General features: G+C 70.9%; 50 protein-coding genes, 1 pseudogene and 2 riboswitches (1 of these 53 running past the window's edge). Of the genes and pseudogenes, 23 read left to right on the top strand and 28 right to left on the bottom strand.

The features are described 5' to 3' along the window. The first annotated feature begins 115 nt into the window (after window positions 1-115). Window positions 116-832, top strand: a complete 717-nt coding sequence (locus tag ACFY29_RS32630; RefSeq protein ID WP_386992268.1) for an isocitrate lyase/phosphoenolpyruvate mutase family protein — start codon at window positions 116-118, stop codon at window positions 830-832. Between the two features lie 19 nt (window positions 833-851). Here the strand turns inward: ACFY29_RS32630 and ACFY29_RS32625 are convergent, their stop codons facing one another. The 3 genes from ACFY29_RS32625 to ACFY29_RS32615 all read right to left on the bottom strand — a co-directional run bounded on the left by ACFY29_RS32625 (window position 852) and on the right by ACFY29_RS32615 (window position 4,673). Then, window positions 852-1,580, bottom strand: coding sequence for a DUF1223 domain-containing protein (locus tag ACFY29_RS32625; RefSeq protein WP_386992266.1), 729 nt, complete (start codon window positions 1,578-1,580; stop codon window positions 852-854). A gap of 145 nt (window positions 1,581-1,725) precedes the next feature. Further along, window positions 1,726-3,252 (bottom strand): MFS transporter, encoded by a 1,527-nt coding sequence (locus ACFY29_RS32620; protein WP_386992264.1) that lies wholly within the window; start codon window positions 3,250-3,252, stop codon window positions 1,726-1,728. 224 nt (window positions 3,253-3,476) lie between these two features. Next, window positions 3,477-4,673 (bottom strand): DUF418 domain-containing protein, encoded by a 1,197-nt coding sequence (locus ACFY29_RS32615; RefSeq protein WP_386992263.1) that lies wholly within the window; start codon window positions 4,671-4,673, stop codon window positions 3,477-3,479. A 107-nt stretch (window positions 4,674-4,780) separates the two neighbouring features. Here ACFY29_RS32615 and ACFY29_RS32610 point away from each other — a divergent pair, with 107 nt between their 5' ends. Continuing rightward, window positions 4,781-5,539: a TetR/AcrR family transcriptional regulator gene (locus tag ACFY29_RS32610; RefSeq protein ID WP_386992262.1), complete on the top strand. Its 759-nt coding sequence runs from the start codon at window positions 4,781-4,783 to the stop codon at window positions 5,537-5,539. Between the two features lie 16 nt (window positions 5,540-5,555). On the opposite strand, the gene ACFY29_RS32605 is transcribed toward ACFY29_RS32610, so the two are convergent. From ACFY29_RS32605 to ACFY29_RS32595, 3 genes are read right to left on the bottom strand one after another with little or no spacing between them, the layout of a single operon-like run. After that, a complete protein-coding gene (locus ACFY29_RS32605) occupies window positions 5,556-6,209 on the bottom strand; it encodes a histidine phosphatase family protein (RefSeq protein ID WP_386992260.1) in 654 nt (217 codons plus the stop codon). Then, the gene (locus ACFY29_RS32600) at window positions 6,206-6,979 is read right to left on the bottom strand and encodes a CbtA family protein (protein ID WP_386992258.1); all 774 of its coding nucleotides are present in this window, start codon (window positions 6,977-6,979) and stop codon (window positions 6,206-6,208) included. The genes ACFY29_RS32605 and ACFY29_RS32600 overlap by 4 nt, the downstream gene beginning before the upstream one ends. Next, complete coding sequence (locus ACFY29_RS32595) at window positions 6,970-7,173, bottom strand: CbtB domain-containing protein (RefSeq protein ID WP_328417630.1); 204 nt, start codon at window positions 7,171-7,173, stop codon at window positions 6,970-6,972. Before ACFY29_RS32595 ends, ACFY29_RS32600 begins: the two co-directional genes overlap by 10 nt. 58 nt (window positions 7,174-7,231) lie before the next feature. Further along, a riboswitch (cobalamin riboswitch) is annotated at window positions 7,232-7,312 on the bottom strand. A 175-nt stretch (window positions 7,313-7,487) separates the two neighbouring features. Beyond that, window positions 7,488-7,704, top strand: a riboswitch (cobalamin riboswitch). Between the two features lie 202 nt (window positions 7,705-7,906). Here ACFY29_RS32595 and ACFY29_RS32590 point away from each other — a divergent pair. The 3 genes from ACFY29_RS32590 to ACFY29_RS32580 all read left to right on the top strand — a co-directional run bounded on the left by ACFY29_RS32590 (window position 7,907) and on the right by ACFY29_RS32580 (window position 11,688). Beyond that, entirely contained in the window at window positions 7,907-10,240 is a 2,334-nt protein-coding gene (locus tag ACFY29_RS32590; protein WP_386992555.1) for a ribonucleoside-diphosphate reductase subunit alpha, read from the top strand. Between the two features lie 38 nt (window positions 10,241-10,278). Next, entirely contained in the window at window positions 10,279-11,274 is a 996-nt protein-coding gene (locus tag ACFY29_RS32585; protein WP_386992553.1) for a ribonucleotide-diphosphate reductase subunit beta, read from the top strand. Between the two features lie 111 nt (window positions 11,275-11,385). Next, the gene (locus ACFY29_RS32580; protein WP_386992256.1) at window positions 11,386-11,688 is read left to right on the top strand and encodes a GNAT family N-acetyltransferase; all 303 of its coding nucleotides are present in this window, start codon (window positions 11,386-11,388) and stop codon (window positions 11,686-11,688) included. Window positions 11,689-11,731: 43 nt separating this feature from the next. On the opposite strand, the gene ACFY29_RS32575 is transcribed toward ACFY29_RS32580, so the two are convergent. Then, entirely contained in the window at window positions 11,732-12,526 is a 795-nt protein-coding gene (locus ACFY29_RS32575; RefSeq protein ID WP_386992254.1) for a siderophore-interacting protein, read from the bottom strand. Between the two features lie 185 nt (window positions 12,527-12,711). On the opposite strand from ACFY29_RS32575, the gene ACFY29_RS32570 reads away from it, so the two are divergent. The 7 genes from ACFY29_RS32570 to pdxY all read left to right on the top strand — a co-directional run bounded on the left by ACFY29_RS32570 (window position 12,712) and on the right by pdxY (window position 21,193). Next, window positions 12,712-13,758, top strand: coding sequence for an iron-siderophore ABC transporter substrate-binding protein (locus ACFY29_RS32570; RefSeq protein WP_386992252.1), 1,047 nt, complete (start codon window positions 12,712-12,714; stop codon window positions 13,756-13,758). Continuing rightward, window positions 13,755-14,798 (top strand): FecCD family ABC transporter permease, encoded by a 1,044-nt coding sequence (locus tag ACFY29_RS32565; RefSeq protein ID WP_386992250.1) that lies wholly within the window; start codon window positions 13,755-13,757, stop codon window positions 14,796-14,798. The genes ACFY29_RS32570 and ACFY29_RS32565 overlap by 4 nt, the downstream gene beginning before the upstream one ends. Next, window positions 14,795-15,829, top strand: coding sequence for a FecCD family ABC transporter permease (locus tag ACFY29_RS32560; RefSeq protein ID WP_386992248.1), 1,035 nt, complete (start codon window positions 14,795-14,797; stop codon window positions 15,827-15,829). The genes ACFY29_RS32565 and ACFY29_RS32560 overlap by 4 nt, the downstream gene beginning before the upstream one ends. Continuing rightward, on the top strand, window positions 15,826-16,674 hold the full coding sequence (locus ACFY29_RS32555; RefSeq protein WP_386992246.1) for an ABC transporter ATP-binding protein: 849 nt from the start codon (window positions 15,826-15,828) through the stop codon (window positions 16,672-16,674). Before ACFY29_RS32560 ends, ACFY29_RS32555 begins: the two co-directional genes overlap by 4 nt. Window positions 16,675-16,679: 5 nt before the next feature. Then, a complete protein-coding gene (locus ACFY29_RS32550) occupies window positions 16,680-18,386 on the top strand; it encodes an ABC transporter ATP-binding protein (protein WP_386992244.1) in 1,707 nt (568 codons plus the stop codon). Window positions 18,387-18,400: 14 nt separating this feature from the next. Further along, on the top strand, window positions 18,401-20,233 hold the full coding sequence (locus ACFY29_RS32545) for an ABC transporter ATP-binding protein (protein ID WP_386992551.1): 1,833 nt from the start codon (window positions 18,401-18,403) through the stop codon (window positions 20,231-20,233). A 108-nt stretch (window positions 20,234-20,341) separates the two neighbouring features. Then, a complete protein-coding gene (gene pdxY, locus ACFY29_RS32540; RefSeq protein ID WP_386992242.1) occupies window positions 20,342-21,193 on the top strand; it encodes a pyridoxal kinase PdxY in 852 nt (283 codons plus the stop codon). A 48-nt stretch (window positions 21,194-21,241) separates the two neighbouring features. Here pdxY and ACFY29_RS32535 read toward each other — a convergent pair whose 3' ends face one another. Further along, window positions 21,242-22,267 carry a polysaccharide deacetylase family protein gene (locus ACFY29_RS32535; RefSeq protein WP_386992240.1) on the bottom strand — a complete coding sequence of 342 codons (1,026 nt, stop codon included), beginning with the start codon at window positions 22,265-22,267 and terminating at the stop codon, window positions 21,242-21,244. A 560-nt stretch (window positions 22,268-22,827) separates the two neighbouring features. Between ACFY29_RS32535 and ACFY29_RS32530 the strand changes: the two genes are divergently transcribed. Both ACFY29_RS32530 and ACFY29_RS32525 read left to right on the top strand, forming a co-directional pair. Next, window positions 22,828-23,826 carry a glycoside hydrolase family 11 protein gene (locus ACFY29_RS32530; RefSeq protein WP_386992238.1) on the top strand — a complete coding sequence of 333 codons (999 nt, stop codon included), beginning with the start codon at window positions 22,828-22,830 and terminating at the stop codon, window positions 23,824-23,826. Between the two features lie 190 nt (window positions 23,827-24,016). Next, entirely contained in the window at window positions 24,017-24,316 is a 300-nt protein-coding gene (locus ACFY29_RS32525) for a hypothetical protein (protein ID WP_386992236.1), read from the top strand. A 64-nt stretch (window positions 24,317-24,380) separates the two neighbouring features. Here the strand turns inward: ACFY29_RS32525 and ACFY29_RS32520 are convergent, their stop codons facing one another. Further along, window positions 24,381-24,713 carry a putative quinol monooxygenase gene (locus tag ACFY29_RS32520; protein ID WP_386992234.1) on the bottom strand — a complete coding sequence of 111 codons (333 nt, stop codon included), beginning with the start codon at window positions 24,711-24,713 and terminating at the stop codon, window positions 24,381-24,383. Between the two features lie 355 nt (window positions 24,714-25,068). Here ACFY29_RS32520 and ACFY29_RS32515 point away from each other — a divergent pair, with 355 nt between their 5' ends. Both ACFY29_RS32515 and ACFY29_RS32510 read left to right on the top strand, forming a co-directional pair. Then, on the top strand, window positions 25,069-25,365 hold the full coding sequence (locus ACFY29_RS32515) for a DUF1540 domain-containing protein (protein WP_328417604.1): 297 nt from the start codon (window positions 25,069-25,071) through the stop codon (window positions 25,363-25,365). A 162-nt stretch (window positions 25,366-25,527) separates the two neighbouring features. Next, window positions 25,528-26,466 carry a DUF2470 domain-containing protein gene (locus tag ACFY29_RS32510; RefSeq protein WP_386992548.1) on the top strand — a complete coding sequence of 313 codons (939 nt, stop codon included), beginning with the start codon at window positions 25,528-25,530 and terminating at the stop codon, window positions 26,464-26,466. 132 nt (window positions 26,467-26,598) lie between these two features. On the opposite strand, the gene ACFY29_RS32505 is transcribed toward ACFY29_RS32510, so the two are convergent. Next, complete coding sequence (locus ACFY29_RS32505; RefSeq protein WP_328417602.1) at window positions 26,599-27,525, bottom strand: acetamidase/formamidase family protein; 927 nt, start codon at window positions 27,523-27,525, stop codon at window positions 26,599-26,601. A gap of 116 nt (window positions 27,526-27,641) precedes the next feature. Here ACFY29_RS32505 and ACFY29_RS32500 point away from each other — a divergent pair, with 116 nt between their 5' ends. Continuing rightward, window positions 27,642-29,948, top strand: coding sequence for an LLM class flavin-dependent oxidoreductase (locus ACFY29_RS32500; RefSeq protein ID WP_386992231.1), 2,307 nt, complete (start codon window positions 27,642-27,644; stop codon window positions 29,946-29,948). 62 nt (window positions 29,949-30,010) lie between these two features. Here ACFY29_RS32500 and ACFY29_RS32495 read toward each other — a convergent pair whose 3' ends face one another. Then, window positions 30,011-30,538 (bottom strand): MarR family transcriptional regulator, encoded by a 528-nt coding sequence (locus tag ACFY29_RS32495; protein ID WP_328417598.1) that lies wholly within the window; start codon window positions 30,536-30,538, stop codon window positions 30,011-30,013. Window positions 30,539-30,735: 197 nt separating this feature from the next. Here ACFY29_RS32495 and ACFY29_RS32490 point away from each other — a divergent pair, with 197 nt between their 5' ends. Then, complete coding sequence (locus ACFY29_RS32490; protein WP_386992229.1) at window positions 30,736-33,108, top strand: acylase; 2,373 nt, start codon at window positions 30,736-30,738, stop codon at window positions 33,106-33,108. 110 nt (window positions 33,109-33,218) lie between these two features. Here ACFY29_RS32490 and ACFY29_RS32485 read toward each other — a convergent pair whose 3' ends face one another. From ACFY29_RS32485 to ACFY29_RS32430, 12 genes and pseudogenes are all read right to left on the bottom strand, one after another. After that, on the bottom strand, window positions 33,219-34,034 hold the full coding sequence (locus ACFY29_RS32485) for a class I SAM-dependent methyltransferase (protein ID WP_386992227.1): 816 nt from the start codon (window positions 34,032-34,034) through the stop codon (window positions 33,219-33,221). A gap of 33 nt (window positions 34,035-34,067) precedes the next feature. Beyond that, a complete protein-coding gene (locus tag ACFY29_RS32480) occupies window positions 34,068-34,838 on the bottom strand; it encodes an ABC transporter ATP-binding protein (RefSeq protein WP_386992225.1) in 771 nt (256 codons plus the stop codon). Then, on the bottom strand, window positions 34,838-35,581 hold the full coding sequence (locus ACFY29_RS32475; RefSeq protein WP_386992223.1) for an ABC transporter ATP-binding protein: 744 nt from the start codon (window positions 35,579-35,581) through the stop codon (window positions 34,838-34,840). Before ACFY29_RS32475 ends, ACFY29_RS32480 begins: the two co-directional genes overlap by 1 nt. Beyond that, window positions 35,578-36,606, bottom strand: coding sequence for a branched-chain amino acid ABC transporter permease (locus tag ACFY29_RS32470; protein ID WP_386992221.1), 1,029 nt, complete (start codon window positions 36,604-36,606; stop codon window positions 35,578-35,580). Before ACFY29_RS32470 ends, ACFY29_RS32475 begins: the two co-directional genes overlap by 4 nt. After that, window positions 36,603-37,499 carry a branched-chain amino acid ABC transporter permease gene (locus tag ACFY29_RS32465; protein ID WP_386992219.1) on the bottom strand — a complete coding sequence of 299 codons (897 nt, stop codon included), beginning with the start codon at window positions 37,497-37,499 and terminating at the stop codon, window positions 36,603-36,605. The genes ACFY29_RS32470 and ACFY29_RS32465 overlap by 4 nt, the downstream gene beginning before the upstream one ends. Further along, window positions 37,496-38,689 (bottom strand): ABC transporter substrate-binding protein, encoded by a 1,194-nt coding sequence (locus ACFY29_RS32460; RefSeq protein ID WP_386992217.1) that lies wholly within the window; start codon window positions 38,687-38,689, stop codon window positions 37,496-37,498. Before ACFY29_RS32460 ends, ACFY29_RS32465 begins: the two co-directional genes overlap by 4 nt. 48 nt (window positions 38,690-38,737) lie before the next feature. Then, complete coding sequence (locus ACFY29_RS32455; protein WP_386992215.1) at window positions 38,738-39,142, bottom strand: roadblock/LC7 domain-containing protein; 405 nt, start codon at window positions 39,140-39,142, stop codon at window positions 38,738-38,740. A gap of 17 nt (window positions 39,143-39,159) precedes the next feature. Further along, the gene (locus ACFY29_RS32450) at window positions 39,160-39,534 is read right to left on the bottom strand and encodes a hypothetical protein (protein WP_386992213.1); all 375 of its coding nucleotides are present in this window, start codon (window positions 39,532-39,534) and stop codon (window positions 39,160-39,162) included. 215 nt (window positions 39,535-39,749) lie between these two features. Continuing rightward, a pseudogene (locus ACFY29_RS32445) lies at window positions 39,750-41,549 on the bottom strand (nitrate- and nitrite sensing domain-containing protein); the annotation flags it as partial. A gap of 253 nt (window positions 41,550-41,802) precedes the next feature. Further along, window positions 41,803-42,282, bottom strand: a complete 480-nt coding sequence (locus ACFY29_RS32440) for a helix-turn-helix transcriptional regulator (RefSeq protein WP_386992211.1) — start codon at window positions 42,280-42,282, stop codon at window positions 41,803-41,805. Between the two features lie 274 nt (window positions 42,283-42,556). Beyond that, entirely contained in the window at window positions 42,557-43,849 is a 1,293-nt protein-coding gene (locus tag ACFY29_RS32435) for a cytochrome P450 (protein WP_386992209.1), read from the bottom strand. 658 nt (window positions 43,850-44,507) lie between these two features. After that, complete coding sequence (locus ACFY29_RS32430) at window positions 44,508-45,446, bottom strand: SMP-30/gluconolactonase/LRE family protein (RefSeq protein ID WP_386992207.1); 939 nt, start codon at window positions 45,444-45,446, stop codon at window positions 44,508-44,510. 254 nt (window positions 45,447-45,700) lie between these two features. On the opposite strand from ACFY29_RS32430, the gene ACFY29_RS32425 reads away from it, so the two are divergent. After that, on the top strand, window positions 45,701-45,925 hold the full coding sequence (locus ACFY29_RS32425) for an amidohydrolase family protein (RefSeq protein ID WP_386992205.1): 225 nt from the start codon (window positions 45,701-45,703) through the stop codon (window positions 45,923-45,925). Between the two features lie 39 nt (window positions 45,926-45,964). On the opposite strand, the gene ACFY29_RS32420 is transcribed toward ACFY29_RS32425, so the two are convergent. Further along, the gene (locus tag ACFY29_RS32420; protein WP_386992203.1) at window positions 45,965-46,588 is read right to left on the bottom strand and encodes a TetR/AcrR family transcriptional regulator; all 624 of its coding nucleotides are present in this window, start codon (window positions 46,586-46,588) and stop codon (window positions 45,965-45,967) included. 76 nt (window positions 46,589-46,664) lie between these two features. Between ACFY29_RS32420 and ACFY29_RS32415 the strand changes: the two genes are divergently transcribed. Continuing rightward, window positions 46,665-47,072 (top strand): RidA family protein, encoded by a 408-nt coding sequence (locus ACFY29_RS32415; RefSeq protein WP_386992201.1) that lies wholly within the window; start codon window positions 46,665-46,667, stop codon window positions 47,070-47,072. Window positions 47,073-47,125: 53 nt separating this feature from the next. Here the strand turns inward: ACFY29_RS32415 and ACFY29_RS32410 are convergent, their stop codons facing one another. Continuing rightward, a complete protein-coding gene (locus tag ACFY29_RS32410) occupies window positions 47,126-47,899 on the bottom strand; it encodes an AAA family ATPase (protein WP_386992199.1) in 774 nt (257 codons plus the stop codon). A 222-nt stretch (window positions 47,900-48,121) separates the two neighbouring features. Here ACFY29_RS32410 and ACFY29_RS32405 point away from each other — a divergent pair, with 222 nt between their 5' ends. After that, a complete protein-coding gene (locus tag ACFY29_RS32405) occupies window positions 48,122-49,201 on the top strand; it encodes a glycoside hydrolase family 19 protein (RefSeq protein ID WP_386992197.1) in 1,080 nt (359 codons plus the stop codon). Window positions 49,202-49,359: 158 nt separating this feature from the next. Next, window positions 49,360-51,006 carry a glycoside hydrolase family 10 protein gene (locus ACFY29_RS32400; RefSeq protein WP_386992195.1) on the top strand — a complete coding sequence of 549 codons (1,647 nt, stop codon included), beginning with the start codon at window positions 49,360-49,362 and terminating at the stop codon, window positions 51,004-51,006. A gap of 15 nt (window positions 51,007-51,021) precedes the next feature. Here the strand turns inward: ACFY29_RS32400 and ACFY29_RS32395 are convergent, their stop codons facing one another. After that, the gene (locus ACFY29_RS32395) at window positions 51,022-52,080 is read right to left on the bottom strand and encodes a zinc-dependent alcohol dehydrogenase family protein (RefSeq protein WP_386992193.1); all 1,059 of its coding nucleotides are present in this window, start codon (window positions 52,078-52,080) and stop codon (window positions 51,022-51,024) included. A gap of 161 nt (window positions 52,081-52,241) precedes the next feature. Here ACFY29_RS32395 and ACFY29_RS32390 point away from each other — a divergent pair, with 161 nt between their 5' ends. Next, entirely contained in the window at window positions 52,242-55,421 is a 3,180-nt protein-coding gene (locus ACFY29_RS32390; RefSeq protein ID WP_386992192.1) for a BTAD domain-containing putative transcriptional regulator, read from the top strand. A gap of 1 nt (window position 55,422) precedes the next feature. On the opposite strand, the gene ACFY29_RS32385 is transcribed toward ACFY29_RS32390, so the two are convergent. Together ACFY29_RS32385 and ACFY29_RS32380 are read right to left on the bottom strand one after the other, a co-directional pair. Further along, on the bottom strand, window positions 55,423-56,250 hold the full coding sequence (locus ACFY29_RS32385) for an ABC transporter permease (RefSeq protein ID WP_328417576.1): 828 nt from the start codon (window positions 56,248-56,250) through the stop codon (window positions 55,423-55,425). After that, window positions 56,247-56,974, bottom strand: partial view of an ATP-binding cassette domain-containing protein gene (locus tag ACFY29_RS32380; protein ID WP_355602775.1) — the 3' portion only. Its footprint extends 253 nt past the window's final position; the window shows 728 of its 981 coding nt (coding positions 254-981); its start codon lies off the right edge, out of view; it ends in the stop codon at window positions 56,247-56,249. Before ACFY29_RS32380 ends, ACFY29_RS32385 begins: the two co-directional genes overlap by 4 nt.

The raw sequence follows: 56,974 nt of genomic DNA, 5'->3' as shown, positions 1-56,974 counted from the left end.
TCCGGAGGTACGTTGTGGGTCCCGCTGCGCTCAGAGCGGGCACATCGGCCGAGCGGTCCGCGCACCTTCGGTCCGTACCACCACCGTCCGCATCCCTTCGGGAGACGTGAAAAAGATGACCGCCGCCACCTTCCGCGCCCTGCATCACGGCCGTGCCGCCGGTGACCCGTTGGTCCTGCCCGGGCCGTGGGACGCGGCCAGTGCCCGGGTCTTCGCCGAAGCCGGCTTCCCGGCGCTCGCCACCCCGAGCGCCGGGGTCGCCGCTTCGCTCGGTTACGAGGACGGCGCGACCCCGCCGGACGAGATGTTCGCCGCGGTGGCGAGGATCGTCCGGGCCGTCCCGGTGCCCGTGTCCGCTGACATCGAGGGCGGTTACGGCCTCGCTCCCCGGGAGTTGGTCGGGCGGCTGCTGGAGGCGGGCGCCGTCGGCTGCAATCTGGAGGACTCCGAGAACCACGCCACGCTCAAGGATCCGCAGCGGCACGCGGACTGGCTGGCCGAGGTACGGGCGGAAGCGGGCGACGCTCTCTTCATCAACGCGCGCGTCGACACCTTCCTGGTCGGGACGGGTGACCCGGCCGACGCCGTGGCGCGCGCCCGTCTGTACGTGGCCGCCGGCGCCGACTGCGTGTACCCGCTCCTGGCGCCGATCGAGGTGCTCCCGGTGCTGCGGGAGGGCATCGAGGGTCCGCTCAACATGGCGGCCGACACGGACAAGGAGTCGGTGGCCGAGTTGGGACGGCTGGGCGCCACGCGCATCACCTTCGGTCCGGGGATGCAGCGGTACGCGACGAGGGCGATCGGCGAACTCGCGGCAGGGCTGCGCCTCTGACGCCCGGCGATCCGGGCTGTTACCGAGGCTCGGCGGACAGGTCGATGGCCACGGCGCCGACGACGGCCTTGTCGCCGTCGTTCTGCACGTAGCCGACCACCGTGGCCTGTCGAGGGTCAAGATCTGGCGGCGTCTCCAGTTCCACCCGCCCACGCTCGGCGTCCAGACCCAACGACGTGAAGGCGCGCACCACGTTGTCCTGCCGCAGCGTCCGGCCGGCGTTCTCACCCCGGGCAACGTCACTCTCCAGGCCGCGTTCCACGATCGCCACGTTCACCACCGCACGCTGCGGCGGACGCTCGGTCTGGTAGTCGATCATCACGCGCTGTCCGCCGCCGGCGCTTCCGGCGGATTCCTGGACCGACAGGGCGAGCGGTGTGGTGGTTGCCGAGGTCAGGGCGGCCGCGATCGAGGCCGACGCCCGTCGGCGGTCGGAACCGACGAACTCGACGGTGCCGTTGACCACCATCTGCGGCGTGTACAAGCGTCCGGAGCCGAAGGCCCGCGCGTACGCCTGCTGTCGCGCGGTGTACGCCGCGTCGGCGAACGGGTCCGGCCAGCCCAGATCGTCCCAGTAGTCGACGTGGAATCCGAGGGCGAAGACGGGCTGTCCCCTGGTCCGGGCATCGCGCTCGATCTCGGTCAGCACTTCCTCCGCCGGAGGACAGCTCGAGCAGCCCTGGGAGGTGAACATCTCCACGAGGGCGAAGCCGCCGTCCGTCGACCCGGTGCGCGGTGGGTCCGTCATGGCGCATCTCCTCCGTCAGTCCTGCTGGCGGCTCTCCGATTCCCATTCCGGCCGTGACCATGCCTGTTCACCGTCGCTGTGCGCCGGCCAGGTCGTCCACCTGCCGGTACCTAACCGGGCAGGACTCCCGGGCCCAGGGCCACCGTCAGCGCCCCGCTCCTTCCGCGACGGGCGGACGGTCTGCCGAGGCAGCGGGGCGTGGTCTGCCGGGTCGCATGAGGACGGTCACGAGCAGGCCGGCGATGACCCCGACGGCTCCGGCCACGGCGAAGGTCGCCTGGACGCCGGCCACTCCGGCGGCGTGTGCCGCGCTGTCCAGCATTTGCCGACCGGCTGCCGGAGCGGCACGCAGCAGGCCGGGTGTCTGCCCGCCGGCGATGGCGTGCGCGACGCGCCCCGGGTCTGGAATGTCACGTCCGGCCAGGATGCTCTGGGCGCGGGCGGTGAACACGCTGCCGAGCGCGGCGATGCCGAAGGCGAAGCCGAGTTGGCGGGCGGTGTTGACCGCTCCGGCCGCCATGCCTCCGCGGTCGGCGGGCACCAGGGACATGGAGAACGAGCCGAGGATGGGTGTCGCGAGGCCGACGCCGACGCCGACGAGAGCGAGCCCGGGCAGCAGCGACGGCCAACCGGCCGGACCGCGCAGGAGCGCCGCCGTGAGCAGGCTGCCGAGCCCGACGAACAGCAGCCCGGCGCCGATCACCAGGTCTGGCCGGCGGCCGTGCAACACCCGCCCCAGCACCGCCGAGACGCCGAACGCGGTGACGGACAGCGGCAGGCCGGTGAGCCCCGCCGCGAGCGGACTCAATCCCAGCACGGACTGCAGCCAGATCGAGGTATAGGTGAACGTGGTGAAAGCGGCGAACGTCAGCAGCAGCCCGGCGACCAGCACCGCGACGAACGAGCGGTTGCGCAGGAGGGCGAGATCGAACATGGCGTGTCGGGTGGCCTCGATCGCGACGAACCCGGCCAGCAGGAGCGCTGCGCCCACCAGCAGCCACCAGACACCGACGGAGGACCAACCGTCCTCGTTCGCGCGGATGAGTCCGTAGGTCGCGCAGGCCGCGGCGGCGCTGAAACTCGCCATGCCAGGGACGTCGATCCTGCGGCGGACCGGCGCGTGGGCTTCGGTGAGCGTCCTGCGACACAGCAGGATGGCGGCGGCGCTGACCGGCAGGTTGACGAGGAAGATCCAGCGCCACGACGCGCCCTCGGTGAGCAGCCCGCCGAGGATCGGCCCCAGCGCGGCCGAGGCACCCGACACCGCGCCCCAGATGCCGTAGGCGCTTCCCCGGTCGCGACCGGTGTAGGCGTTGTTGAGCAGGGCGAACGTGGTGGCGAACATGGCCGCCGCGCCGACGCCCTGTACGGCGCGCGCGGCGATCAACGCGCCGGAGTTCGGAGCGAGACCACACATCAGGGACGAGACGGCGAAGAGCGCGAGCCCGACGACGTAGGCCCGGCGGTGGCCCACCCGGTCGGCGATCGAGCCGGCGCCGAGCACCAGTGCGCCCAGCGCGAGAGCGTAGGCGTCCATGACCCACTGCAATGCCCGGAAGGACGCGTCCAGGTCGTTGACCATGTCGGGCAGGGCGACGATCACGATCGTGACGTCGATCAGGAGCATGAACGTACCCAGGCAGACCGTCAGCAGCGGCAGCCACTTGCGCATTCTGATACCTGTCTTCTTCCGGGCGGGTGCCTCGGCGGGTCGACTGCCCGAACTCCGGCTGGTCGAACAGACGCAACCAGCTTCCGCCCGTCCGGCGTCGGACAACCTGTGCGTGGCAGGTGATTCGAGTCCGCACCGCCGTACGGTGCACGCTGGGATCCACTCCAGCGCGCACCGCGCGCCCCTCCGGCCGGTGAGCCGGAGGGGCGTCGTACACCTGGGTCCTAGGTCCGGGGCCCGTAGGTCAGTCTGCGCAGGACGACCTCGGCGGGCCCGGGCCGCCCGCGCTTGTCGAGCAGGCGGGCGATCAGCACGGTCACCAGCCAGACGACGACCGCGATGATCAGGCCGCCAACGGTACGGCTGCCGAAACGGTCGCCGAGGGCGAGCGTGAAGGGTGCCAGGAGGACCAGCCAGGCCACCGACTGGAACAGGTATCCCGACAGGGAGCGCTGGCCCAGGGCGGAGAGCGCGCCGACGACGGGACCGGGCCGGATGACCCGCATGGCGACCAGGCCGAAGACGGCCACGTAGCCGGGGCCGGCGAACATGCCGCTGGCGCCGTGGAGCATGAGGCTTAGACTGGCGGTCGACGTGTCGACGTGCAGCCACCCGGCGCTGACCAGGGCAGCCGGGAGACCTCCGGCGACGGCGATCCCCAGTCCCAGGGCGGCGGTCCACCTGAGCAGGGTCCGGTGGCGGGCCAACTCTTCGAGGACGCGGCGGCGGGCCGCCCACATGCCCAGCCAGGTGATGAAGATGAAGGGCAAGACGGTCAGCGTGTGCGCCGGCCACTCGGCGAGGCGGTCCAGGATGGACGTGACGTAGTCGGGCGCCGCGAGGGAGTCGACGTGGTCCGACGGCAGCGGAGCCGATCCGCCCGAGCCCCCGATGCGGCTCACCACGACGGCGCTGAGGACCAGGATCTCCACGACCGCCAGTGCCCACAGCACCAGCGCGATCCGGTGGAACCTGTCACCGCGGCGCAGCAGCGCCAGGGTCATCACGATCCCCACGATCCCGTACGCGCCGAGGAAGTCGCCGTAGTAGAGCAGAGCGGCGTGCGCGAACCCGAAGACGACGAGCCACAGGTTGCGGCGTAACAGCACGGAGCGGACCTGCTGCCGTGTGGCGCCGGAAGCGTCCTGGCGCCGGGCGAGCTGTACGAGTCCGTAGCCGAACATCACGGCGAAGACCGGGTAGCCGCGTGCGTGGACGAGTTCGAACAGCAGGAAGTTGAGGCCGCGGTCCACACCTTGCGGCGTGCTGTCGAGGCCCGGCTCGCCGGCGAAGACGACTCCGGCGACGTTGGCCAACGCGATGATCAGCAGCATCGCTCCCCGGGCCAGGTCCGGTGCGAGGGCGCGTTCGGCGCGAAGCACCGGCCCTCTCGATGTGCGTGGTGCGGTGTCGATGCTCATGTCGTCCCTCTCCCCGTCCGGCTTTAGTATGTCGGAGAAAGTATCACAGGCATACTAATGCCGTCTGGCATGATGAGCCCTGAATTCCGGAGGCGAACGAGGGGGCCATGACCAGCGACGACTTCGTTCCGGCTCGGCTGCGCCGGCTGTGGGGCATGTCCGAGTCGTCGCGGCTCGGGCGGCCGGCAGCCCTCGATGTCAATCGGGTCGTCGCCGCGGCGGTGGAGATCGCCGACCGCGACGGGCTCGGCGGCGTGACGCTTCCCAAGGTTGCCAAGGTCCTCGGCTTCACCGGAATGTCGCTCTACCGGTACGTCGGCTCCAAGGACGAGCTGCTCACGCTCATGGCCGACGCCGCCATGGGCGTACCGCCGGACCCCCGCACCGACGACTGGCGGGACGGGCTGAGCGGTTGGGCCTTCGCGCAACGCGCGGTGTTCCAGCGTCGGCCGTGGCTGACACGCGTGCCCACCTCCGGACCGCCCTCCGGCCCGAATCAGATCGCCTGGATGGAGACCGGGCTGGCGGTCATGTCCCGTACCCGACTCGACTGGGCACACAAGATCGGCGTCCTGTCGCTGATCAACGGCTACGTGGTCCAGTCCGTACGGCAGTACAGCGACCTCGCCGAGGGCAGGGCCGAAGGCCAGGGGCAGGCCGACGCCGAGCGCGACTACGGCCGCGCGCTGGTGCGTCTCGTCGAACCCGAGCGCTTCCCCGAGACAGCCCGGCTGTTCTCCTCGACGCTGTTCGAGGCGCCGCCGTCCGACACCCCTGACGCGACGATCGCTGACGCGGACTTCACGCTCGGACTGGAGTTGATCCTCGACGGCGTCGCCGTCCGGATCGGGCGCTCCGACTTCTGACGCGCGGTCCCGCCTCTCATGCCGGTCGCGTCGAGGTGGTCGTAGGTTGGTGGTCCGCACCGACGTTCGCTGTCCCGCACGCCGGCGGCGCGCCCAGTCGTAGCCGCCACCGTGCCCCGTCGCCGGTGAGCCGGACGATCGCCAGCGGCTCGACGTCCAGTTGCCGGAACGTCGCCAACGGCAGGTCGAGGGCGTGGACGATCGCGACCCGGAGCACGATCGGGTGGGTGACGGCGGTGATCCGCTGGCCACGGCCGCGCTGCCCGTCCAGCCAGCGGCCGACCCGCTCCCGCAGCGACAGGACTGATTCCCCTCCATGCGGCGAGGCGTCCGGTGCGGACAGCCACTCGCGCAGCGCCTGGGGCTGCTCGGTGCCGACCTCCTCCAGCAGCCGTCCGGACCAGTGTCCGTGGTCGCAGTCGGCCAGCGCCGCTTCGATGGTGGGCGTCAGGCCGAGGGCGTGCGCGGTCTGGGTGGCCGCCGCCGCTGGACTGGACAGGCAGACGTCGGTGGCGCCCAGGATCGACCGCTGGCCCGGCGCGGCGGGGGCCAGGGCGAGGGCGGCTCGCAGGCCGCCCTCGTCCAGGCTGTCGTTCCTCCCGCCGAACCGGGCCCGCCGCAGGGCGGCGGTGTGACCGTGGGCAACCAGCCGCAGGCTGGTGGCGGTCACGTGCTCAGGGGTGCGCTGGCGGTTCCGCGACGCCGTTCGTGGTTCATCAGGGCCGCGAACAGCAGGCCGATTCCGGTCCAGAGCACCACCTGGGTGCCGAGGGAGGCCAGTCGGAAGTCCCACAGCAGGGCGGCGGGGAAGTCGTCCGGGACCTCCTGGAACGACGGCAGCACCACGTAGGACACCGCGGTGACCAGCAGGAATCCGCCGAGGGCCGTGGTGGCCCGAAGCCACTGTGGCGCCTCGTCGCCGAGCGCTCGGTAGCCCAGCGAGCCGGCCCAGACGGCCACCAGGCCGAGCACCACCATCAGCAGGTAGGTGCCGGTGCGCTGGTCGATGGTGGCCGGGTCACCGACGGCCGGGGGATTGGCCGGGTACTTGATGAACGGCACGATCACCACGCCGAGCAGCGCAGCGCCGGCCAGCAGCAGACCCGACCGTCCGTCGTCGTAGGCCCGCCGCCGGCGACACAGCAGGACGTACGCGGTGGCCAGCAGGCCACCCATCGCGGCGCCGAACAGACCGGTGGCCAGGAACAGGCCGCCACGCTGGCCAGACCTGCTGACCAGGGCATCCTCGTGATCGTGTCCGCCACCGGCGGGCTCGGCGTGCGCCGCGGCCTCCTCGATGGCGATGGCCGCCTCGACGTGTGGTTCACCGGCGACGTAGGCGAACGTTCCGGCGAGCAGACCCGCGGCCAGGCCGGCGAGCAGCCCGCGAAGGAGAACGCTGAGGAACGTGGGCGCGGCCCTGGTGGCGGTCAGTGGCACGGGACACCGAGCAGGTGCCGGCCGTCGTGCATCAGCTCGTGCAGGTACATCCCGCTGCGCGAGACCGCCCCCTGGTCAAAGGCGACGAGATAGGCCAGCAGCGTGAGCACGGCGACGGCGGCCAGAACCGTCCACAGGAGACGGGTAGTGCCAGCGGGATGCACCAACGGCTGGCTGGAAGTGGAGCTGGACATGCGTACGCGAACCTCCTCGGGGATGACGCGTCCCCATCGCAAGGCTGCGGACGACCGAGTGTCCTGGCTCGCGGCCCTTCCCGTAGAGGATGGGGACCGCTCACAGTGGCGCGACCGCGCCGGATTCACACCGGCTTCCCTCGCGTCGCCGCAGATAGTGGCTCGACCGTATCGGTGCCGGTCCGAACGGTCAACCCGGTCCCCGCGGCATCGGGGTGGACGGTCTCAGGCGTCGGTGACGGCCATCACCAGTCCGGCCACCGACACGCCCGGGACCGACATGTGGGGTGTGACAACGGCGTCCCTCCCTATATATGGTGTCGAGCGCAGCTGGTTCGGCCGCTCATCCAGGGGGTCGAGGCAAGAGGGAACCCGGTGGAAATCCGGGACTGCCCCGCAGCGGTGAGTGGGAACGACCGCCGTCATCAGCACTGGGCCGCCAAGCGGCCTGGGAAGCGACGGCCAGTAGGAGACCGGCGAGTCCGGTCGTGCCCGCAAGTCCGAAGACCTGCCAGCGCGCCGTGCACCCGCACCCGGGTGGGCGGCGGTCCGACGCCGCGTGGGACGGCTGACGCCACCTGACCCACGCCCGTCGGCGTGGCGTCCGCCGGTGTCTGTCTCCTCGTGTCCGAGGGCCATCAGGTCTCGAACTCGCGAGGAGTGAGTAGTGACGGTCACCCAGGTAGCTCCGGTCACCGGCGACCCGGCCCCGCCCGGCCGGCGGCGGACGCAGATGCATGTCCGCAAACGCGACGGCGCCAGCGAACCGGTAGACGTGAACAAGATCGTCCGGGCGGTCGAGCGGTGGACCGACGACCTCACCGACGTCGACCCGCTGCGGGTGGCGACCCGCACGATCAGCGGCCTGTACGACGGCGCGACGACGGCCGAACTGGACCGGCTGTCCATTCAGACCGCCGCCGAGATGATCGGCGAGGAACCGCAGTACTCCCGCCTCGCCGCCCGGCTGCTGGCCGGCTACGTCGACAAGGAGGTCCGCCGGCAGGGCATCACCTCGTTCAGCGCGGCGATCCGGATCAGCCACGCCGAGGGCCTGATCGGAGACGACACCGCCGCGTTCGTCGCCGCGCACGCCCGTATCCTCGACGATGCCGTCGACCTGGGCGGCGACCGGCGGTTCGAGTACTTCGGCCTGCGCACGGTGTACGACCGGTATCTGCTGCGCCACCCGAGCAGCCGGCTGGTGCTGGAGACCCCGCAGTACTGGCTGCTGCGGGTGGCCTGCGGGTTGTCCCGTACGCCGGACGAGGCGGTCGACTTCTACCGGCTGATGTCCAGCCTGGCCTACCTGCCCAGCTCGCCGACGCTGTTCAACTCCGGTACCCGGCACACCCAGATGTCCTCCTGCTACCTGGTCGACTCCCCGCGCGACGAGTTGGACTCGATCTACCAGCGGTACGCCCAGGTCGCCAACCTGTCCAAGTTCGCCGGCGGCATCGGCATCGCGTACTCCCGGGTCCGGTCCCGGGGCTCGCTGATCCGCGGCACGAACGGGCAGTCCAACGGGATCGTGCCGTGGCTGCGCACGCTGGACGCGAGCGTCGCGGCGGTCAACCAGGGCGGCCGGCGCAAGGGCGCGGCCTGCGTCTACCTGGAGCCGTGGCACCCCGACGTCGAGGAGTTCCTGCAACTGCGGGACAACACCGGCGAGGACGCCCGGCGTACCCACAACCTGAACCTGGCCAACTGGATCCCGGACGAGTTCATGCGCCGTGTCGAGGCCGACGAGCTGTGGTCGCTGTTCGACCCGCACGAGGTACCGGAACTGCCCGACCTGTGGGGGGAGCGGTTCGACGCCGCGTACCGGGCGGCCGAGGCGCAGGGCCGCTACGTGCGGCAGGTCCCGGCGCGGGAGCTGTACGGGAAGATGATGCGCACCCTGGCCCAGACCGGCAACGGGTGGATGACCTTCAAGGACGCGGCGAACCGGCTGTGCAACCAGACCGCCGAGCCGGGCAACGTGGTGCACCTGTCCAACCTCTGCACCGAGATCATCGAGGTGTCCAGCGACGCCGAGACCGCCGTGTGCAACCTCGGCTCGGTGAACCTCGCCGCCCACCTCACCGACGGCGGCGTCGACTGGGAACGGCTGCGCGCCACGGTCCGTACCGCGGTGACGTTCCTCGACCGGGTCATCGACATCAACTACTACCCGACCCCGCAGGCGGCGGCGAGCAACCCCCGCTGGCGGCCGGTCGGGCTCGGGCTGATGGGCCTGCAGGACGTGTTCTTCGCGCTGCGGCTGCCGTTCGACTCTCCGGCCGCCCGGGAGCTGTCCACCCGGATCAGCGAGGAGCTGTACCTGACCGCCCTGGAGACGTCCGCCGAGCTGGCCCGCCGTTTCGGCGCGCACCCGGCGTACGGGCAGACCCGGGCAGCGCGGGGGCAGTTGCAGCCCGACCTGTGGGGGGTCGAGGGAACGCAGACCGCACGGTGGGCCGAGCTGCGGGAGCGGGTCGAGGCCCACGGGCTGCGCAACTCGCTGCTGGTGGCCGTCGCCCCGACCGCCACCATCGCGTCGATCGCCGGATGTTACGAGTGCGTCGAGCCGCAGGTGTCCAACCTGTTCAAGCGGGAGACGCTGTCGGGGGAGTTCCTCCAGGTCAACACCGCTCTGGTACGCGAGCTGAAGACCCGTGGCCTGTGGACCGACCGGATCAGGTCGGCGATCAGGCGCGCCGAGGGCTCGGTGCAGGACATCGCGGAGCTGCCGACCGACGTCCGGGAGCTGTTCCGCACCGCCTGGGAGCTGCCGCAGCGGGCGCTGATCGACCTGGCCGCCGCCCGCGCACCGTTCATCGACCAGTCCCAGTCGCTGAACCTGTTCCTGGCCTCGCCCACCATCGGCAAGCTCTCCTCGATGTACCTGTACGCCTGGAAGGCCGGGCTGAAGACCACCTACTACCTGCGTTCCCGCCCCGCCACCCGGATCCAGCAGGCCACCGTCGCGCCCACCGCCGTCGCCCTTGTCGCACCGGCGGCCACCGACGCGGAGGCACTGGCCTGCTCGTTGGAGAACCCCGAGTCGTGCGAGGCCTGCCAGTGACCGCCGCCCACACCACCACCGACACGAGGACCACGCACATGCTGCTCGACCCCGGGATGGACCTCACCCTCCGCCCGATGCGTTACCCGCACTTCTTCGACCGGTTCCGCGACGCCATCCGCAACACCTGGACCGTCGAGGAGGTCGACCTGCACGCCGACCTCGCCGACCTCGACAAGCTCTCCCCGGCCGAGCGGCACCTGGTCAGCCGCCTGGTGGCCTTCTTCGCCACCGGCGACACCATCGTCGCCAACAACCTCGTGCTCAATCTCTATCAGCACGTCAACAGCCCCGAGGGTCGCCTCTACCTGTCCCGGCAGCTGTTCGAGGAGGCGGTGCACGTCCAGTTCTATCTCAACCTGCTCGACACGTACGTGCCCGACGAGACCGAGCGGTTCGCCGCCTTCGCGGCCATCGAGAACATCCCCTCGATCCGCCGCAAAGCCGAGTTCTGCTTCCGCTGGATCGACTCCCTGAACGATCTTCGGGAGCTGCGGACCCGCGAGGACCGCCGGACGTTCCTGCTCAACCTGATCTGCTTCGCCGCCTGCATCGAGGGGTTGTTCTTCTACGGCGCCTTCGCCTACGTCTACTTCCTGCGCTCCCGCGGCCTGCTCCACGGCCTGGCCTCCGGCACCAACTGGGTGTTCCGCGACGAGTCCATGCACATGGCCTTCGCATTCGACGTCGTCGACACCGTCCGTCGCGAGGAACCCGACCTGTTCGACGACGACCTCGCCGACCAGGTCCGCCAGATGCTCACCGAGGCAGTCGAGTGCGAGGTCCAGTTCGCCGAGGACCTGCTCGACCACGGTGTGCCGGGACTGACCCTGACCGACATGCGGGAGTACCTCCAGCACGTCGCCGACCGGCGCCTCGCCCAGCTCGGCATCGCCCCGCACTACGAGTCGGCCAATCCGTTCGCCTTCATGGAGTTGCAGGACGTGCAGGAGCTGTCCAACTTCTTCGAGCGGCGGGTGTCGGCGTACCAGGTCGGGGTCAGCGGCACCGTCGCCTTCGACGACGACTTCTAGCCCTGACACGACGAAGCCCCGGACCTCTGACGACAGCAGGCCCGGGGCTTCGGTCCGCGGTGCCCTCGCACCGACCAATTGGCCGGCTGGACAGCGTGGTTGGATGGTCCGGTGCAGTTCACCGTGACAGACGCGCCGACGCGGGAGCGGTTCGAGGCGCGCGACGAGGCGGGCGTGGTCGCCGGGGTGGTCACCTACCAGCTGACCGGCACCATCATCGTCTACACCCACACCGAGGTTGATCCGGCGTTCGAGGGCAAGGGCGTCGGGTCGACCCTGGCTCGTGCCGTGATGGACGACGCGCGGGCCAAGGGTCGGACCGTGGTGCCGATCTGCCCGTTCCTCGCCGAGTGGTTGGGCAAGCACCCGGAGTACGAGGGCATCGTGGCCCGATCGACCCGCAAGGTCAAATAGCTCCGGGTGCGGATCCGGACGACGGCGGCCGTAGGCGGAAGGTTCAGTGTGCGGCGACCTTCCAGTAGCCGCAGAAGTAGACGCGGTCCTTGGCCATGCCCCGTTCGGTGCAGAGGTGCCGGCGGACGGTCGTGACCATTGCGGACTCACCCGCCACGAAGGCGTACGGCGTGCCGGCCGGCAACGCCAGCTCGCGCAGCGTGCGGATCACCACATCACTGCCGCCCGCCGGTGTGCCGCCGCGGTGCAGCCAGGTCAGCGTGACACCGGCGGGCGTGCGTACCTCGATCTCGTGTTCCGTGGAACCCACCTCGATCAGCGCGATCGCCCGGGTCCCTGGCGCCAGCGCCTCGACAGCCGCGGTGATCGCCGGCATGGCGGTCTCGTCGCCGATGAGCAACTGCCACTCGGTGTCCACGGGCGGGGCGTAGTCGGAGCCGTCACTGAGCACGCCGATCGGGTCGCCGGGTGCGGCTCTCCGCGCCCAGGCGGAGGCCGGTCCGCCGTCGCCGTGGAGCACGAAATCGATGTCCAGCTCCCGCCGTCCGGCGTCCAGGCGCCGGACCGTGTAGTTGCGAACCACCGGCCGCAGCTCGGCCGGCATGGCCTGCAGGGCGGGCCACCACTGCTCGGAGTCCGGCAGGTGCAGTTCGGCGCCGGGTGCGGCGAGGAAGATCCGCGCCAGTTGGTCCGGTCCGCCGTAGCCGAAGCGGTCGATCTCCATGCCGGTCAGCGTGATACGCCGCAGATGAGGTGTGAGCGGCCGGTTGGCGACGACCTCGGCGAGCATCGGGCGTTTGATCAGCCCGGCCTCGACCGGAATGGTGGCGACGGTCATGTGCCGCTCCTTTGTGGATCGTGAGCCATGTCCTGGTCCGAAGTTAGGCTAGCCTAGCCTCGCTTCGGCGCTCGGAGAACCCCCGCCGCCCTGGTCTGCTCACTCCCGCTGTGGCCGACTGGGTCGCAGGGGTTGATCACGAAGGGCTCTCATGTTGGTGTGTTAGCTTAGCCTCCCCTAACCTAATGCTGGAGTTCAGAACCATGCGCCAAAACCGCTTCCTGACCGGGGTCGTCGCCCTGGCCGCAACGTTGGCGCTCGCCGCCTGCGGCGGATCATCAAAGGACGAGGACGCCGCCGCCGGCAGCAGCACCGCAGCGTTCCCGATCACGATCAAGCACGCGCTCGGCACGACGACGATCAAGGAGAAGCCGAAGCGGGTCGCAACCGTGGCCTGGGCGAATCACGAGGTTCCGCTTGCCCTCGGCATCGTTCCCGTGGGAATGGCGAAGGCCAACTTCGGCGACGACGACGGCGACGGCATCCTGCCGTGGGTGGCCGAGAAGCTCAAGTCGCTCGGCGGCACCGCGCCGGTGCTGTTCGACGAGAACGACGGCATCAACTTCGAGGCCGTCGCGGACACCCAGCCCGACGTCATCCTTGCCGCCTACTCGGGCCTGACGGCGCAGGAGTACGAGACCCTGAGCAAGATCGCTCCGGTCGTCGCCTACCCCGAGGGGCCCTGGGCCACGGCGTGGCGCGACACCATCAAGCTGGAGAGCCAGGCCCTCGGCCTGGCGAAGGAGGGCGACGCGCTGATCGCCGACTTCGAGAAGCAGATGACCGACGCCACCGCGAAGTACCCGCAGCTGGCGGGCAAGTCGGCGATGTTCATGACGCACGTCGACCCGACCGACCTGAGCAAGATCGGCTTCTACACGACGCACGACACCCGGGCCCAGTTCTTCGCCGACCTCGGCCTGAAGGTGCCGGGCAGCATCGCCACGCTCTCCGCCGGCACGGACAAGTTCAGCCTGAACCAGAGCGCCGAGCAGATCCAGGTCTTCAACGACGTCGACGTCATCGTCGCCTACGGTGACGACAAGCTCCTCGCCGCCGCGCAAGCCGACCCGCTGCTGTCGAAGATCCCCGCGATCAAGCGCGGCTCGGTGGTCATGCTCTCCGGCACCACTCCGCTGGGCACCGCGGCGAACCCGACCCCGCTGGCCATCCCGTTCGTGCTGAACGACTACGTCGCCATGCTCGCCAAGGCTGCCGACCAGGTGTCATGACCCAGCTCGACTCGCGTGCCCTGCCGGACGTCGCCGTGGTGCGGCGTCCGGCACGGGTACGCCTGCTGTGGTTTCTCGTCGCGGCCGCGGTGCTGCTGGCGCTCATGGCGGCATCGGTCGCGCTGGGTTCCCGCAACGTCGGCTGGTCCGACATCCTCGCCGCGTTCCGGGGCGTGGACGAGACCATGGAACAGGCCGCCGTCACCAAACGGATCCCGCGGACCCTGCTCGCCGTGATCGTCGGCGCGGCGCTCGGCCTGGCCGGGGCGGTGATGCAGGGCGTGACCCGCAACCCGCTGGCCGACCCCGGAATCCTGGGCGTGAACATGGGGGCGTCGCTCGCCGTCGTCACCGGAATGGTCATGTTCGGCCTCTCCTCGCCGACCAGCTACCTCTGGGTGGCGATCCTCGGCGCCGGCCTCGCGGCTGTCTTCGTGTACGCCGTCGGCTCCCTGGGACGCGGTGGCGCGACGCCGCTCAAGCTCGCGCTCGCGGGCGCTGCCACGTCCGCAGCGCTCGCGTCGCTGATCAGCGCCTTCGTGCTGCCCCGCAACGACGTCGCCGACAACTTCCGTTCCTGGCAGATCGGCGGGGTCGGCGGTGCCACCTACGACAGCATCCGGCAGGCACTGCCGTTCCTCGCCGTGGGTCTGGTGATCTGCCTCCTGTCGGGCCGGGCACTGAACTCGCTCGCGCTCGGTGACGACCTCGCGGCGGGGCTCGGCGAGCGGGTCGCCGTGGTGCGGGGCATCGCGGGTGCCGGTTCCGTGCTGCTGTGCGGCGCCGCCACGGCGGTCGCCGGGCCCATCGGGTTCGTCGGCCTGGTCGTCCCGCACGTGTGCCGCCTCCTCATCGGGCTCGACCACCGGTGGCTGCTGCCGTTCTCCGCGCTCCTCGGCGCGTCGTTGCTGACCGCAGCCGACGTCGTCGGACGGGTGGTGGCACGCCCAGCGGAGATCGATGTGGGCATCGTGACGGCGCTGATCGGCGCCCCGTTCTTCATCTACATCGTCCGTCGGCAGAAGGTGCGCGAGCTGTGAGCACTGCGACTCTCGAGGCCGTCACCCACGGCCGGGTCCGCCGTACCCGTCGACGGCGCGGCGTGCTCATCGTGCTGGCCGTCCTCGTCGTCGCGGCGTTCGCCGTCTCGTTGATGGCGGGACGCACCTTCTATCCGCCAGCCGACGTCCTGGCGGTGATCGCCGGCGAGGACGTCCCCGGGGCCTCCTTCACGGTGGGCACGCTCCGCCTGCCGCGGGCGGTCCTCGCGATCCTGGCCGGGGCCTGCTTCGGGATCGGCGGCGTCACCTTCCAGACGATGCTGCGCAACCCGCTCGCCAGCCCCGACCTCATCGGCATCAGCTCCGGCGCGAGCGCCGCGGCCGCCTTCGCGATCGTGACGCTGCACCTTGGTGAGGCCGGCGTGTCCGCCTTCGCGATCGTCGCCGGGCTGGCCGTGGCGCTGGTCATCTACCTCCTGTCGTTCAAGGACGGCGTCGCCGGCACCCGCCTCGTCCTGATCGGCATCGGCATGGCCGCCATGCTCGACAGCCTGACCGCGTACGTCCTGACCCAGGCCGCCGAATGGGACCTGCAGGAGGCCCTGCGCTGGCTGACCGGCAGCCTCAACGGCGCCACCTGGGAGGAGACCGTTCCGGTGGCCATCGCTGTGGCCGTCCTGGTACCGGTGCTGCTGAGCCAGGCCCGCAACCTCGCCATGATGCAGCTGGGCGACGACACCGCGGCGGCGCTCGGGGTCCGCCTCGAACGCACCCGGATCCTGGTCATCATCGCGGCCGTCGGCCTGATCGCCTTCGCCACCGCGGCGACCGGGCCGATCGCCTTCGTGGCATTCCTCTCCGGCCCGATCGCCGCCCGGATCATCGGACCGGCCGGGTCGCTGCTGCTGCCGTCCGCCCTGGTCGGCGCCCTCCTGGTGCTGGTAGCGGACTTCGTCGGCCAGTTCGCCTTCGACACGCGCTACCCCGTGGGTGTCGTCACCGGCGTGCTCGGCGCGCCCTACCTCATCTACCTGCTCATCCGTACGAACCGCGCGGGAGGCTCGCTGTGACCACCACTCATACGCTCGCGGTCGAGAGTCTCATGCTCGGCTACAAGGACCGCGTCGTCATCGAGTCGCTCGACCTCGTCGTGCCGCCCGGAAAGATCACGGCGATCGTCGGTGCCAACGCGTGCGGCAAGTCGACCCTGCTGCGATCGATGTCACGCCTCCTCGCGCCCCGCGCCGGCCACGTCCTGCTCGACGGCAAGCAGGTGCACCGGCTGCCGGCCAAGCAACTGGCCCGTACCCTCGGCCTGCTTCCCCAGTCACCGACGGCGCCGGAAGGGATCACCGTGGCCGACCTCGTCGGGCGCGGGCGCAATCCGCATCAGCGCGTACTCTCGCGCTGGAGCAGGGAGGACGACGCCGCCGTGGCGGCGGCCCTGGACGCGACACAGACGGCGGACCTCGCGGACCGCTCGGTCGACGAGCTCTCCGGCGGCCAGCGGCAGCGGGTCTGGATCGCCATGGCCCTGGCCCAGCAGACGGACCTGTTGCTGCTCGACGAGCCGACGACATTCCTCGACGTCAGCCATCAGGTCGAAGTCCTCGACCTGCTCACCGACCTCAACCTGACGCGCGGAACGACGATCGTCATGGTGCTGCACGACCTCAACCTGGCCGCCCGGTACGCGGACCACCTCATCGCGCTGGCCGCCGGTAAGCTGCACGCCGCGGGAGAGCCGGCGCAGGTCCTGACGCAGGAGTGCGTCCGCGCCGTGTTCGGCCTCGAAAGCCAGGTCATCATCGATCCGACGTCGGAGAAGCCGCTGATGCTGCCGATCGGCCGCCATCACGTCATCCCGTCCGCCGTCCGGCCGGCTGGCGCCCTCGCCCCGCTCGCCGGGTCCTGACCCTCATGGCAGGCGACGACATCAACAGTGGCGTGCTGCTGCGCCGCGTCCTGCGCCGCCAGCGCGGCCGGGTGGTGGCGGGCACCGCGCTGCTCTGCACCCACCAGGCCACCGAGGCACTCGTCCCGGTCGCCATCGGCGTGATCATCGACCGCGCGGTCGCCACCGGGGATGTGCGCGCGCTGGTGCTCTCGCTCGCCGGTCTTGCCGTCCTCTTCACCGTTCTCGCCTTCGCCTACCGATCCGGCGCCCGCCTGTCATACGCCGCCCTGGAGAAGGAGGCACACGCCGTACGGGTCGAGATCGCCAGGAGTGCCCTGGACCCGCGCGGACACCGCTCCGGCATGCGGGACGGGGATCTGCTGGCGGTCACCGCCTCCGACGCCGAGTTGTCCGCGCTCGTGGTGCGGGTCGCGGGGCTCTCCGCCGCGGCGATCACCGCCCTCGTGGTCGCGGCCGTCGCGCTGCTCATCGTCGACGTTCCGCTCGGGCTCGGGGTGCTCATCGGCGTACCTCTGGTGGTCTTCGCCCTGCAGCGGATGGCGCCGTTGCTCACCCGGCGCAGCGCATCGCAGCAGGAGGCTCTCGCTGCCACGACCTCGCTCGCCGTCGACCTCGTCACCGGTCTACGCGTCCTGCGCGGCATCGGCGCACAACACCACGCCGCACGCCAGTACGCGGCCGCCAGCCGCCACGCCCTCGACGTCACCTTGCGTGCCGCCACCACGAAGGGCCTGCACCTCGGGCTCACCACCACGGTCAACGGACTCTTCCTCGCGACGGTCGCCGGCGTCGCCGGCTGGCTCGCGCTGCAGGGCCGGCTCACCATTGGCGAGCTCGTCGCCGTTGTCGGGCTGGCCCAGTTCATCGCCGAGCCCGTGCAGACGCTCGGGTACTGCGTGCAGGTGTTCGCCATGGCGCGCGCGTCGGCGGGACGGGTCGCCCGGATACTCGGTGCCGCGCCGCTCATCCGGCCGGGTACCGCCGGGACACCTGCTCCGAGCCCGTCGCGGCTCGCCCTCGACAAGGTCGGGTACGCCGGGCTCGACGGAGTCTGCGTACAGGTCAACGCCGGTGAGGTTCTGGGCGTGCTCGCCTACGACCCGAGCGAGGCCGAGGCGCTGGTCGCGCTGCTGTCCGGCCGGGTGCCCCGGGAGGACTACCAGGGAACGCTGTACGTCGACGGCGTGCCCGCCGAGGAGCTGCACATCGACGCCCTGCGCAGCACCGTCCTGGTCGAGCAGCATGACGTGGCGTTGTTCGAAGGGACACTGCGCGCCAATCTCGCCGCCGGTGCCAGCATCGACGAGACCGTCCTGCACGCCGCGGTGCGCGCCGCGGCGGCCGAGGACGTGCTGGCCGCGCACCCGCACGGCATCGACCGCGTGCTCACCGAGCGGGGGGCGAACCTGTCCGGCGGGCAGCGACAGCGGATCGGGCTCGCCAGGGCACTCGTCGCCGACCCGCCGGTGCTGGTGCTGCACAACCCCACCACGGCGGTCGACGCCGTGACCGAGGTGCTGCTCGCCGAGGGATTGGCCTCCGCTCGCGGGGCGGCGGCCCGGGGCACGGTGCTCATCACCAACAGTCCAGCCCTGCTGCGGATCACGCACCGGGTGGCCGTGATCGACCGTGGGCGGGTCATCGCCGAGGGCTCGCACGACCAACTGCTCGCCAGCGATGCCCGCTACCGGGAGGAGGTCCTGCGGTGACCGATGAGCCGACCATGATTGGTGCCGATTCCCGGCAACTGCTGCCGACGGCCACCGCCCGGCAGACCTGGGCCGCCCTCCGCGCCGAATTCGCCCGGCTGCCCGGGCTCAGCGCCGTCGCCGTGACGCTGCTGGTCGCCGCGGCCGCGACCGGGCTCGTCGCCCCCTGGGTGCTCGGCCGGCTCGTCGACGACGTCATGGCCGGGTCCGACACGGCACGGATCGTGGCCTGGGCCGGTGTGATCGCGGGCGCCGCGGTGCTCGCCGGCCTGCTCACCGCGGCCGGGGCCGCGGTCGCCGCTCGCCTCGGCGAGACCGTCCTCGCGCGGCTGCGGGAGCGGGTCCTCGACCGCGCCCTGCACCTGCCATCCGCCACCCTGGAGCGTGCCGGGACTGGGGACCTGATAGCACGCGCCGGCGACGACGTGGCCGTGGTGACGAATGTGATCGCCACCAGCGGCCCTGCCTTTCTCGGCGCGCTCCTGTCCATCGTGCTGACCGCGGCAGGGCTCTTCGTCCTCGACTGGCGGCTCGGCCTCGCCGGGCTGGCCGCGGCCCCGGCGTACGCGTTGGCGCTGCGCTGGTACCTGAAGCGGTCGGTTCCGTACTACGCCCGCGAGCGAGTGGCGACCGGCGAGCGGGCCCAGGCGATGGCCGGGGCACTTCGCGGCGCGGCGACCGTCCGCGCGTACCGGATGGAAGACGCCCACGTCGCTCGCATCGCCGATCGCTCTGCCACTGCCCGCGACCTGTCGCTGGAGATCTTTGGCCTGCACACGCGATTCGGGCTGCGGATCAACCGGTCGGAGTTCGTGGGGCTTGCCGCCGTGCTGCTCGCCGGTTTCCTGCTGGTTCGCGACGACCTGTCCTCCGTGGGAGCGGCCACCACTGCCGCGCTCTACTTCCACCGCCTGTTCAACCCGATCGGCCTGCTGCTGCTCGAGTCCGATTCGGTGCTGCAGGCCGGGGCAAGCCTCGCCCGGCTCGTCGGCGTCACGTCACTGCCCGACTCCGCCTCCCCCGAGGGCTCCGTGCCCGCTCGCCCAGGACCGTCCGGGACGGTGGGGACGGGGGAGCCTGAGCCTGCGGCGCTGGAGGTGGTCATCGCGCGGCACTGCTACGACGACGGACCCGTCGTGTTGCAGGACATCGCCCTGCGTCTCGCGCCCGGGGAACGTGTCGCTCTCGTCGGAGCGAGCGGAGCGGGTAAGAGCACGCTCGCCAGCATCACCGCCGGAATCATCGCGCCCGCCGACGGGTCGGTGTGCCTGCGGGGCGTACCGCTGGCGCACCTGGGCGAGCATCGCGTTCGTCGGGAGATCGCCCTGATCAGCCAGGAGGTGCACGTCTTCGCCGGGCCGCTCCGAGATGACCTGCGCCTCGCCGACCCGGACGCCACCGACGCCGAGATGACCGCCGCCCTCGACCTCGTCGGCGCCACCGCCTGGCTGCGTACCCTGCCGGACGGCCTCGCCACCAGCGTGGGGGAGGGCGGGCGGCACCTCACCGCCGCCCAGGCCCAGCAGCTCGCCCTCGCTCGCCTCGTCCTCGCCGACCCCTTCGTCGCGATCCTCGACGAGGCCACCGCGGAGGCCGGCAGCGCGGGCGCGCGGGACCTCGACCGTGCGGCAGCGGCGGCGACCGAGGGTCGTACCACGCTGATCGTCGCCCACCGCCTCAGCCAGGCGGCCACCGCGGACCGCGTCGTTGTCCTGGAGCACGGGCGCGTCGCCGAGCAGGGCACGCACGACCAGTTGCTGGAGGCCGGGGGAGGGTACAGCCGGCTGTGGCGTTCCTGGAGCACGCCCGATCTCGCGGTGCCGTCCTCGTCCGGCCCGCTCGTCTGACTCGATTCGCCGAGCTGTCCCGGCCCGGGCCCACGGACCGGAGTGGGTCACCCGACAGAAACGGCGGGCCGGACGTGCGGCACCAGCGGGAACCGCCATGATGAGCCGGTGAAGATCCTGTCCATCCAGTCGTCCGTCGCCTACGGCTACGTCGGCAACTCGGCGGCCGTGTTCCCCCTTCAGCGGCTCGGCCACGAGGTCTGGCCGGTCCTGACGGTCCACTTCTCCAATCACACCGGGTACGGCGCATGGCGTGGGCCGATGCTGGCACCGGCCGACGTGGCCGAGGTGATTGCCGGCATCGCGGACCGCGGGGCCCTCGGCAGCGCCGACGCGGTGCTGTCGGGCTACCAGGGTGACCCGGCGATGGGTGCGGTGATCCTCGACGCGGTGGACAAGGTCAAAGCGGCCAACCCGGACGCGGTGTACTGCTGCGACCCGGTGATGGGCGATGCCGGCCGTGGGATGTTCGTCCGGGCAGGCATCCCGGAGTACCTGCGGGACGTCGTCGTCCCGCGCGCCGACATCATCACCCCGAACCAGTTCGAGCTGGACTTTCTCGCCGGCCGTACGACGAACTCGCTGGCCGACTTGTTGGACGCGGTCGACGTGGTGCGCGAGACGGGGCCGCGGCACGTCCTGGTCACCAGCGTGCTCCACGGCGACGTGCCGGTGGGCTCGCTGGAGGTGGTGGCCGTCTCGGACGAGGGCGCCTGGGCGGTGACCACGCCCCTGCTGCCGATCAACCCGAACGGCGGGGGTGACGTCACCGCAGCGCTGTACCTGGCGCATCTGCGGACGACTGGCTCACCCGCGACGGCGCTGGAACGCACCATCGCCTCCGTCTTCGCCGTCCTCGAGGCGACCCTCGCGGCGGGCACCCGGGAGATCCAGCTGATCGCGGCCCAGGACGCGATCGCCGAGCCGCCAGCCCGGTTCGCCGCCCGACGGCTACGCTGACGCGCCCCGTCCGGAGCAGCAGCCGTACCTGCCGCGTCCCCGCCTCTGTCAGCCGGCCGTGCAGGAGCGGATCTGTGGTCGGGCGCTGCTGTTGCCGTTGAACATCGTGGTGAAGCCGAAGGTGTTACCGCTGCCGTTGGACCGCATGGTCAGCACGTTGCCGCTGCCGTCCCAGCTGGCGCTGCCGTTCCAGGTGGTGGAGATCCTCTGCGGTGCGGTGGTGGCCACGACCACGGTCCAGGTGTTGGCGCCGCTGACCGTCACCGAGGTGTTGTACCGGTCGCCCCAGACGTTGGTGGTCGTCGCCGTCGCGGTGCAGCTTCCGCCTGTGGGTGGCGGGGTGCCACCGCCAGGCGGCGGGTTCGTGCCGTCGGGCGCCACCGCGCGGCCGGTCGACGGCGAGATCATGCCGGGGCACAGGTTGCGGCTGGTCAGGTTGGCGATGATCTGCGGGATCGCGTCGCGGGTGTTCTGGATCCCGTCGTGCATGAGGATGACCTGGCCGGCCTGGAGACGGCCGGCGTTGGACACGATCTGGCCGACGCTGGCGCCGTTCCAGTCCTGAGAATCCACGTCCCAGATCACCTGCCGCATGCCGAGTGACGAGGCGACGGACTGGAGGGTGGAGTTGGTCTCGCCGTACGGCGGGCGGAACAGTTGCGGCCGGCTGCCCGTGGCCGACTGGATCGCCGAGCTCGTCTGGGACAGGTCGGACTGCATCTGAGCCTGACTCATCGACGTCATGTGGGCGTGGTTCCAACTGTGGTTGCCGACCCACATGCCGGCGGCCACCTGCGCCTGCGCCGCAGCCCGGTTGTTCTGGACGTTCTGCCCGACGTTGAACATCGTGGCCCGTACGCCGTTGTTGCGCAGCACGGTCAGCAGGGCGCTGGTGCTGCCGGTCGGTCCGTCGTCGAAGGTGAGCCCGACGTAGCCGTTGCAGGCGGTGGCGCTCGACGGGGCCGCGGTGGCTGCGATGACGACGCCGCACATCGCGATGGCAGTGGCCAGCACGGACAGCGCCGCGCGTAGTCGCCCCGACCGGATGACCGTGCCAGCGGAGACATTGCTCATCTGGTGCCCCTTCTACCGGGCCCGGGCGCGCTCCGGTGTGTGGGCAGCACGGTCCGGACCTGTGGGTGTGAGCGGAGAGGTCACCCGAAACCGAAGCGGAGCGGATCGCATCGACCTTGATGGATCGGAGTATTGCAGCGAGAATTCAAGCACGTCAACAACTTCCGGAAAGTACCGGCCGTCGCCGAATCAGATCTTGATCGCCTGGGCCGCAGCTTCGGTCATCGGCTTAAGGCGATCTTTCGGCCTTGTCGCTGCGCAGGGGAAACGGTGCACCAAGGTCAAGTGGGGCCCTGATTGGTTTCCGCAATGTTTCCGGAAGACATTGACATCCAGGCTGAGCCGTATCAATACTCTCGCCATCGACAGACCTCGACCGATGTCGATCCAGGACACGTCCCGCGCCCTGGTCCTCCGGTCGCCGACGGCAGGGCGACCGGCCAACCCCCACCGCGTTGTGAGACGTCGAAGCCCGGTGGCCGTCACCGCCGAGCGCCGAGCGCCTTGCCGGGTCGCACCACGCTGTCTGGCCGCCCTGCCAGCCTTCACGAGGAGGAAGCATGCACCTGAACGACGCCCCCACCCACCCGAAAGGCCGGATCCGCGGCCGCATCAGGCTGTTCGTCGGCGGTGCCTGCGCCCTGGTGCTGGTCGCGGCCTCGGCGGTCCTGTCCGGCCCGGCTCAGGCGGCCGTGACCTCGAATCAGACCGGCACCAACAACGGTTACTTCTATTCGTTCTGGACCGACAGTCCCGGGTCGGTCTCCATGGAGTTGGGAGCCGGGGGGAACTACAGCACCTCCTGGCAGAACACCGGGAATTTCGTCGCCGGTAAAGGCTGGAGCACCGGCGGGCGCAGGAGCGTGAGCTACTCGGGCAGTTTCAATCCGTCCGGCAACGCGTATCTGACCCTCTACGGGTGGACGAGAAACCCGCTCATCGAGTACTACGTCGTCGACAACTGGGGCACCTACCGGCCCACCGGCACCTACAAGGGCACGGTGACCAGTGATGGCGGCACGTACGACATCTATCAGACGCAGCGGGTCAACCAGCCCTCCATCGAGGGCATCAGGACCTTCTACCAGTACTGGAGTGTGCGGCAGTCAAAGAGGACGGGTGGAACCATCACCTCGGGCAACCACTTTGATGCCTGGGCCCGCTATGGAATGAACCTGGGCAGTCATGACTACATGATTCTCGCCACCGAGGGATACCAGAGCAGCGGGAACTCCAACATCACGCTGGGCGGCTCCGGCGGCGGTAACCCGACCACCCCGCCGCCCGGCGGGGGTGGCTGCAGCGCGTCGCTCTCCGCCGGCCAGCAGTGGAGCGACCGGTACAACCTCAACGTCTCGGTCTCCGGCTCCAGCAACTGGACTGTGACGATGAACGTCCCGTCCCCGGCGAAGATTCTCTCCACCTGGAACATCAGCGCCAGCTATCCCAGCGCCCAGGTACTGACCGCCAGGCCCAACGGCAACGGCAACAATTTCGGTGTCACCGTCCAGGCCAATGGCAACTGGACCTGGCCGACGGTCTCCTGTAGCGCGAGCTGACCCGAGTCCACGCATTCCGGCGCGGCGGCCGATCGGCTGCCGCGCCGGAGCACCGCCAGCCGGCGGTCAGCGGCGAAGAGCACCACACGAGGCGGCCACGCACGGATGCCGATATCCCGTAGTCCCGGCGATCGCGGGTGTGCCACCACCGGCCGGGCTTGCCGCGGTTCGGGTGCTGTTGTTCGTCCTGGTGGCCGAGCACGCGTTCTCGCTGTTCACGCCGCCGTACGGAATCGGTGTTCCGCAAGCGTTCCACCTCAGCTTCGGGCTTTTCTACGCGTGGCTGGCGGTCAAGCTCTTCAGCGGCCGCCCCTGGACCCGGGTGCTCGTCACGGTGCTGCTCGCGATTCAGTTCGTCGGGCGGTTCTTCGTCTTCGCGTTCATCGACAATCCGTGGATCAGGCTTCTGCTGATCATGGGCGCGGCCGTGACGATCGTCGTGGTCTGGATGTTGTGGTTCGTCCGCCCGGTGCGCGCGTTCTTCCGGTGACGTACGCCGGCGGGGCGTGCCGGGTCGATGCTGTTGCCATCCCGGCGCGCCCGCGCCAGCGCGGTCAGCGCCCCTCGGGCACGGCCATCTCGCCGAGCAAAGACCAGTCCTCCTGCGGGACCGTGGCGTTCACGATGCGCGGCGTCTCGGCCAGGTGCGGCGGCAGGGTCTCCTGCGCCGTGCGGAAATGGGCGGACTGCACGTGTGCCCCGCCGGCCTCGTCGTCGCGAAACGCCTCAACCAGCACGTACTCGGTCGGGTCGTCCAGGCTGCGGGACCAGTCGAACCACAGGCAACCCGGCTCGGCCCGGGTCGCCTCGGTGAAGTCGGCGGCGATCTGCGGCCACCGGTCAGCGTGCTCGGGCAGGACGCGGAACTTGGCGGTAATGAAGATCATGGTGTCCAGGCTACCCAGGTCCCGCGTTCTCCAGCAGCGCCCATATCCACCCTCGTCCTACACCGTGTGGAGACCAGCCACTACACATGATGAGAAGGGCTCTTCGATATTCGGCAGGTAAAGCAAGACTGGCCTAACAAAGGTAAGGCTAATCTTTCTTGTTCACGACCCAGGCAGGAACTGCGACAAGTCTGCTGTCACCGGCGTTCGCCGCTAGAGTGGTGATTGCTATTCAGATTTAAATGCAGGATGGCTGGTAACGGGTTTGCCCTCCATCTGAGCGGCAAATATTGACGGCAGATCCACACGCCGGGTGGACGCGCCCCGCCGCCTGGCCCGGACAAAGGGAGACACCATGAAAACGTTGCTGCAGTCGCCTCCGGTACGCGAATGCGCCGCCACGACCTGTAGTTTCAACGACAGCGGCTGCCACGCGCCGGCGATCACCGTGGCCTCGACGGGGGACGCCGCATCGTGTGCGACGTTTGTCGAGTCGTCGGTGGCCGGAGGGATCGCGGAGGTCACCGGTGCGGTCGGCGCGTGCGCGCGTTCCGAGTGTGTCTACAACACCAACCTCGCCTGCACCGCCGAGTCCATCACCGTCGGTCCGGGCGCCACCGCGAGTGACTGCCTCACCTACCAGCCCGCGTGAGAGTCACCAGGTGCCGCCCTACCGGGTGCCGGCGCCTCGGGCTCGGTGCCGTGCCGCCTTGCGGCGGTACGACACCACCTCACTTGGCAAGGTAAGCCTTGCCTACTAAAGTCATGCCCCTAGGTCGAGTTCGTCTTCACTTCATGGCCGAGGGGGCCCGACATCGTGTTCCATCCCGCCGGGCATCGAGCGGAGCTGGCTGATGGCGCTCCCGGCTCCGACGCGACGGCAGAGGCGCCAGCGGCGGGAGTACGCGCCGTAGCGACCGGTTTGACCAGCGTGACGGTGCGCTCCGCCCTGTCCGCCACGGCGTCACTACGGCTCCGGCTCGGCGACACCGCCATAGATCTCATCGAGGAGCACGCCGTACTGCCCGACGGCACGGTGGTTCTCGCGGTCGATGCGATGACCCAGGCCGGCGGCCTGTTGGTCGCCGCCCGAGGTCGACCGGGGGCAGTCCGGCTCGACGTGACGCAGCTCATTCCGGTTGCCGTCCGGTCCCGGGTGCGGGCCAGGGTGTGGGTGTTGGGTACCGCCCGCCGGTTCGACCCGGCCAGCCTGGACTCGTGCGACGACGACACTGTCCTGTCCCTGCTCGACCTGCCTCCCGTCGCGCTGTGGGCGGTCGAACCGGTCGAGGTCGGCCTCATCCGTGACGGCGACGAAATGACGGTGAGCGTCAGCGCCTATCGTGCCGCCCTGCCGGACCCGCTCGCGACCGTCGAGGCCGCACACCTGCAGCACCTCGTCCAGCGGCACGGCGACGTTCTCGACCAGCTCGCGACGCTTGTCGACCCCGCGGTGACCGCCAGGTCGACTCGGGTCGTACCGGTCGCCGTCGACGCCGACGGCATGGTGCTCCGCGTCGAGGCAGCGGACGGACACACCGACGCCCGGCTGCCGTTCCCCATCCGGGCCACCGGGCACGCCGGCCTCGCCGAGGGACTGCGAATGCTGCTTGCCGAGGCGTCACGGCCTGGCTCCGGCCGCCCGCCTCGCACCGCGGCTGTCGCGGCGCGGCCTCAGGCGACCGCCTGCGATCTGCCTGCGGCGATGTGCGGCATACCGTCGGTGACGAAGCGCGCGACGCCGGAGCAGTAACGGCGCGGTGGCCGCCGCCGACCTGGCCACCGAGATGCAGCGGATCCGGTGGCTGGCGTACGCGATCCTGGACGGCGGCGCGCACTGACGGGATCATCGAGGCGCTGACAGCGCCGACGTGGTCGCGCCGGCTCAGCGCAGCGCGTCGTGGCGGAGCACCGCGTGCGCGCCGACGGTCTGGTTGACGATCTGCGTCACCCGTACGTCGACCGCGACGCTGGCCAGCGCCACCGCGTCCGGACGACTGATGCCGTGCAGCCGTTGCATCAGGGTCAGCATCGAGTCCAGGGCCATGAACGTGGCGTCGTCGAGGGACGCGCCGACGCCAAGGGTCAGCCAGGCGTCCGCAGTGCGCGCCACCGGGCCGGTGACCGGGAAGTCGTCGCGGACGTCGACGGTCAGCGTCACCTCGTCCATCGGGCACTCGATCGCGGTACCGCCGACCTCTCCGTCCCCCTGCGCGGCGTGCCCGTCTCCGACCGAGAACAGCGCCCCGTCGACCGGGATCGGCAGCAGCAGGGTGCTGCCGGCGGTCAGATCCTTGCAGTCCAGGTTGCCGCCGTGGGGTCGCGGCGGCACCGTCGAGTGCTGCCCCGGCTCGGCCGGCGGCATGCCGAGCACCCCCATGAAGGGACGCAGCGCGATGGTGTGGCCGTGCTGGTTGCGGCCGGTCATCGTCACCGGGTCCAGTGCCCAGGCGTGCACCACGCCGTCCGTCTCGACGCCGTACCGCTCGTTGAAGTTGCTCGGCCAGCCGCCGGCCACAGTGGTCCCCCAGGTGGCCGGGACGATCGCGTCGATGCGTACCTCGAGGGTCTGGCCGGCGCGTGCACCGCGGACCGCAACCGGACCGATCAGCGCGTGTCCGTGGTCGGGCTGGTACTGCGGGGCCCGGGGCCGTTCCCGGTTCTTCCCGCCCGGGTACGGGCCGGCCGACCACCAGCAGTCCAGGGTGCGGTAGGTGACGGTGTCGCCCGGCTCGATGGTGAGCACCGGCGGGAAGTCGGGGGAGAAGTGGCCGTGCAGGGTCTCGTCGCCCGGGGTGAGGGTGTGTCGCATCTGCGCAGGCTAGTTGCTGCCATGACGTAGCCGCGAGGGTAGGGAATACGTTGTCCAGCATATGAGTTGTTGACCAACAGATGCCCGAGCGATGGTGAGATTGGTGGCAACCGCACATGCCTGATTACGGACACGAACTCCTGTTCGGGACGTTTCTCACGCCGAGCGCGGACGACCCGGATCGGGTGGTGACGCTGGCCGAACTGACCGAGACGGTCGGATTGGATCTCGCCACCTTCCAGGACCATCCGTACAACGCCGAGTTCCTCGACACCTGGACCCTGTTGAGCTGGGTCGCCGCCCGCACGGAGCGGCTCAAGGTCTCGGCGAACGTCCTGAACCTGCCGCTGCGTCCGCCGGCCGTCCTGGCCCGGGCCGCGGCGAGCCTGGACCGGCTGTCGCACGGCCGGTTCGAACTCGGCCTCGGTGCGGGCGCGTTCTGGGACGGTGTCGAGGGCATGGGTGGCCGTCGGTTGACCGCGGGGCAGGGCGTCACCGCGCTGCGGGAGGCGATCGACGTCCTGCGCGGCGTCTGGGACGCCGCCGACTCCGGACCGCTGCGGAGGGAAGGGAAGTACTACCCGATCCCGGGCATGCAGCGCGGCCCGGTGCCGGCTCATGCGATCGACATCTGGCTCGGCGCCTACCAGCCACGCATGCTGGCGTTGACCGGCCAGACGGCCAACGGCTGGTTGCCGACCCTGGAGTACCTCCGGTCGCCGGACCGGTTCACCGCCAACCGCCTCATCGACGAGGCGGCGATCGAGGCCGGACGGAACCCGCGCCAGATCCGTCGGCTGCTCAACCTCTTCACGGTCGACGTGTCGTCGCGTAACCGCGGCTTCCTCCAGGGACCGGCCGAGCAGTGGGTCGACCAACTCCTCCCGCTGGTGCTGGAGGAAGGGTTCAGCGCCTTCCTGATCGGCCGCGACGATCCACGCCTCATCCAGACCTTCGGGCAGGAGATCGCTCCCGCGCTGCGGGAGGCCGTGGCCAGGGAGCGCCCGGGGAACGCGGCCCCGACCGGCCCGGTCCGATCCGCCGTCACCCTGGCGAAGCGCCAGCCCGGCATCGACTACGACGCGCTGCCCGCGTCGCTGGCAACCTGGTCCGTCGAGCCCGGCGACCCGGAGTACGAGCGGGTGCGGCACAGCTACAGCTGGCAGGGATCACCGGCCCTGGTGATCCGTCCACGGGACACCGCCGAAGTGGTCGACGCGGTCGCCTATGCACGGACGCAGAGTGCTGCGATCTCCGTACGCAGTGGCGGGCACGGCATCAGTGGCCGATCGACGAACGACGGCGGAGTCGTCATCGACCTGTCCACGATGAACAAGGTCGAGGTGCTCGACCGGGCCACCCGCCGGATCCGCCTGGAGCCGGGAGCCCGCTGGGGCCACGTCGCCCGGGCGCTCGCCCCGTACGGCCTGGCGATGAGCTCGGGAGACTACGGTGACGTGGGCGTCGGTGGCCTGGCCACCACCGCCGGCATCGGATATCTGGTCCGCAGGTACGGCCTCACCATCGACCACATCGTCGCCGCGGAGATCGTCACCGCGGACGGCAGCCTGCTCCGCGTCGACGAGCACCATCACCCCGACCTGTTCTGGGCGATCCGTGGCGCCGGCGGCAACTTCGGCGTCGTCACCGCCCTCGAACTGGAGGCGTACGAGGTCGACAACGTCGCCTACGCCCAGCTCGTCGTCGATGCGACCGACACGGCCGGCCTGCTCCGTCGTTGGGGCCAGCTCGTCGAGGACGCGCCGCGGGAGATCACCAGCTTCCTCTCCCTGTTCCCCGCCCGCCGTGGCAACTCCGCCGCGGCCCAGGTCACCCTCGTCTACGCCGGAGACGACGTCGAAGCGGCGCAGGCCGCCCTGAGCCCGTTCCTCGAGATCGGGCCGATCCTCGACCAGCAGGCCCAGCTCGTGCCGTACCCGGCGATCGTCGCACCGCCCGGTAACCAGCATCGGGGCCAGGGACTGTCCGACAGCCACAGCGGCCTGCTGCATCACATCACCCCGCAGGCGGCGGACGTCATGGCCGCCATGATCCACTCGGGTGACGTGATGATCATGCAGTTCCGTTCCGTCGGGGGAGCGGTCAACGACATCGCCCGCGAGGCGACCGCCTACGCACACCGGGACCAGAACTTCTCGGTGCTCGCCGCCACCGTCGCGGACCGCAGGTCCCAACTCGACAAGCTCTGGGCTGACCTGTACGAGCACCTCGACGGCATGTACCTCAGCTTCGAGTCCGACACCAGTCCGGAACGGCTCCTGGACGCCTTTCCCGAGCCGACCCTCAGCCGGTTGCGCGCCATCAAGGCGACGTACGACCCGGACAACATCTTCAACCGCAACTTCCCTATTCCACCGGCGGGTGCCCGGCGGACCGAAGAGGAGATCGACGATGCCGACTGAGACGACCGGGCCGCCGCCAGTTCGGGACGGCCCACGGTCGTCCGCGCCTGGTCGGGTCTGAGTCAGCGGGTGGGCTGATCCTCCGGGCGAAGGACGTCCGTCACCGCGGCGCAGGGGTCGGTGCCGGGTGCGGCGGTGTGGATCGCCTCGGCGGCGCGTTCGGCGAAGTCGCGGAAGGTGGCCCGTTGCTCCTCGGGCAGCCCGGCCAGCACGTGGTCCTCGGCGTGCGCGACCCGCTGCTCGGCGTCGGCGAGCGTCTCCCGCCCACGCTCGGTGGCCACGATGCGCCGGGCACGCCGGTCGCGCGGGTCCAACTGCCGCTCGATGAGGCCGGCGTTCTCCAGGTCGTCGATCACGTACGTCAGGACGCTGCGGTCGATCACCAGGCGCGACGCCAGGGCCGCCTGGGTCGGAACCTCTTCGTGTACGACCACGGCCAGGATGTGATACCCGCGGCTGCCGTGCGGCAGATCCTTCAGCGCCTCCTCGACGTACTCGTGCCAGCGCCGCAGCACCATGCCAAGAGACCAGCCGAAGTTCGAACCTCGCTCGCGGTCGGCCGGCAGCTCGCACGGGTCGGTGGTGGACACACAACCCACCGTAGCAGGCATTATGTTGATCCATTTATCGGTTGTCGACCAACGTATCTGTTCGACCGCTGACCGCACCGGGGCGGTCGATCGGCGCGCCGGGGTGTACGGGGCGGCACGGCAGCGACGAGAATGCCGACCAACGTGAATGTCTCTCTGACGACGGCGTCTGGGGGACGTGACGGGGGGAGGATGCGATGAAAGCAGCAACACGCCTCGGCGCGGCGGTGACCGCTCTGGGCCTGGTCATAGTGGGGCTGAGCGCGCTACCGGCCGGCGCGCACCAGCGTGATCGCGGCTATTCGGCCGAGATCCGCCGCGCGTCCTACGGCGTGCCGCACATCACCGCCACGAGCTACGCCAACCTCGGCTTCGGCGTCGGATACGTGCAGGCGGAGGACAACCTCTGCGTCATCGCCGAGAAGGTGGTGACGGTCTACGCCGAGCGCTCCCGCTACTTCGGCGCGACCGGCCCGACCGACGCGAACGTGCGCAGCGACCTGTTCTTCCGCAAGGCCATCGACGACCGGACGGTGCAACGCCTGCTCGACGGCCGCCGCGACGGCATCCACTCACCGTCCAACGACGTCCGCGACCAGATCCGCGGCTTCGTCGCCGGCTACAACTCCTACCTGCGCCGCACCGGCGCGACGAAGCTCACCGACCCGGCGTGCCGGGCCAAGCCCTGGGTGCGCCCGCTGACCGAGCTGGACATCTGGCGCACCACCTGGGCCAGCATGATCCGGGCCGGCTCGCGGGCGCTGCTCGACGGGATCGTCGCCGCCGCCCCGCCCACCGCCACCGGCCCGGCCGCCGCGCAGGACGCGCCCGGCGCGGCAGCCGTGCTCGCCGCCCGCGACGGCGCCCCCGCCGGGGTGGGCAGCAACGCGTACGGGCTCGGCGAGGCGGCGACCGCCAATCGGGGCGGCATGGTGCTGGCCAACCCGCACTTCCCGTGGGACGGCGCGGAACGCTTCTACCGGATGCACCTCAAGGTTCCCGGCCGCTACGACGTCGAGGGCGCCGCCCTGATCGGCGATCCGATCGTCGAGATCGGCCACAACCGCACCCTCGCCTGGAGCCACACCGTCTCCACGGCACGCCGGTTCGTCTGGCACCGCCTCGCGCTGGTCCCCGGCGATCCCACCTCGTACTACCTGGACGGTCAGCCCCGGAAGATGACCACCCGTACCGTCACCGTCCAGGTGCCCGGCCCGAACGGCACCGTGCCGGTCAGCCGGACCTTCCACGACACCCATTTCGGGCCGGTCGTGGTGGTGCCCGGCACCTTCGACTGGACCGCCGGGACCGCGTACGCCATCACCGACGCCAACGCCACCAACAACCGGGCCTTCGACGGCTGGCTGCAGATGGGCCGCGCCGAGACGGTCCGCGACCTGAATCGGGTGCTCGACCGCTACCAGTTCCTGCCCTGGGTCAACGTGATCGCCGCCGACGCCCGCGGCGAGGCGCTCTACGCCGACCACTCGGTAGTGCCCCGGGTGACCGACGCCCTCGCCGCCGCCTGCATTCCAGCGCCGTTCCAGCCGCTCTACGCCAGCAGCGGCCAGGCCGTCCTGGACGGCTCCCGATCGGCCTGCGCGCTCGGCGCCGACCCGGACGCCGCCGTGCCCGGCATCCTCGGCCCGGCGAACCTGCCGGTCAGCATCCGCGCCGACTACGTCACCAACTCTAACGACAGTTACTGGCTGGCCAACCCGAAGGCGCCACTGGAGGGCTTCTCGCGCATCATCGGCGACGAACGCACCCCGCGCAGCCTGCGTACCCGTCTCGGTCTGGATCAGGTGCAGCAGCGCCTCGCCGGCACCGACGGGCTGCCCGGCCGTGGGTTCACCGCCGACCGGCTGTGGCAGACCGTCTTCGGCAACCGGGTGTACGGCGGTGAACTGGTCCGCGACGACCTCGTCGCGCTCTGCACCGCCCAGCCCACCGGCACCGCCTCGAACGGCGCGAGCGTCGACCTGCGCGCCGCCTGCGCCGCACTGGCCCGCTGGGACCTGCACGTCGACCTGGACAGTCGCGGCGCGCACCTGTTCACCGAGTTCGTCCTGGCCAACGGGCTGCGCTTCGCCGACACCTTCGCCGTCACCGACCCGGTGCGCACGCCGCGCCGGCTGGACACGGCCAATCCGGCCGTGCGCACCGCGCTCGCCGACGCCGTGCAGCGTCTCGCCGGCATCCCGCTCGACGCCCGCCTCGGCACCGTCCAGACCGAGCCGCGCGGAGACCGGCGCATCCCGATCCACGGCGGACGCGCCGAGGCTGGCATCTTCAACATGATCGTCAACAACCGGGTGCCCGGCGTCGGCTACCCGAAGGTGGTGCACGGCTCGTCCTTCGTGATGGCCGTCGAACTGGGCCCGCACGGGCCGTCCGGGCGGCAGATCCTCACCTACTCCCAGTCGACCAACCCGAATTCCCCCTGGTACGGCGACCAGACGGCGCTCTACTCCGGGAAGGGCTGGGACACGATCAAGTACACCGATGCACAGATCAAGGCGGACCCGAACCTGCGCACCTACCGGGTGGGGGAGGGCCGCCACCACTGACCCGCCGGTACGCGGACGGCCGGGCTCCCTGGGAGGGAGCCCGGCCGCTCTGCGACCCGGGCTGCGCCGTGCGGGTGCGCCTGCGGCGCCACCGTTCTCCGCGCGGCGCTCTACCTGCCCTCGCGGCCCGGTAGACGACCGCGCGTCGACACGAAGTGGTACGACATGACGGCGAACCCGGGGTCGTGGACCAGCTTGCGGAAGGCCTGAAGCTGGTTGGCTGACAGCCCCGCCGCGAGCAGGTCCGGCTCCAACTGGCGGGAGTTGGTCTCGTAGAGCGACGTTCCCGTCGAACCGCCGACCCAGCTCTGCGAGTGGGTGATGGTGTCGATGTCCGTCAGACCGGAGAGGGCCATTTCGGTGTGCACGTCCTGCGCCCACCCCAGGTCGGCTCCGTGGTCCTGCAGGATGCTCATCATGGTGTCCATCACCTGCGCGAAGAGCTTCGCGGCGTCGTCGGTCGGTGCGGTCAGCACCCGCAGCGGCGCGGTGCAGTCGAACTCCTCGACCACCAGCCACCCGCCGGGAGCCAGCGCGCCGGCGAGCGTGCGGAGAACCCGTCGTCGGTCGGGCAGGTGCAACAGCACCAGCCGGGCGTGGATCAGGTCGAACGCGTCCCCGGGTGGCGGCTCGGTGCGCACGTCGTGCTGGCGTACGTGCAGGTTGCCCTCCGCCACGAGGTGCGTGGGGTCGATGTCCGTGGCCAGCACGTGACCGTCGTCGCCGACCGCCCGGGCGATCCGGCAAGCCATCGAGCCACCACCGGCCCCGACCTCCCAGCAGCTCGCCCCGAGTTGCAGTACCGGGCGGGCCAGGCGGCGCGTCGTGATCGGATCCAGGAAGGACTCCAGCGCATGCATCTGTGGGACGGCGTCCGGTGAGCCGTTGTCAAAGGTGTACGCAGCATCGTTCGCAGCGGTTGCCATCGGTGTCTACCTCTCCGAGAGGGGTCGGCTGGCCTACGGGGTGTCGGCCCAGAGCCGAGGGTGTGGTCGCGCGGCGGGGGGCGGCGGGACGGCGGCGACGCTCAACATCGCCGCCAGCGGGGCCGGATCGGCGCGGGCCTCGATCGTGGGCCGGTCGTAGACCACCCGGCCGTACTCCAGCACCGCCAGCCGGTCGGCGATCTCGATCGCGTGGTGGATCTGCTGCTCGATGAGCAGCACGGTCAACCCGTCGGCGGCCAGGCCACTGATGAGTTCGCGGACCCGCGCCGCCAGGTCGGGGGCGAGGCCCTCACACGGTTCGTCGAGCAGCAGCACCCGGGGCTGGCCGAGCAGCGCACGGGCAATCGCCAGCATCTGCTGCTCGCCGCCGGAGAGTTCGCAGCCGCGGTGCCGCAGCCGCACCGCCAGCCTCGGCAGCAGTTCGAGGATCCGGGCCACCGTCCACCCCTCGCCGCCGGGGGTCGCGGCCCGCCACGGTGCGGCCGCCAGAACGAGATGCTCGGCCACGGTCAACCGGGAGAAGACCCGGCGGCCCTGGGGGACGAGCCCGACCCCGGACTGGGCGACGCGATGGGGCTGCCGGGCGGCCACGTGCACGCCGCCGATCTCGATGCGACCACTGGAGGCTCGCACCAGCCCGGCGATGGTGTGCACGAGGGTGCTCTTGCCCGCCCCGTTGCGACCCACCACGGCCTGGATGCTGCCGGGGTGCACCCGCAGGCTCACCTCGTGCAGCACGATCCCGCCGGCGTAGCCGGCGCACAGCTGCTCCACGCACAGCATCACGACATCCCGTCGGCATAGGCCTGCCGCACCAGCGGCGAGGTACGGATCTCGTCCGGCGTTCCGGCGGCCAACGTCTGGCCGTCGCGCAGCACGGTGACCGTGTCGGAGAGGGCGTACACCAGGTCCAGTCGATGTTCGACCAGCAACACGGCGACCGCCCTGGGTAGCTCGCGGAGCAGCTCGACCAGCCGGCCGACGTCGGTGGCGGACAGCCCGGCCGCCGGTTCGTCGAGCAGCAGCAGGCGGGGGCGACCGGCAAGGGCCATCGCGATCTCCAACTGACGTCGTTGCCCGTGTGCGAGGTGACCGGCGGGCACCCCCGCGACGTCGGTCAGGCCCATCTGGTCCAGCAGGGGGCCCGCCTGGTGTTGTGCGGTGCGGTGACGTCCCCCGGGCCACCATCTGCGGCGCCGGATGGTCCGGGGCAGCGCGGCGACCACGACGTTCTCCGTCGCGGTGAGCGTCGGAAACACCGCGGGTCGTTGGTGTATCCGGTTGATGCCTCGGCGCGCCCGCGCCGCTGGGCCGAGCCGACTGATGTCCCGTCCGGCGAACCTCACCGAGCCGCGGTGCGGCCTCGTCGACCCGCCGATCACGTTGAGCAGGGTCGTTTTGCCCGCTCCGTTGGGGCCGATGAGCGCGTGTCGCTGGCCGTCGTGGATGCACAGGTCGACGCCGACGAGCGCGGCCAGCGAGCCGAAGCGCACGTTGACGTCCTGGGCGTGGAGCAGGCAGGTCATGCGCGTAGCTCCGGTACCGCAGCGTGGTCACGGGCGGGCGCGGCGTCCGGCCGGTTCGGTGGGGCTGTCGGCAGACGCAACTTCCCGAGTGGGCCGCGGACCCGGTTGACGCCGGTGGGCAGCAGGTAGACCGTCGCCACGAACAGCGCGCCCAGCACCAGCGGCGCATGACCGGGCAGCACCCCGAACAGCCAGTCCCGGACGGCGATGACGAGCGCGGCACCCACCAGAGCACCGCCAACGGAGGCCGTGCCACCGATGACGACACCGAGCAGCAGCAGGGCGGAGGTGTCGAAGCCGAAGTCGGCGGGGGAGATGTACTGCTGGGCGACGACCAGCAGTGAACCGGCGGCACCGGCTATCGCCCCGGCGGCGATGTGTGCACCCGACAGGTGCAGCGGCACCCGGTGCCCGCTGGCCCGCAGTCGTGTCTCGTCGTCCCGGCCGGCTCGCAGCACCAGCCCGAGCCGGGTACGCAGCAGCAGCACCACCGCGCCGACCAGCGTGGCCACGACGACCAGGGTGTACAGGTAACGCGCCTGGTCGGTGGCCAGGACCGGCAGGCCCCAGAACGGGCGGACCGCGGGTATGCCGGCCAACCCGTCTGTGCCTCCGGTCACCGACCGCCATCGGCCGAGGACGGTCACGACCAGTTCACCGATGGCCAGGGTGATCATCAGGACGATCACCCCCCGGGCCGAAACGACGAGCGGCACGGTCAGCGCGGCCAGCACCGCCCCGGCGCCCGCGGCCACGGCGAGCTGCACGACGCCGACGTCGGAGACCTGGCTGCCGAGCACGGCGCAGGCGTAGGCGCCGGCCGCGTACGGTGCGGTCTGGCCGAGGGTGGGCATGCCGGCGACGCCGGTGAGCAGTGCCACGCTCACCCCGACCAGGGCCAGCGCCAACGTCCGGGCGAGGATCGCCGCGGTGTAGTCGTCGACCACCCAGGGCGCCACGACCAGGCCGGCCAGGACGAGGACCGCGACGGTACGTCGTACCTGGCGGATCACCTCGTCCCTCATGTCGCCCTCCGGGTGATGGCCAGGCCCCGTGCCCGCACGGCGAGAACGACCGCCATGGCGGCGAACAACAGGAACGGTGCGGCGGACGGCAACAGCGCCACTCCCAGGGTCTGGATCTCCCCGATCGCGAGCGCGGCGAGCAGAGTGCCCGCCATGGACCCGAGGCCACCGAGGACGACGACCACCAGCGACAGCAACAGCACGGTGTCGGCGGTGTCCGTGCCGGGTCCGATGATGGGCGCGCCCAGGACCCCCGCCGCGCCGGCCAACGCGCCGGCGGCGGCGAGCACACCGGCCCGGATCCGCGCGGGGCTCACGCCCATGCAGGAGACCATTTCCGCGTCGTCGACGGCGGCCCGGACCAGCATTCCTGCCCTGGTACGCCGCACCGTGAGGTAGAGCGCCACGGCGATCACCGCGGCGACCACGATGAAGACCAGCCGGTAGGCGGCGTAGCGGTGGCCGGCGACGACCACCGACCCGTCCAGGGCGGCGGGGACCCGGACCTGCGGATCGTCGGGTCCGAAGCCGGCGACGAGCAGGCTGCCGCCGGCCAGCGCCACCCCGAAGGTCAGCAGCGCCTGGGTGAGGTGATTGCCCGTGGCGACCGGGGTGAGCAGGCCAGCGAGCAGCACGCCCGCCGCGGCGGCGGCCAGCACACCGACCGCGAGCGCCAACGCCAGACTCGCCCAGCCTCCGTCGAGCAGGGCGGCCGCCGTGTATCCGCCGATCGCGTAGAGCGTGCCGTGTGCCAGGTTGAGGATGTTGGCGACGCCGAAGCAGAAGACCAGGCCCGCCGCGGCGACGAAGACGAGCAGCCCGTAGGCGACTCCGTCCAGCGCCGGGATGATGTACGGGTCGATCCGGTTCGTGCCGGCCGCCACCGCGGTCATCGGCCGATGGTCGCGAGGTCACCCACGACGGTGTTGGACAGCGTCCGGCCGTCCTGGCGGACCTGACGCAGGTACCACTTCTGCACGGGGGAGTGCGTGGCGGTGGAGAACTGCCAGGTGCCGCGCGGACTGGCGATCTGGCCGAGCTGACCGATGGCCGTGTTGATGGCCTCCGGAGTGGGGTCGTTCCCGGCGGCTGCGATGGCCCGGTCCAACACCGCCGCGGCATCGTAGGACGCCAGCGCGTACGTCGTCGGTGAGCCGTCGTGCTTGGCCTTCCACGCGGCGACGAAGGCACGGTTCTCGGCGTTGTCGAGGTCGGGGGAGTAGTTGAGCACGGAGTAGATGTCCCGGGCGGCCTCGCCCTGTGCGTTGAGCACGCCGCCCTCGGTGAGGAACCCGGCAGCGTACAGCGGGACGTCCTTGATCTCGGACTGGGCGTACTGCTTGACGAAGTCGACGGCGGCGCTGCCGGCGTAGAAGGTGTAGACGGCCGAGGCACCCGAGGCCTTGATCCGGGCGAAGTACGGGGTGAAGTTGGTGGTCGCCGGGAACGGGGTGAAGGTGGTCTTGCCGTCGGGGTTGGCGAGCTTCCCGTCAATCTTGGCGAACGCGTCGGTGAAGCCGCGCAGCTCGTCCCAGCCGCCCTGGTAGTCCGGGCCGATCGCGTACACCGACCCCTTCACGCTGTCCCGGACGTGCTGGGCGATCGCGGCGCCGGGCTCGTCGGAGAGGTACGACGTGTGCCAGACCCGGGTGACGTCCTTGAGCTCCGGCCGGCCGTTGGATCCGACGAGCGGCACCTTGGTCTCGTTGAGCAGGGGGTAGACCCCGGCGACCGAACCACCACCGACGATGCCGGTGAGCGCGACCACGCGGTCCTGTTTGAGCAGCTTGGTCGCCGCCGGCACCGCCGTCTGGGTGCCGTTGCCCTCGTCGGCGACGACGAGGTCGACCTGCCGGCCACCGAGCTTCCCGTCGTGGGTGGCCAGGTAGAGCTCGAAGCCGTCGCGGATGTCCTTGCCGACGGACTGGTACGTCCCGGACAGCGACGCGAGCAGGCCGATCTTTATCGATCCGCTGGAACTCGGACCGGATTCGTCGTCGGCGCAGCCCGTGCCAACGGTCAACACGAGCGCGAGCAGCGTGGCGGTGAGCACACGGCTGCGCCGAGGGGTGGTGAAAGACATGTCTTCTCCAGGGGAAGGGATGGGTCTCCGGCGTGGGGTACCGGGATGTCAGCGGCTGCGGGCGAGCGCCGCTCGGGCCGCGGGGGTCAGGGCGTCCCCGATCCGGTTGGCCAGCTCGGTCATCTCGTAGGAGACCTTGCCGACGTCGCACTCGGGTGCGGCCAGCACCAACAGCGAGGCGCCGTCGTTGAAGGCCATCGAGAACATGAACCCGCCTTCGAGCTGTGTGACGTTGGAGATCACCGCGCCGGCGTCGAAGAAGGCCGCCGCGCCCCGCAGCAGGCTGACCAGGCCGCTGCCCGTCGCGGCGAGCTGGTCGGCCCGGTCCGGCGGCAGATCGCGGGTGGCGGCCACCATCAGGCCGTCGGCGGAGATGGCGATCGCATGGCTGACCTCGGTCGCGCGCTCGGCGAAGGTGTCCAGCAGCCAGCCGAGGTCCTGTTGGTCGCTCACGTGCTCTCCCTGTCGCGTCATCTGTTGCCGAGGTTGATCGGGGTACGTCGGCGGGACGCCACGCCGCGCGCATAGGCGGCCATTGCCGTGGCCACCTGGGCCGGGTCCCGGTATTCCGACCGTTGCTGCTGCTGGGGCACGGTGACGCCGCCGGGTACGAGATGCCGCTTCGGCTGTCGCTTGGGCAGGCCGGAGTTGGTGGTCGCGGCGACCTCGGGGGTGTGCGCCTGGGCAGCGGTACGCCAGGCGTCGTCGGCCGGGCTCGACCACTCCCGGCTGTCGTGACCGTTGACGACATCGGTGTGGAACCAGTGGTTGACCTCTTCGAAGATGAGCAGCTCCTCGGTCGGGGCCTCACCCCGGTCCACGGGGGTGGGGGCCGGTCGGAACACCGGCGCCGCCGGCAGGGTCCGCTCGGCCGGGGGCGACCGGCGGTGGGTTCCTGGTGCGACCGGTACGGCGGCGGGGGGCCGGCCGTACGGGCCGCCCGGCGCGACAGCCGGCCGGGTGCGAGCAGGTACTCCTCCGGTGGCAGGGACCGGATGATCGCCGCGGGCAGCGTCGCCTCGGCCAACGTGCCGCGCCGGGGGCCGCGACGCAGTTGGACAGTGGCCCCGAGCCGGGCCGCGAGCTGGCCCACGACGACCAGCCCCATCGCCCGTACGGCGGCGACGTCGATGGCGGGTGGACGGGCCAGCAGGTCGTTGAGCTGCTGGAGCCGGGGTGGGGGCAACCCGACCCCCTCGTCGCTGATCTGGACGATGACCCGGTCCCCGAGGCTCCGGCCGGTCACCCATGTCTCGCTGCCCGGTGGCGAGTACGCCGTCGCGTTGTCCATGAGTTCGGCGAGCAGGTGCACGACCTCGTCGACGGCGTTGGCCGCTACGGCGACATCCCCGTCGATCATGCCGAGCCGGATCCGCGCGTAGTGCTCGATCTGGGACAGGGCCGCCTGGAGCACCTGTTGCAACGGCACGTCGTGTTGTCGTACCCGACCCACGCCGACGCCGCCGAGCACCAGCAGGCTGGCGTTGATGCGTCCCATCCGGGTCGCCAGGTTGTCCAGCGTGTACAACTGGTGCAGCCGATCGGGGTCGGTCTCGTCCCGCTCGACCCGGTCGACCTGGGCCAGGACGGCGTCGACCAGTCGCTGTTCGCGGCGACTCAGGTGGATGAAGATGTCGGCGGTGTTGGCGCGCATGACGGCCTGTTCGGCGGCGGTCTGCACGGCGGCCCGGTGCACCGCGCTGAAGGCCTGGCCCAGCTCGCCGATCTCGTCGTCGCTGGACGGTTCGAGCGCCGTGGTGGACTGCTGGCGGGCCAGCTCCTGGGGGTCGACGGTGGAGCTGTCCGGACGCTGAAGGCGGGCCACCACAGCGGGGAGCTGTTCGAATGCGACGGCGTTGGCCGCGTCGCGCAGGCGACGCAGGCGACGGGTGATCTGCCGGGCGACGGCCCAGGTCACCAGCGCGGTCAGCAGCAGTGCCAGGAGTACGCCGACCGCCTCGGCCACGGCCCGGCGGCGCTGGTCGGCATGCGCGGCCCGGACGTCGTCGAGCACCGCGGCGTCGACCCGGCCCCGCAGTTCGGCAAGGCGGGCGGAGCGCTCCTGCGTCGTGGACACCCAGGAGGTGGTCGCCAGTTCCAGTCGCGTCCCCGGCTGCGCCCGAGACACGTCGTCCTGCATCCGTTGCAGGGCGAGTGCTTCCTTGCCGGTACCGGCCTGTTCCCACCAGAGGCTCCAGTCGGTGGGGGCCAGGGCCAGGAACGACAGGCTCGACTCGGTGTAACTGGTGCGCGCGCCGGTGATGTCCTGCTGCATGGCGGGGGTCAGCTCGCCGGCTGCGACCGCGCGGAGCACGGCTACCTGCTGCTGACCGATCGCCTCCGCCGTCTTCGACAGCGCCGCCGAGGCCCGGATCCCGTCGGCGAGCTGGGCGTTGACCACGCCGTGCGAGACGTTCTCCCGGAAGTTGATCAGATCGGCGATCGCGATGCGGTAGCTGAAGGTCATCGCCGACACCGAGGCGTGCGCCGCCGTACGCACCTGGGTGCGCAGCGGGGCGAGGCCGTCCAGCGCTGCGTCGATGCGGCCCAGGAGTGCCCGGCTGGTGTCGGCGTCGGCGGGCACCCGGTCGCGCTGCCGGCGGTAGCGAGCGGCGGCGGCGTCGGTGGCGGCCATCTCCGCGCTGAAGGCGTCCTGCTGCTCCGGGGCGGCGTAGGTGAGCAGGTCGGCGGCGGCGATGCGCTCGCGTTGCAGCCGGTAGGCCAGGTCACCGGCCTCGGCGCCGAGGCGCGCCAGGACCTCCAGATCGCTGGCGCGGGACGTCTGGCGCGCGCTCTCGGTCAGCGCGAGACCGGCGAATCCGATGACGGCGACCAGCGGCGCCGCGACGATGAGTCGCATCCGGCCGGCGATCTTCCAACTGCGCCGTCGGGTCGGGTAGGGTCGGGCCGCGTGGGACCTCGTGCTCGACGCCAAGATTGACTCCCGCGACTCGTCGATGACGGTCTATTTGCACGTTGCCGAATGCACGTCCCATTCCGCCGGAACCCGAGCCCAGAGACCAGACCTGGCCGTGGTACAAACTGCCCGTACCAGCATCTGTACCCAGAGTTAGCAGCCGGCGGGTCAGTGCGGGCGATCCGGGTTCGTGAGGTCAGTGCTGGTCGTCGAGGGGTTCGCCCGCCTGGCGACGTCCGTGGTCGTCCGGGTCGGGTTGGCCGTTGAGCACCTGGCCGATCAGCTCGCGCAACTCGTCGATGGCGTCCACCATGGCGCCCGGGTCGCGCGCGTCGCGCCGACCGCGCTGGCGCGGCACCGGGGGACCAAGTCGCACCGGGTCCGGGGAACGGGGGCCGCGGCGACCGTCGGCCGCCAACTGCTCGGCCGCGACCTCTGGCCACAGCGCCGCCAACCGACCGCCGGTGCTGAGCACGTCATCGCAGCGGACGGCGAACTCGTGGCTACCGAAGCGGCGACCCGACTCCACCGCCGCGACCGTCTCCCGGCTGAACCGCACCAGATCCGCCAGGGCCCGCTGGGTCAGCCCTCGCCGGACACGGCAGCTGCGCAGTTCCCACCGGAACCGCTGACTGGCCGCGGAGTGAGCAACGTTCGACGGGGGTGTGTGCTCCATGTGCTCACCTTCATGGCACCAGCGAATCAGTAGCAGGCGTCAGATCGAGGTTGACCGATGGGCTGAAAATTCATAGAGGCAATTCTTAACCCAGGATCCGATGGGTGTGAAGACGTTCACCGACATGGATTGTCAAGCAAAGCGACCAGGTGCGGACGGAGCCCGCCCTCGGCGCCGGCGCCGCGACGGACGTGGCAAGCCCGGCAGGCTCGAAGCACACCCGATCCGTCCGCAGGTCAGCCCCGGTTGTCGTGCGGACGGATCGCGGTCAGTGTCAAGCGGAGTGCACCTCGGCGCTCGCCGCGCCCGGTACCGCCGGGTCGTCGACCGGTGCCATGATATCGATTATTGCGGGCAGCGTGTGGTGTGCGCGAAATGCAACATTGGGCTTGAACGAACGATGTTGCCCGGGTGCCAGCCGGAGGCCAGGAATGGCCGCCGCGAGTCGGGTGAGGGCGATCCCAGCCTCGAGTCGCGCCAATGCCGCTCCGATACAGAAATGTGGCCCGTGGCCGAAGGACAGGTGATCCGTCACATCGGAACGGTGCGGGTCGAACCGATCAGGCTGGGCGAAGACCGCGGGGTCCCGGTTCGCCGCTCCGATCAACAGCAGGCAGCGCTCCCCCGCCGGGATGGTGACCTTCCCCAGCGTGACGTCTCGGCGGGTCACCCTGAGCCAGCCGTCGATGGCGGGTGCGAACCGGAGCGTCTCGGCCACGAACGCGTGCACGGACCGCGGGTCGGTGGTGATCGCCCGCCACCGTTGCGGGTGGGACAGCGCCTGGTCGAGGGTGTGGGCGACCAGCCCGGCGGTGGTCTCGTGACCGGCGACCAGGAGATTGAAGGCCAAGCTCGCCACCTCGGGCACGGTCAGCACCGCGTCGTCGTCGTCGCGGAAGGCCAGGGCCCGGCTGATGAAGTCGTCGCCGGGCTGCCCGCTGTCGAGCCGCTGCTGGACCAGCTCCTGGCAGTAGCGCCAGAACTCCAGCAGATCCTGGGCCAGGCGCACCTGGTCGGCCGGGTCCGGCTGCCCCCAGATGAGGGCGATCTGGCCGTCGGCCCAACTCCTGATCCGCCCGATGTCGGCGTCGGGCACCCCGAGAATGTCCAGGACGACCAGCAGGGGAAGTTCGGTGGCGAACTCCGGGATGAGGTCGACCTGCCCGCCCTGGTGGGCGACCAGTCGGGACACCAGTTGGTCGACCCGGCGCCGGACGATCGGGCCGTACTCGGCCTCGGCCCGGTCGGGGGTGTTCGCGAAGGTCGCCCGGAGGGCCCGGCGGGTGCGCGGGTGCACCGGAGGATCCGCGGCGGCCGTCGTGGGTGGCGCATTGAGCTGCATGACCACGCTCATCGCCTCCGGGCAGGCCTCGTACACCGGCGCCAGGGTGAGCGCGTTGCCGAACGTCGCGGGGTCGGCGAGGGCCCGCCGGACGTGCGCGTGCCTGCTGATCAACCACAGTCCCAGATCCTCGGCGTAGTGAACCTCGTCGGGATCGTCAAGAATGCGTCGCCACACACTGGCCGGATCGGTGAGATATGCCCCGGTGAATGGACCTAGCCGCATGGATGGCCTCCTGATGCACTGCAAAAATCCGGCATTGCCCGCATTGGACACACCACCCCGGTTGGGCCGACAACGGCACCCATCTGCCTCTGACTCTTTACGGTGCGCCGACTTGCCTAACAAGTCAAGATTGGCGTCTATCAATTGGTAGGTCGTCGCTTATTGCGTGGTGCAACGCACGCGCCAACCCCGGCCGCATGCAAGTTGCGGCTCGGTTCTTGCTGGATTCGGCCCTGCTGATCAGACCGGATCGGTGTGTCCGGGATTCGACGCCGAGCGCCACACCGGTCATGGACTGGCCGCCGACGCGGCGGCCGACCGGGAAAGCGCACACCGGTCTGACTTCATTTGCTGTCATGCGGCCGTCAAGGCTGTTGGAACGAAAGAAAGCGTCGCAGACTGACCTGCCCCCTTCGTGGTGCCCGACGTCGGTAGACGCCGACGACGTGCACGGCGCCCCTCGCCGATCGGCGATTCCCAGATCCCAACGAGCCATGAGCCATTCCGGACGTTGGCCGCCGGTCTCGGCCGAAGCGGTGCAGTGGGCCAGACGTGGCACACCTGCGGCCCGGACGGCTGGCAGTCGCGTCCACCGGCTGCACCGTCTGTGGCTGGCTGGCCCGAGGGGCACGCGCGGTGCGCGTACCCCTCGGGATGCTCAGCGGGTGCGGACCGCGACGGCCGTGTACGGCGTGGTCGGGGTCGGTGGGGTGGTGAAGCGGGCGTTGGGCAGGTAGAGCCGGCCCAGCGCCTTGGCGACGGTGGTCGGCACGTCGAAGTTCGGGTCGGTGATGGTGCCGGTGACCGTTCCGGCGGTGCCAGCGCGGTTCAGTGTGACCACCGCGATCTGGTTGAGGCGGTTCTGTACGACGTGGAGGGTGCGGCCGAGCAGCAGCAGCCCGTCACCGTTGGTGAAGGTGTAGCCGGGCACGTCCACGACGGTGGTCACGCCGGTCGCCGGGTCGACCCGGAACAGGGTGCCGGTGGCGGACTGAACGACGATCAGCGCACTGCCGTCCGGTGTGGCGACGATGCCGTTGAGGTTCACTCCGGTGCCGACCTGCTCGTACGCGCCGGTCAGCGCGATGGTGGTGAAACCGTCGGCGGGCGGCAACGCGCCGCCGCGCCCGAGCGGCAGCCGGTACAACACCGGCCGGTTGGAGTCGGTGAAGTACGCGGCGTCGTGGGTCAGGACGACGTCGTTGACGAACGTCGGGGCGGTGGCGAACTGGTAGCGCGCCAGCACCTTGCCGGTGCGGCTGTCGAGCACGCGGGCGTCGCCGGCCGTGCCGCCGGAGACGAACAGCCGGCCGCGCGGGTCGACCTTGAGGCCGAGCGACGGGGTGCCGGTGGGAGCGCCGATCGTCTTTCCGGCGCCAGTGACCAGGTCGACGCGGTGGATGGCGCCGGTGGCGCGGGAGCCGAAGTACGCGTACCGGCCGGCGGTGGCAACGCCCTCGGGCTGGAACCCGTCGGGCAGGGCGAGGACGGCGGGCGGCCGACCTCCGGCGTGCGCCTGCGCGGGCGCGACGGCGACGGAGGTCAGGAGGGAGGTGGTCAGGGCGACGCCGAGCGCGGTCCTGAGGGGTCGGTTCACTGTGCTCCTTCCGGGCGAGCAGTCGGCATGAGCCGACGCATCTGCCACGATCACTGGGGCCAGAACCTTCACCAGGGTACGGCGGGGGCCGACCGCCCGCCTGGCGCCGGAACGGCCACCCGCCGCGACGATCAACCGTGTACAGGGCCGAGCCGGCGTCGCCGCTTCCCGCATCACGCCGTCCAGGCAGCACTGTGCCGCGGTCGGCGGCTGTCTAGCATGGTTGACCCCGCCCGACCGTCGAAGCAGGCGGCGTGGACCCGCACGAGCGGGTGGATCTCGACGCGGCACTGCGCTGCTTCACGGAGGCCGGCGCGTACGCCTCCTACGAGGAGCACCTGAAGGGGCGGCTGACTCCGGGGATGCTCGCGGACTTCATCGCGCTGCCCACCGACCCGTACCGCGTGGAGCCGGCTGGCCTGCGCGACCTGAGGGTGGCGCTCACCGTGGTCGGTGGGATCGTGCGCTGGCAGGGCTGACCGCCGGCGCGGGCCAACGGACGAGGCGTTTGACGGGGGCTATCCGGCGGGCAGGTGCAACTGCTTCCAGCCCTTCTCGACGGAGGAACGGCATTTGCCGGGGTCGTCTCCGGTGTTGATGAACAGCGCGGTCAAGAGGGCGACGCCGTTGGCGAGCGTTTGGGACGACAGTGGACCGTTGGCGACCAGGGAGGCCAGCCCGTGGGCGATGGTCCAGGTCTGGGTCGCCACCTCCAGCGGATCGGTGCCGGCGCGGAAGCGGCCGACCTGCCTGGACCGTCCGACGGCTTGCACCATGTACTCCAGGGTCGCGTCTGCGGACTTGAGGTCCTCAAGGTCGAAGTTCGCGTCGAACATGACCCGGTACAGGTCGGGGTGGTCCAGGGCGTTGCCGAGGTAGGCGACGGTCAGGGCCGTCAGGTCCTGAACCGGATCCTCGGAGGTGGGTACCGTGGCGAACCTCGCTGCCAGGCGGGTGAAGCCCTCCTGTCGCAGGGCTTTCCATACGCCCTCCATGCCGCCGAAGTAGGTGTAGACGGCCATCGTTGACATGCCCGTCCCGGCCACCAGTGAGCGGAGGGTGACGGGCTCTCGCGTGCGGAGCATCGTTGCCGCACGTTCGACGAGCAAGGTGCGGACGGCCGGATCCTTTGTTCTCACCATCACACCAGGATACATAACATTGCCATGCTATGTTTTGACCTGAGCGAGCCCGTTGGCTCCACGACGAGGAGGACGCATGGCCATCACTCTGGTGAACCCCGAAGGACTTCCGAAGGTCGACACCCACCGGCAGGTGGCAGTCGCCACCGGCTCGAAGCTGGTCTTCCTCGCCGGCCAGGTCGCCGTGGACGCCGACGGCGGCACGGTCGGCGTGGGCGACCTCGCCGCTCAGGTCGAGCAGTGCTACCTGAACGTCGGCACCGCGCTGGCTGAGGTCGGCGGCTCCTTCGATGACATCGCGAAGCTGACCGTATACATCGTCGATTTCACTCCAGACAAGATGTCTCTGCTGGTGGAGGGGATTGCCCGGGCAGCCGCGAAGCTGGGAATCACTCCGGTCCCGCCGATCACCGGGCTGGGCGTCAGCGCGCTCGCTGGCCCCGACCTCCTGGTCGAGGTCGATGCCACCGCGGTCCTGGACTGAACTGCCCGCCCGCCGGTCGACCCATTTCCCAGGTGATGGATGTCTGGTTCAGGTCAGCCGTCGTCGCTGAAGAGGTGATGCAGATAGCGCTGCGGGTTGGCCAGGAATGATCGGGTCAGCAGCACCGGCTGGGCGTCGTCGTAGTCGACATGGCTGATGACGCCGCTGGGTGCGATTTGCAGGATCCGGGCGTGCGGGACGGCCAGCAGGATGGGGGAGTGGGTGGCGATGACGAACTGTGAGCCGGCCCGAGTGAGATCGTGGATGCGGGTGAGTAGCGCCAGGCAGCCGTGCACGGACAGGGCGGCTTCCGGTTCGTCGAGCAGGTAGAGGCCTCGGGGCTTGAACCGGTGCGTGGCCAGGTCGAGAAATGACTCGCCGTGGGATCGCTCGTGCAGGCTGGCGCCGCCGTAGCCGGCGGCGACGCCGAGCCGGTCGATCTCGGTGGCCACGTTGTAGAAGGACTCGGCGCGCAGGAAGAACCCGGTGCGGGGCTTTCTGATCCCGCGGACCAGTCGCAGGTGCTCACCAAGAGCGGACTCGGTTTCGCGGGTGCTGAACCGGAAGTTGGTTGATCCGCCCTCGGGGTTGAACCCCGCCGCTACCGCGATCGCCTCGATCAGCGTCGACTTGCCGGTGCCGTTGTCTCCGGCCAGGAACGTCACCGCTGGATCCAGCTCCAGCCGACCGGCCGCCCGTAGCCCGGCAACGACGGGCAACGTGAACGGATAGTCCGACACGTTCGCGTCGCCCTCAGCCAGCTCCACCCACCGCAGAAACCCGCCGCCGTCTCGAGGCGATGCCGACTCCTCGTCCCGGCGCGTCATCACCCGACCCCTTGCACCGCTGCCCTGGTTACCGCTTCGACGGTAGCTGCCCAGGACGCAGGACGTCCGACCGGCCGGCTCTGCAGTAGGCACGCGGCATTCGCGGCATGGACCTTCGACCCTCGGCTAATAGTAAAGATTCCGAACAGAAGATGTTACAGTCACTCCTGTCTATGTGAGGCCGAGTCGTCGGCCGGTCATATCCCAGGAAGGAGTGATCACATGTCGAGACTGCGCGCCCTGGTCGCGCTGGCGGCACTGGCTGTCGCCAGCGGACTGATGGCAATCATCCCGTCGACGGCCGCATCCGCCGCGGCCTGTGCAGCATCGTGGCAGTCCTCGGCCGTCTACACGGGAGGCGCCCAGGTCTCCCACAACGGCCGCAACTACCAGGCCAAGTGGTGGACCCAGAGCGAGGCGCCCCCGGGCACCACCGGCGTCTGGGAGGATCTCGGCGCCTGCGGCGGCGGCACCACCCCGCCGCCCTCAGGAAGCTGCAACCACCCAAACTGGGTCGCCGGCACCTGGTACACCACCGGGGCCATCGTGCGGTACACCAACGGCCTGTACTACATCGCCGAGCACGACAATCCCGGCTACGACCCCACCATCAGCACCTGGTACTGGGAGCCCTACACCTGCAGCGGCCAACCGCCCACCACCCCGCCCCCCACCAACCCCGGCGGCTTCGTGGTCACCGAGGCCCAGTTCAACCAGATGTTCCCGGGCCGCAACTCCTTCTACACGTACTCCGGCCTCGTCGCCGCACTCAACGCCTACTCGGCGTTCACCAGGACCGGCAGTGCCACCGTCCAGCGCCAGGAAGCCGCAGCCTTCCTGGCGAACGCGCACCACGAGACCGGCGGGCTCGTCCACATCGTGGAGCAGAACACCGCGAACTACCCGCACTACTGCGACGCCGGCCAGCCCTACGGCTGCCCCGCCGGGCAGGCCGCCTACTACGGGCGCGGGCCGATCCAGCTGAGCTGGAACTTCAACTACAACGCCGCCGGGAACGCCCTCGGGCTGCCCCTGCTGACCAACCCCTGGCTGGTGCAGAACGATGCTGCGGTGGCCTGGAAGACCGCCATCTGGTACTGGATGACCCAGAACGGACCGGGCAGCATGACCGCCCACAACGCGATGGTCACCGGCGCCGGGTTCGGCGAGACCATCCGCAGCATCAACGGCTCGATCGAGTGCAACGGCGGGAACCCCGCCCAGGTGCAGAGTCGCGTCACCAAGTACCAGCAGTTCGTTGCCATCCTCGGTGTGCCTGCCGGAGCCAACCTCTACTGCTGACCTGCGGTCGGGCCTCGACGCCCCAGCATTCCTGGGCGCCGAGGCCCGGCAAGCGGGTGGGCTGAAGCGGCCACCGCATGAGCGGCCCGACTTAGCTGAGCGTTAAGTAACGGCCCATCGTGTTTCATCCGCAGGGCAACCCTGGGCAGACTGGGGCAATGCCCGCCGCCGCTCCGCCCGCCGTACCCAATAGCCGTCGTCGTGCCCGAACACTCGTCGCAGTCGTCGTCGCGTTCGTCATGGCGATCGTGGTCGGTGCCTGGTCGTTGCGGGACCGGGTTGCGGGCGAAGGCGGCGCACCGCAGCGGGGCGACTCGGCCGCCGGCGCGGCGGGCGACATCCCCACCTGTGCGGGCCGGCCGGCCCAGGCGCCCCGCGAACTGCGTGGCATGTGGATCACGACGGTGAACAACATCGATTGGCCGAGTCGGCGAGGGTTGCCAGCCGAGACCGTGCGGGCGGAGTTCCGCGGGTGGCTGGACCTGGCCGTGCGACGCAACCACAACGCGGTCTTCGTGCACGTACGCCCAAGCGGGGACGCGCTCTGGCCGTCCAACTACGCGCCCTGGTCGGAGTGGCTGACCGGACGACGCGACGGCCGCGACCCGGGCTGGGACCCGATGGAGTTCATGGTCGCCGAGGCGCACGCCCGCAACCTGGAGTTTCACGCCTGGTTCAACCCGTACCGGGGCGGGCAGCCGGCCACGGTCGGCGGGCCCGGCCCCAAACTGGACCAGCTCGCGCCGACACACCCGCTGCGGCGGCACCGCGACTGGGTGGTCACCTTTCCCAGCGCCGACCGACCCGGCAGCCGCCTCTACTTCAACCCGGGAATTCCCGAAGCGCGCACCTTCGTGGAGGACGCGATGCTGGAGGCCGTCCAACGGTACGACGTCGACGGGGTGCACTTCGACGACTTCTTCTACCCGTACCCGGAGGCCGGGCAGGACTTCCCGGACGGCGCGGCGTTCACCCGGTACGGCAAGGGTTTCGCGGACAAACACGCCTGGCGGCGGGACAACGTGAACACGCTGGTCCGGGAGATGAGCGAGCGGATCAAGGCGATCAAGCCGTGGGTGAAGTTCGGGATCAGCCCGTTCGGCATCTGGCGCAACGCGCGCACCGACCCGGCCGGCTCAGCCACCGCCGGTCTGCAGAGCTACGACGACATCTACGCCGACACCCGACTGTGGGTACGAAAGCAGTGGCTGGACTACGTCGTACCGCAGCTCTACTGGCACATCGGGTTCGACAAGGCCGACTACGCCAAGCTCCTGCCGTGGTGGGCGGCCACGGTGAAGGGCACCCGGGTGCAGCTCTACATCGGGCAGGCCGACTACCGGGTGGGCGAGCGTGGCGCCTGGCGCGACCCGGCCGAGCTGGACCGCCAGCTCACGCTCAACCGCCAACACGGGGTGAGCGGAAGCGTGCACTTCAGCGCCCGGCAGGTGCGGGCCGACAAACTCGGGGCGGTCAGCCGGTACAGCGCGGCGCACTACGCCGGCCCGGCGCTGGTACCCGTGATGGCGCAGCTACCGGCGGCGCCGCCGGCCGCGCCCACGGTCACCGGCGTGCGGCGTGCGGACACCGGCGGGGTGGCGCTGACCTGGCGGGGGGACGGCGCCGCGAGCTTCGCCGTCTACCGGGTGGACGGCGACACCGCCCGGCTCGTCGGCACCGCCCGAGGTACGGGCTGGGTCGACCGCACCGCCCCAGCCGACGGCCCGCTCTCCTACTGCGTGTCCGCGCTGGATCGCAGCGGGAACGAGGGCGCACTCAGCGCTGCCACGTCCGCATCGCCGTGACGTCGGACATCCCCTTCATTGGGGGTGGATGAGGCACATTCCCCCGTGACCGGGCTGGTCCATCGTGGCCAACGCGTGGGGCACCTCGTCGAGGCCGATGGTGCGGGTGATCAGCTCGGCTGGGCGCAGCACGCCGGCGGTGACCAGCCCGAGTAGCTCCGGGTAGGCGTGCGCCGCCATCCCGTGGCTGCCGCGCAGCTCCAGCTCGAACGCGATCACGAGCTCCATCGGCACGGCCGGACGGCCCTGGGCGGTGGGAAGAAGTCCGACCTGAACGTGCCGTCCCCGCCGCCGCAGGCACTCCACCGAGGCTATGCAGGTGGCGTGACTGCCCAGTGCGTCGAGCGACAGGTGCGCCCCGCCGGCGGTCGCCTCCCGAACGGCGGCGGCCACCGCGCCCGGGCCGGTGAGGGTGCTGCCGTCCAGGCAGACCGTGGCACCGAAGCTCCTGGCCAGCTCGAGCGCGGCGGGGGCGATGTCGATCGCCACCACCCGCGCGCCGCAGGCCGCGGCGATCATCACTGCGGAGAGTCCCACGCCGCCGCAGCCGTGCACCGCCACCCACTCGCCGGCGCCGACCCGCCCCTGACTGACCACCGCGCGGAACGCCGTGGCGAACCGGCAGCCGAGCGCCGCCGCGGCCGGGTAGTCCAGCTCGTCGGGGAGCCGGACCAGGTTGACGTCGGCATTGTGCAGCGCGACGTACTCGGCGAACGACCCCCAGTGGGTGAAGCCGGGCTGCGTCTGGCGTTCACAGACCTGCTGGTCGCCCGCCAGGCAGGCCGCGCACTTTCCACACGCGCAGACGAAGGGTGCGGTGACCCGGTCGCCGGGCCGCCAGCCGCGTACGCCGGTGCCGACCGCCGTGACGACGCCCGCGAACTCGTGACCGGGGACGTGTGGCGGTCGGATGTCGGAATCGTGCCCCTGCCAACCGTGCCAGTCGCTGCGGCACAACCCGGTCGCCTCGACACGGATGACGGCGCCCCCGGGTGGCGGCACCGGGTCCGGGACCTCACGGACCTCGGGTCGGACGCCGAACTCGTCGAAGATCACGGCACGCACGAGCTGCATCCTCACACGCCCACGGATCGGCGGGCGGCCCACCCCGCGCCTTCAGCAGCCGCTCGGGCTCCGGGTATGCGTCCCGCGACCTGAACCCCGATCCCCGGGGCAAGCGATGACCACAAGCGGGTGGCCGGCGACCCGGCCCACCGGTGGGGGATGCTGGGTCCGTGCAGATCACGATCCTCGGCCCGCTCGCCGTCGACGGCCGGCCGGTCCGGGGCGAGCGGCTTGCGACGGTGCTCCGCGCGCTCGTCGACGCGCGCGGGCGGGCGGTCTCCACCGCGCTGCTCGTGGACGCCGTGTGGGACGGCGCGCCCCCCGATGACGCCCCCGGTGCCGTGCAGGCGCTCGTGTCCCGGGTACGCCGCCTCGGGCTGCCCGTGGTCGCGGTGCCGGCGGGATACCGCCTGCCCGCCGAGCAGGTCACCGTTGACGCGGTCGAGGCGCGGGCGCTCGTCGAGCGGGCGCGTGCCGTACTCGGGACCGGTGACGTCCTTGCCGCCCGCAGCTCAGCCGACCAGGCCCGTGCCCTGTTCCCCGAGGTCCCGGAGCTCGTCACCGCCGCGGACGCGCGCCTGTTCGCGGACGTCGCCGCGCTGCGCGCGGAGGCGGCACTCGCCGGTCTGGGGCCGCACGACGAGGCTGACCTGCGCAGGCTTGTCGCGCGTACACCGCCGGACGAGCCGTCGGCTGCCCTGCTCGTCCGGGTCCTCGCCGCCCAGGGCCGGGACGCGGAGGCACTGGAGGTGGTCGAGCGGCTGCGCGCCGAACTGGCCGACCGGTACGGCACCGACCCGTCCCCCGTGATCGCACAGGTCCACCTGGCGCTACTGCGTGGCGAGCTCACCACCCCGGCCGTCGTGGCACCGCCCCGGCAGCCGGCGCGGATCGCCCTGCCCGCCGCATGGCGCCGCCCGGTAACCGCTCTCGTCGGCCGGGAGCAGGACGTCAAAGCGGTGCGTGCGGCACTCACTGAGGCGGCTCTGGTGACGATCGTGGCGACCGGCGGTGCGGGAAAGACCCGGCTCGCCGCCGAGGTGGCGCGGCGCGCGGCGGCGGCCGGGCAGTCGGTACGGGTGGTCGAACTCGCCGGACTGCGCTCGCCAGACGAGGTGCTGCCCACGGTGCTCGCGGCGCTTGGAGGCGCGGACACCTCGGCGACCGGCGGCAACCTGGGCCTCGAACGGAGGGTGCTCAGCCCCGAGGAGCGCCTGCGCGCCGTGGCACCGGACGTCGATGGGCTCGTCGTACTGGACAACTGCGAGCACGTTCTCGACGCGGCGGCCACCGTCGTGGCCGACCTGCTGGCGGTGACCTCACCGGAGGTCGCGGTCCTCGCGACCAGCCGGGCTCCGTTGGGCCTGGCCGGCGAGACGGTCCACCGACTGACCGTGTTGCCGGACTCCGACGCGCTCGGGCTCATCGAGTCCCGGGCGAGAGCCGGCGGTGCGGTGCTGACCTGGGACGCCGAGCGGGCGCTCGCGCTGTGCCACCGGCTCGACAACCTGCCACTGGCGCTCGAACTGGCCGCCGCACGACTGCGCCACATGCCGATCGACGATGTGCTCGCGGGGCTGACCGACCGGTTCGCGCTGCTCGACGACGCGCTGCGCGGCCTGCCGGAACGGCACGCGAGCCTGTGGGCGATGGTCGACTGGAGCCGGGAACTGCTCACCCCCGACGACCAGGCGCTGCTCCAGCGGCTCGCGGTCATCCCCGCGCCGTTCACCGCGGACCTCGCCGCCGCGGTCGCGCAGACCCCGGACGTACGACGCGGCCTGGCGACGCTCGTCGAACAGTCCCTGCTGACCCTGATCGAGGGAGAGGGCCCGCCCCGCTACCGGATGCTCGAAACCGTCCGCGAGTACGGTGAAGCCCGCCTCGACGCGGCCGGCAACCGGCGCTGCGCCATGACCGGCCTGGTCGGTTGGGCTCGGGAGTTGGCCGTCGCCCTCGCCGGCCGGTTCGTCGGCCCCGGACAGGTCGAGGCGCTCGACCACTGCGCCGCCGAGCAGGACAACCTGATCGCGGGCCTCCGCTGGGCGCTCGGGCACGACGACGAGCCGGCCGCGATCGACGTCGCCACCGCTCTGCTCCACCTCTGGACAGTGCGCGGCCTGCACCTCGAGGTCGTCGGTTGGGCACGCGGCCTGTTGCACGTCGAGGACCCGGAGCGACGGCGACGCTCGGCGACCCTGCGCGGCCGGGCCACCGGCCGGCCACTGCCCGACGCCGACCGGCTCGCCTGGACGTGCCTCGTGATCGGGGTGAACGCCGGCATCAGCGGTGAGCTGCGGCTCGCCGTGCTGGCCCGGCGGGCCCTTCGGACACTCCTGGACGAGCGGCCCGCCGAGGTGTCGCCCCGGCTGACCGCGCTCGCGTCGGCGTTGCCCGGCTTCGACGAGTCCGATCCGGAAGAGAGCCTGAAGAGCGCGGCCGAGATGATCGCGCACCCGGACCCGTACGTGCAGGCGCTCGGCCTTTTCGCCCGCGCGGCGGTACGGGAGAACGGCGGCATGCCGCAGGCGTCGATCGTCGACGCCGAGCAGGCGTACCGCCGATTCGAGGTTGTCGGTGACCACTGGGGCATGGCGATGGCGGCGGGAGCCGTCGGGCAGTTCCTGATGCCAGGCGGGGAGGCCCGGTCGGCCGAGTGGCTGACGCGCAGCGTTTGGCACATGGAACTGGTCGGCGCCACGCAGGACGCGCGGTCGATCCGGGTGCGGCTGGACGTGCAGCTCGCCCTGGCCGGCGATCCGGAGGCGGAGCGGCGGGTGGGCGAGACGGTGACATCGGGCCAGGCCGAGCAGATGGACATCGCGCAGGCGCGTCTCGGCCTGGCGCACCTCGCCTGGCAGCGCGCCCGGTACGACGAGGCACTCGCCCACGCCGACGGGGTGACCCGCACTCTCGCCGAGTGGGCCGGGCCGCCGCCGCAGCCGCGTGCCATGCTCCGGGTCGCGGTGGCGGTCCTGTACGTGCGGGTGGCCGAGGTACGGCGGTCGTCGGCGGATGACGCCGTCTCCCAGGCCGCCACGTTGCTGGCGCTCGCCGCCGCCGACGCGCTGTCCTCGCGGGACCTGCCGGTGATCGGGGCGTGGGCGCTGGGCGGCGCCGAACTCGCCGCGTACCGGGGCGATGTCGGCGCCGCCCGCGAACTGTCCGCGCTCGGTACGCGGATCGGCACCCACGTCGAGACGTTCTTCCCGCCCGGGCACGGCGAACGGCTCATCGCCGCCCTCGGAGACGAGGAGCAGCGTGAGCCGTTGCTGGCCGCGTGGCGCGAGCGGCCGGTCGCCGCCGCCGTCGCCCGGATCCGCGAGCTGATGGACGACCTGCTCGCCTAGGTCAGATCTTCTTGCGATACGCGCGCAGCGCCAGCGGCATGAACACCGCCACGAAGCCGGCGCACCAGGCGAGCGTCCACCACACGTGCGAGCCGACCGGCGTGCCGAGGAACAGTCCGCGCACCGCTGCCACCAGGTGGGTCATCGGGTTGACGTCCACGAAGGCCTGCATCCAACCGGGCAGGGTGTCGGCGCTGACGAACACGTTCGACGCGAAGCTCAGCGGCATGATCAACGCGAACATCAGGCCCTGCACCGCTCCCGGGGTACGCACCTTCATGCCCACGAAGACCGGCAGCCAGCTCAGGCAGAGCGCGAACAGCACCGCGAGCAGGCAGCCGGCGATCGCACGCAGCGGGTCGGAGTCGATCCGGAAACCGAGCAGGTAGCCGATCGCGAGGGTCGAGATCGTGACGATCACGTACCGGACGACGTCGCCCAGGACCGCGCCGAGCAGCGGCGCGGAGCGCGGGATCGGCAGCGACCGGAACCGGTCGAAGATGCCCTTGGCGATGTCGGTGTTGAGGTTGACGCCGATCGCTATGGCGCCGGTGGCGATGGTCTGCGCCAGGATGCCGGGCAGCAGGAACTGCAGGTAGTCGTGGGTGGAGCCGGCGACCGCGCCGCCGAAGATGTAGACGAAGATGATCAGGAACAGCACCGGTTGCAGCGTGACGTCGATGAGCGCCTCGGGCGTACGCCAGGTCTTGATGAGGCTGCGCTTGGCGAGCGCCAGTGAGTGCCGGACCAGCCGGAACGGCCGTGGGTTCGGGGCGGCCGTCGAGAGCACAGGGCTCGTCGTGGGGTCTGTGCGGACGAGGGTGCTCATGCGGCGACCTCCTTGAGGCTGGTGGTGTCGTCCTCGGATGCGGTCCGCCCGGTGAGGGTGAAGAACACCTCGTCGAGGCTCGGCAGGTGCAGGGAGAGTTCGGTGACCGCGATGCCGGCGGCGGCGAACCGGGCGACGCTCTCGGTCAGGGCCGCGTCGTCGGCGACCGGCACCGCGAGCACACCCTTGCGGATCTCGTCGGCCTGCGCCCCGGAGCCGACTTCGGACAGGATCGCCGCGATCCGGGACAGGTGCGCGGGGTCGGACGGCCGGACCTCGAGTGTCTGCCCCCCGACCACCCGCTTGAGCCCTTCGGGCGTGTCGTGCGCGATCACCCGGCCGTGGTCGATCACCGTGATCGAGTCCGCCAGCGCGTCGGCCTCCTCCAGGTACTGCGTGGTGAGCAGGACGGTCGACCCGTTCGTGACCAGCGACCGGACCACGTCCCACATGTCCTCGCGCTTGGCCGGGTCGAGCCCGGTCGTCGGCTCGTCCAGGAAGATCACGTCCGGCGAGCCGACGAGACTGGCGGCCAGGTCCAGCCGCCGCCGCATACCGCCGGAGTAGGTCTTGGCCTGCCGGTCGGCGGCGGCGGTCAGATCGAACCATTCGAGCAGCTCGGCGGCCCGCCGCCGCGATCCGGTGCGCCCCAGCTCCAGCAGGGTGCCGAACAGCTCCAGGTTCTGCCGCCCGGTCAGGTCCTCGTCGACCGAGGCGTACTGGC

Origin of the sequence: Micromonospora sp. NPDC000668 (assembly GCF_042897975.1) — a bacterium.
Taxonomy (GTDB): Bacteria; Actinomycetota; Actinomycetes; order Mycobacteriales; family Micromonosporaceae; genus Micromonospora.
The sequence above is the reverse complement of the archived record's forward strand: the minus strand, read 5'-3'. Positions and strand labels throughout refer to the sequence as shown.

Coding starts and splice junctions, on each gene's coding strand:
- ACFY29_RS32440 (WP_386992211.1), bottom strand. CDS start 42,282: ATGGAGCACACACCCCCGTCGAACGTTGCTCACTCCGCGGCCAGTCAG.
- ACFY29_RS32465 (WP_386992219.1), bottom strand. CDS start 37,499: ATGACCGCGGTGGCGGCCGGCACGAACCGGATCGACCCGTACATCATC.
- ACFY29_RS32435 (WP_386992209.1), bottom strand. CDS start 43,849: ATGCGGCTAGGTCCATTCACCGGGGCATATCTCACCGATCCGGCCAGT.
- ACFY29_RS32515 (WP_328417604.1), top strand. CDS start 25,069: ATGAAAACGTTGCTGCAGTCGCCTCCGGTACGCGAATGCGCCGCCACG.
- ACFY29_RS32485 (WP_386992227.1), bottom strand. CDS start 34,034: ATGGCAACCGCTGCGAACGATGCTGCGTACACCTTTGACAACGGCTCA.
- ACFY29_RS32545 (WP_386992551.1), top strand. CDS start 18,401: ATGATTGGTGCCGATTCCCGGCAACTGCTGCCGACGGCCACCGCCCGG.
- ACFY29_RS32470 (WP_386992221.1), bottom strand. CDS start 36,606: ATGAGGGACGAGGTGATCCGCCAGGTACGACGTACCGTCGCGGTCCTC.
- ACFY29_RS32530 (WP_386992238.1), top strand. CDS start 22,828: ATGCACCTGAACGACGCCCCCACCCACCCGAAAGGCCGGATCCGCGGC.
- ACFY29_RS32410 (WP_386992199.1), bottom strand. CDS start 47,899: ATGACGCGCCGGGACGAGGAGTCGGCATCGCCTCGAGACGGCGGCGGG.
- ACFY29_RS32620 (WP_386992264.1), bottom strand. CDS start 3,252: ATGCGCAAGTGGCTGCCGCTGCTGACGGTCTGCCTGGGTACGTTCATG.
- ACFY29_RS32535 (WP_386992240.1), bottom strand. CDS start 22,267: ATGAGCAATGTCTCCGCTGGCACGGTCATCCGGTCGGGGCGACTACGC.
- ACFY29_RS32615 (WP_386992263.1), bottom strand. CDS start 4,673: ATGAGCATCGACACCGCACCACGCACATCGAGAGGGCCGGTGCTTCGC.
- ACFY29_RS32610 (WP_386992262.1), top strand. CDS start 4,781: ATGACCAGCGACGACTTCGTTCCGGCTCGGCTGCGCCGGCTGTGGGGC.
- ACFY29_RS32405 (WP_386992197.1), top strand. CDS start 48,122: ATGTCGAGACTGCGCGCCCTGGTCGCGCTGGCGGCACTGGCTGTCGCC.
- ACFY29_RS32395 (WP_386992193.1), bottom strand. CDS start 52,080: ATGCAGCTCGTGCGTGCCGTGATCTTCGACGAGTTCGGCGTCCGACCC.
- ACFY29_RS32520 (WP_386992234.1), bottom strand. CDS start 24,713: ATGATCTTCATTACCGCCAAGTTCCGCGTCCTGCCCGAGCACGCTGAC.
- ACFY29_RS32585 (WP_386992553.1), top strand. CDS start 10,279: ATGCTGCTCGACCCCGGGATGGACCTCACCCTCCGCCCGATGCGTTAC.
- ACFY29_RS32590 (WP_386992555.1), top strand. CDS start 7,907: ATGCATGTCCGCAAACGCGACGGCGCCAGCGAACCGGTAGACGTGAAC.
- ACFY29_RS32490 (WP_386992229.1), top strand. CDS start 30,736: ATGAAAGCAGCAACACGCCTCGGCGCGGCGGTGACCGCTCTGGGCCTG.
- ACFY29_RS32575 (WP_386992254.1), bottom strand. CDS start 12,526: ATGACCGTCGCCACCATTCCGGTCGAGGCCGGGCTGATCAAACGCCCG.
- ACFY29_RS32625 (WP_386992266.1), bottom strand. CDS start 1,580: ATGACGGACCCACCGCGCACCGGGTCGACGGACGGCGGCTTCGCCCTC.
- ACFY29_RS32505 (WP_328417602.1), bottom strand. CDS start 27,525: ATGCGACACACCCTCACCCCGGGCGACGAGACCCTGCACGGCCACTTC.
- ACFY29_RS32385 (WP_328417576.1), bottom strand. CDS start 56,250: ATGAGCACCCTCGTCCGCACAGACCCCACGACGAGCCCTGTGCTCTCG.
- ACFY29_RS32475 (WP_386992223.1), bottom strand. CDS start 35,581: ATGACCTGCCTGCTCCACGCCCAGGACGTCAACGTGCGCTTCGGCTCG.
- ACFY29_RS32595 (WP_328417630.1), bottom strand. CDS start 7,173: ATGTCCAGCTCCACTTCCAGCCAGCCGTTGGTGCATCCCGCTGGCACT.
- ACFY29_RS32400 (WP_386992195.1), top strand. CDS start 49,360: ATGCCCGCCGCCGCTCCGCCCGCCGTACCCAATAGCCGTCGTCGTGCC.
- ACFY29_RS32565 (WP_386992250.1), top strand. CDS start 13,755: ATGACCCAGCTCGACTCGCGTGCCCTGCCGGACGTCGCCGTGGTGCGG.
- ACFY29_RS32500 (WP_386992231.1), top strand. CDS start 27,642: ATGCCTGATTACGGACACGAACTCCTGTTCGGGACGTTTCTCACGCCG.
- ACFY29_RS32550 (WP_386992244.1), top strand. CDS start 16,680: ATGGCAGGCGACGACATCAACAGTGGCGTGCTGCTGCGCCGCGTCCTG.
- ACFY29_RS32570 (WP_386992252.1), top strand. CDS start 12,712: ATGCTGGAGTTCAGAACCATGCGCCAAAACCGCTTCCTGACCGGGGTC.
- ACFY29_RS32630 (WP_386992268.1), top strand. CDS start 116: ATGACCGCCGCCACCTTCCGCGCCCTGCATCACGGCCGTGCCGCCGGT.
- ACFY29_RS32460 (WP_386992217.1), bottom strand. CDS start 38,689: ATGTCTTTCACCACCCCTCGGCGCAGCCGTGTGCTCACCGCCACGCTG.
- ACFY29_RS32420 (WP_386992203.1), bottom strand. CDS start 46,588: ATGGTGAGAACAAAGGATCCGGCCGTCCGCACCTTGCTCGTCGAACGT.
- ACFY29_RS32480 (WP_386992225.1), bottom strand. CDS start 34,838: ATGCTGTGCGTGGAGCAGCTGTGCGCCGGCTACGCCGGCGGGATCGTG.
- ACFY29_RS32415 (WP_386992201.1), top strand. CDS start 46,665: ATGGCCATCACTCTGGTGAACCCCGAAGGACTTCCGAAGGTCGACACC.